The organism is Amycolatopsis sp. (assembly GCF_025464955.1).
GTDB lineage: Bacteria > Actinomycetota > Actinomycetes > Mycobacteriales > Pseudonocardiaceae > Amycolatopsis.
Genome location: NZ_JAODNM010000098.1, coordinates 1 through 57,671 on the forward strand (window position 1 = coordinate 1; position 57,671 = coordinate 57,671).

Here is a 57,671-nt window from a genome sequence, read left to right on the forward strand (position 1 = left end):
TGGAACTGCGCTTCATCACCGCCCAGCTCACCCTCGCCCACACCAACCCCGCCATGGCAGAACTGATCCCGCTGGCCGAGCAGAGTCTCGCCGAGGCCGAACGCGCCATCGACGAACTGTGGACCCCCGCACCCGCACTGGTTTGAGGCACGGGGGTCCCACTCGGCAGAACCTCGGTGCCACCACCTGGAGTGATCATGTTCGTGGCCTACGCGGTCATCGCGGTCCTGCTGGCACTCGCTCTGCCCGCCTCCGCCAGCACCAAGCTCCCCGCCACGAGCGCGTCGCACGACGTTCACCGAACGCGGCGTACCACCGAGCTGATACGCGTTCCCCAGCCGCGACTCAATAGCAATAGCGCGCGAAGTTCTTGTCGTTGAGAAGCGAGTCTTTGAATGCCTTGAACATTTCGGCCCGGCGCTCCTCGGCGGCGTGCCCATCCGGGTGCCGGTGGCAGGCTCGACGCCCCGTCGGTACTTACCGGCGAGCATGCCGCTCGCCAGTGGGAAGTACGGAAGGACCGCCATGTCGTTGCGCTCGACTACGGCGATCAGCTCGGCACCACGGGCGGGCCGCTCAGGGAGCGTACTGGCGTGTGCACCGGAACTTTCGCACCGAAGCAGGATGAGCTCGTTCTCCACCGCCACGAACCGCGCTGTCCCCTGACTCGCAGCCAGCTTCGTCACCTCATCGATCCGGCCGGCCGAGAAGTTGGAGCACGCGATCTCGCGCACCTCGCCGGCCTTGATCAACTCATCGAGCGCGCCGACGGCCTCCTCGATCGGCAACCTCGCGTCGGCTGTGTGCAGGTAATAGAGATCGATATGGTCCGTGCCCTGACCAAGGCCAACAATGCCCGTGGCTGGACCGAATCGGCGTGGAACTCCCACGGCGGGGCCGCGGGCAGCGGCTGTTCGGCGTGGATCGCCAAGCCGGCCTGGCAGACTGATGCAAACTGTCCGGGCCGGATGGTCGCCGACATCGCCGCGGACGCCGACCCGAACACCGGGCCAGCGGTGTACGACAGCCACGACGGACACACCTGGACCATCGTCCGTGGCACCAGCGTGTCCTCCCCGTTCATCACCGGGGTGATCGGTCTGGCCGGCAATCCCGGCCAGTTCCCCGACGCGTCCTCGTTCTACGGGCGCACCAGTGGTCTCAACGATGTGCTGACCGGGAACAACATTGAAGCCCAGGACTGTGATGGTGACTACCAGTGCAACGCCGGACCGGGCTATGACGGTCCCACCGGCAACGGCACCCCGAACGGACTCGCCGCCTTCTGAGTCCGTTCCTGCGACAACTCGACCATGCTCGACAGGTCGATAGCTCGATAGCTCGTTGCGATGGGGCCGACGCTGAATCAGCAGCGGCCCCCATCGATCAGTTTGGACCCCGACCGTTAGTTTGATCTACCGGGCCTGTCGGCGCTAACTTATTTCGACTCTGGCACGAGAAGAGTCACTCGGTGACGGCGGGCACGGAACGCTCGCTCATGCCGCGAGCTGCTTGCTCAGCGCACCGTCTCGCCGACGCTCCCGACGAGTTCACGATATGTGGCCAGTGGTCGGGCAATGCAGTCGATGACAACCGGCAAGAGCCCGTGCCCGCTGGTCGGTGATGGTGCCAGGCCCGCGCCCGCGCCCACGGTCCGACCGGAAATCGCTAACGGAACGCGAAGTGCTCGGCGTGGATGTAGTCGCGCGGTATGCCGTGCCGGCGCAGGTCGCGCCCAAGCGCGTCGACCATCGCGGCCGGTCCGCACAGGAACACATGCGTGTCAGCGTCCAGGGTGCCCGCCAGGGCGCTGATCCGGTCGACCGTGAGCCGGCCGTGGTCTCGGGTGAAGACCGGGTGCAGGGTCAGGTTGGGCAGCCGCTCGGCGGCCGCGCCCAGATCGGGCAGGAACACCGCGTCGGCCTCGGTCGTGGTGCTGTAGAACAGATCGATGCGCTCCGGCTCGGGCACCCGCTCGGTCGTCAGCCAACCAAGGAACGGCGCGACCCCGATGCCGCCGGCGATCCAGATCTGGCGCGGACCACCGACCGTGTGGTCGAACATGCCGTAGGGACCGGTGATCACCGCAGGCAGCCCCGGATGCAGGTTTTCGTGCATGCGTCGGGTGTCCCGGCCGAGCGAGCGGACGGTGAGCCGGACCGATCCGTCCGGCGACGTCCCGGCGACGCTGAACGGGTGTTCCCGCCAACGGTGCTCCCCGCCAACGCTCAGATAGACGAACTGACCGCCCCGCAACGGCGGGCGATCGCCGGTCGGAGTCAGCACGATGTCGGTGACCTCCGGCGACGGCCGGAGCACGGCATCGACCAGGTAGTCGGCCATCGGCGCCCGGCGCCGCAGGACGAGTTCGTCGTAGCCGTAGGCCAGCACGCCGGCACCGCTGATGATCAGGTAGATCGTCTTCAGCGAGACCGATCCCCCGATCACCCGGTCCAGCGCGAAGCCGTGCAGCACGGCGGCGAGCAGCAGCAGGCCGATGAACCGGTGCAGGATTAGCCAGAGCCGGTAGTTGACGCGCAGCACGCGGCTGACCCTGGCCAGCGAAATCAGAATGAACGCGATCAGTCCGAAAAAGGCGAGGACGCCGAGGGCCCTGCCCGCCTGCTCGGAGAAGGTGAGGTCCTGCGGGGTGTTGGTGCGGGCGTTTCCGCGCCCGGTGACGAGCACGTGCGGAATGAACAACAGCATGGCCGAGATGGCATACAGGCGGTGCCAGAAGTACATTCGGTCCAGGCCACCGAACCACCGTTCGAGCGAGGTGAGACGAGTGGCCAGAATCGTGGTCCAGGTCATCAGGTAGACGGCGAGGACGCCGAGTACTTCGCCGAAGAGATACGAGGTGGCGATGTCGGCCGGCCTGAGCCAGTCCCAGGCCAGCACCAGCGCGACCGCGCCGACCACGACCGCCACCGGGCCGACGTGCCGCAGCTTCAGGCGGACGTCCATCGGCCGGCGCAGGATCCGGGCGAGATAAATCGCGATAGCGGCCAGGAACGCCATGATCCTCCTTCTCTTTCGTCGAGCCGCGCAGTCCATTGTGGGAGCGCTCCGCGCAGCTGACCGGCGTGCGCAGCTCCTCCTGAAGCGCAGGCAGGACACGCTGACCAAGCCTGCCACTCGAAGGCATATCGTCGCAGGTCAGGGTTCTCCAGGCGAGCTGAGATCAGGAACGGGTGATCGTGCCGCTGCACTACTGTCTGACCCACCACCTGCTCTCAGTCCCCGCAGCACTCCTTCGGCGTGACACGGCCGTCTTCACCGCGCTGGGCGCCATTTTCCGACGGACGGATCGCACCGGCCCCCGGCGGGGTCCTCATCCGCGCGACCGCATTGGCTCCGTTGTCGGCGCGGTCCGCATCAGCGGCGACACTTCCCCCGAATGACGAGGTCTGCGCCGCTCGATCAGCCGACGTGGCAACGCTGGAAGCGTTCTGCCGCCCCGGTCCGCTGCGCCAGGCAGCCGTCGCGCTGCACCGGCACCACAGCTCGCTGGCCGACAGGCTGGCGCACTTCGAGGACGCGCTGGGCCGGCGGCTGGACGAGCCGGTGACCCGTTCCGTGCCCGGCTCGCGCTGCTCGCCCGCCGCCTCGCCGACCACGGCTGATCAGCCCGGTTCCATGCCCAGCGCGCGGGCGAGCACGGCGGTTGCCTCGGCGGTTTCCCGCCTGGTCAACGTCGCCTGCTGCACCATGCGCGAGCCGTGGAACGTGCCGGGGAATAGGTGCAGCTCCACGGTCACCCCGGCGGCCAGCAGCGCCTGGGCGTAGGCGATTCCCTCGTCGCGCAGCGGGTCGAACTCCATCGCCGAGATGTAGGCAGGCGGCAGGTTCCCGAGGTCGGTCGCCCTGGCCGGGGCCGCGTAGACCGGGACGTTCTCGGTGCCCCGGACACCCGCGCCGAGGTAGCGGTCCCAGCTGAGCTCCGCCAGCGGCCGGTTCCACAGCGGAGTGTCGACGAACGCGCGCATGCTCGGCGTCTCCAGCCGGTCGTCGATCTCGGGAACGCCGAGGTACTGGAACGCGATCGCCGGTCCACCCCGGTCCCGGGCCAGCAGGGCGAGCGCCGCACACAACCCGCCGCCCGCGCTCGTGCCGTGGATCGCGATCCTGGCCGGGTCGACACCCAGCTCCGCGGCGTGCTTCGCGGTCCAGGACAGCGCCGCGTAGCAGTCCTCCAGCCCGGCGGGGAACGGCGCCTCCGGTGCGAGCCGGTAATCCACCGACAGCACAACAACGCCCAGCTCGCGGGCGAATGCGAGATCGCGCGGCGCATCTGCCTCGATGCTACCGACGATGAACCCGCCACCGTGCACGTCGACGATCGCGGCAGGCGCCGCGATCCGGTCCGGCGTGTAGACGCGCACCCGGACATCGGGCGCGCCGTCAGGACCGGGCACGAACTCGTCGCGGACGGAGACCCCAGTGGTATCCGGCTCGCCGAAAATGTCGTTGAACGCGTCCTTCATCCGCGCGCGCGTGGTGGGCAGATCCGTGAAATCGTTCTCGGGGAGCATCAGAACAGCGGCGGCGAGCTCGGGGTCGAATGCGTACGCCATCGGCTTCCTCTCTGGACTCGGTATGTTGATCCCATTTTTCGGTCGCTTGCACGAGTTGTCGCACCCGCCGCGCGTTGCCGGTACGCGGCCGCCCGCCCGCCAACCTCGCGCCCGAACTTCTGCCGCCACGAGACCGCGCACAACCTCGATGCGCGCAACCGTCGGCGACGGCGGAGCATCTCGCTGGAGCGCCTCACCCTGGACACCGCGGTGTCGCATACGGTCAGGTCGAGACCACCCGCAGGACCAGCGCGGCAGTCGCGATGGCCAGCAGCACGCTTGGGCTCGGCAGGCCCTTGAAATCATTCTTGCGCAGGTGGGCGCCGACTGCGCCGACGAAATAGAGCACCACGCCGATGGCGGCCGCGATGCCCAGCGGCGGGTACCAGAGCCCGAGTACAAGGCCGAACGCGCCGGCGATCTCGCATGCGGCCAGGAGCGGGAGTCCCCACAGCGGCACGCCGAGCTCAACAAAGCCTTCGACGACGCCTTTGGGGCGGCGGGTGAGTTTGCTGGCTGCCGAGACCAGCAGAAGCAGGGCCAGCAGGATCGCGATGACGCCGTAAGCGGTGGACATGTCTGCTCCAGATGATCGAGAGGTGTGCGGTGGAGCCGCTGGCCGGCGGCTCAGCTCTGGCCGAATACGTTGCGCAGTGGCGGCAAGTCGCCGAGCGTGATTTCTATGAGGTCGCCGGGAACGAGAAAACGTTCGCTCACGAACCCGACTCCTGAGGGCGAGCCCGTGCAGATGACATCGCCGGGCTGAAGTTCGATGCTGGCGCTGATTGCTTCGATCAACGTCGGCACATCGAAAAGAAGGTCTCCGAGAGTGGCCTGCTGTCGCAGTTCGCCGTTTACAGACGTCGTCAATTGGAGATCGGCGTGGTCGTGACCAGTCGTCAAAATTCCGGGACCGAGTGGTTTGAATCCCGGAAAGCCCTTCGAGACCAACATGCCGGCCATATCGCGTTGCGCGGCAGCGGCCTTCTGCACATCACGCGCGGTCACGTCGTTGACCGCTGTCAAGCCCGCAACGTAGGACCAGGCGTCGGCGGCAGCGACCTGGTAGGCAGGTCGAGATATGACTACTCCGATTTCACCCTCGTAGTCCACCTTGTTCGGTGCCGACGGTGGCGGCGGAATGACCTCACCACTCGCGAGCACTCCGTCGCTCGCGATCGGGAGGAATAGTGGGGTTTCAGGCACCGGCTGTCCGATTTCGTCGGCGTGGGAGCGGTAATTGAGTCCGACGAGCACGATATTCGCGGGTAGCACCGGTGGTCTGAGAGTGAGTGCGTCGAGATTCACCGACGGTCCGGCTGGATGCCGAGTCAACTGGTCCCATTCTCCCGCGGCCAGGACGTCGTCGAGACTCTTGAGGCCGACCAGCAGAGTCGCGCCGCGATTGTCGACGCGGACGACACCATCGGTCGTAGTGAAAACCTGCATTCAGGACTCCTGACTCAACATTTCGGAGACAGTCGGGCGTGAGGTGACTGTGTCGATGACCGTGGTCATCTCACGCCGGCGAAGCAGCAAACCACCTGCGCCGTCGCGCACCCACGTGTCGCGGCAGTCGAAGATCGACATGGCGTATCCACCTGGTTCGGGCTCGATGCGGTGCACCGTCACAACGAAGTCGGCTTGAAACGACTCCTGATCACGGGCGGCGATGCGGAGGTTCGTCGGCACGTGGCGTGTGGTGTAACCGGCCTTCTCCCGGACGGCCATCAGTTGGTCGTACACCGGTCGACCGACCCGCTTCTCCCCCTGGCCGATAGCGAAATCGGCGGTCAGCTGCCCAAGCGAGTCGGTGGCATGGCCGGTGTCGACGGCCGCGAAACCCTCCGCCACGAGCTGTTCGAGCTGACCACGGAGCTCCATAGGAATAGTCACCCTACGATTATTAGCGCACTTGGATAGGATTTACAAGTCACTCGCATACGCTTGACGGTTGCATGCTCTACGGCTAGCCTGACATGTGGATGCCGAGCATCCGGTGAGTGCCAGACGTGGTTGACACACGGCCGGGCTGGCGCTCCCTCAGGCTCGCATCGAACGGACAACAAACGTCGGCACGTGCGTTGCGTCCGACGTCGTTGGCTGGGCCTAGCCCGCCGATAGCCAGCGGGCGGCAACCTGAGCAGGGAGGCGCAGATCATGTGTCGTCAACCGATACGTGGGAGAGCGCCAGGCTGCGCACGCCCGGGGAGGACCTATGGGGGCAATGTGTCCAACGGTCAGTCGGCAGGACTCGCGGCCTCGATCGATCCGAGCGTGAATGTAGTGGTCGCGCCGGCACCGGGATTGAGCGTCGGCGGCGATGCCGCTGTCCTACCGAGCATATCCACGACGCTGAAGCCGGGCATCATCACCACGATTCCGTTCAGCATCACAGCACTTGCCGGAGCGCATGGTTCGATCATCACCGACCATGCGCAGATCAAAATCGACTCGTGCATGGGTCCGGTGAGCCCACGGCCGTCCGCGATTTCCCGGTGGTCGAACATGCGCCAAGTGGGCCAACTCGCCAACCCGTTCAACTCCGCTGATCCCACCACCGATGAATCATTCGCGGTATAGCGAATGAGAGCCCGGAGCATGGCGGCTTCGCGTTTCCCACGTCGTTCTCGTGGCGGGATGCAAGGACCGGGTCCACGAGATCCCGAGTGGCCGGGGAGTCGACATCATCCTGGACTCGGTGGGCGGCGACCGCCTCACCGACAGTCCGCGCCGTCTCGCACCCAACGGGCGGGTCGCCGTTCTCGGTTCACCGGCGGTGAAACCCCCACCGTCAAGGTCAATCGCCTCCCCTGCGCAAGGTGTCGGTTCACGCTGCGGATTGGGGCGCGTACATGCATACCGATCGCCGCTACCCGGCCCGCCAGTGGGCGGCCGTCGAGCGACTCCTCGAATCTGGCGCGCTGCACCTCGCCGAATCCACGCGACCCAGTTGTTCGAACACGCCATCGAGGCACTGCGGGCGCTCGAAATCCGCTCTGCCCCCCGGCAAGTTCGCACTCTCCGTCCACCCTTCCTGACAATCAGGAAATTCGCGGCACTCTTCTACGAGAAAGTTCTCGATGAGCAACTCAACTTCGACGATTGATCCGGTACTGCTCATCGAGCAGCGAGGAAGTGTGCGGATCCTCACGTTCAATCGGCCCAAATCGCGCAACGCGCTGAACCCAGCCCTTATCGGCAGGCTCCGCACTGAACTCGCTGCCGCCGACGCCGACGAGAAGACCGACGCCGTCATCCTCACCGGCTCCGACCCCGCGTTCTGTGCCGGAGTCGACCTGCGGGAGTTCGCTAACATCGGCGACGATGTCAAGACATCAGATGACGGCGTACCCACCGGACACCCGTGGCGTCCGCTGGCCAAACCTGTGATCGGCGCGATCAACGGTGCCGCAGTCACCGGCGGCCTCGAACTCGCACTGGCCTGCGACTTCCTCATCGCCTCGGACCGTGCTCGGTTCGCCGACACCCACGCCCGGGTCGGGCTAGTACCCAGGTGGGGTCTGACGTCACGGCTTCCCGCCGCGGTGGGCCGGGGGTTCGCGCGACGCATGAGCCTTTCCGGCGACTTCGTCACCGCGGCGGAGGCTCTGCGGGTGGGGCTGGTGACGCAGGTGGTCGAGCACGAAACCCTATTGGCTGCGACGGTCGAGGCCGTGTTGTCGATAGTCGGCAACGACCAACCTGGCGTCCGCACTCTGCTCTCGTCGTACCGCCGTGCCGAAGAGCATATGGTCGATCCCGCGCTACAGGTCGAGGACGAGACCGCACAGAACTGGATGAAGGATTTCGAACCTTCGCGAGTCGCCGACCGGCGGGCGGAGGTAGTAAGCCGTGGCCGCATGCAGAATGCCGTCAGCAGTTCCCACGGATCGGCTGAAGCGCCGCTGCCGCAATCACATCGAGCCGGCCCGAGCCCGTCTTAATCCGGTCCGTGCCTATGAACGGCAAGGCGTTGCCCGATCTCAGCCCGAGTGGCGGCCGGAACGACGAAGAGCACTCCGGCTGAGGCAATATTTGTTGGCTGTCGGCACCGACAGCCAACCAGGCCCCCAGCAGTAGCTCATCTGTTGTGCTACAGGCTTGTCCGCCATCATCCCGACCCATCTGCCGAAGGGAAACCCACACCGATGAAGACCACTCTCGCTGGGCACACACTGCTCATGTCCGGGGGCAGCCGCGGCATCGGACTGGCCATCGGCATCGCGGCAGGGCGCCTCGGAGCCAATGTCGTGCTGCTGGCCAAGACCGACACGCCGAATCCAAAGCTTCCAGGCACCGTGCACACAGCGGCCGCCGAAATCGAGGCGGCGGGCGGGTCCGCGCTGGCTGTCGTCGGCGACGTACGCGACGAAACATCTGTCCAGGCGGCAGTCGCCCAGACCATCGACCGATTCGGCGGCATCGACATCTGCCTCAACAACGCCAGCGCGATCGATCTGCTCGGCACCGAAAACCTCGCGGTGAAGAAATTCGACCTGATGCAGCAGATCCAGCTGCGCGGCACCTACCTGCTCACCCGCGCAGCCCTCCCCTATCTCCGCAAATCCCCCAACCCGCACATCCTTTCGCTGTCGCCGCCACTGAACCTCGATCCCAAGTGGCTCGGCGCGCACCCGGCCTACACCGTAGCGAAATACGGTATGACCATCCTTACTCTCGGTTGGGCCGAGGAGTACCGCGATGCGCGGGTGGCCGCGAATTGCCTGTGGCCACAGAGTCTCATCGCCACCGCCGCCGTGCAGAATCTATTCGGCGGAGACCGGGCGATGAGCACCGCGCGCCGCCCCGAGATCGTCGCCGACGCCGCGATGCTCATCCTCACCCGTCCGGCTGCCGAACACACTGGTAACACCTACGTCGACGTCGACGTCCTTGCCGCACACGGTGTCACCGACCTGTCCGGCTATGGGCCAACCACCGGCCTCGTGTACGACATCTTCCTCGACCCGCCCCGCTGACCGAACCGTGCGATCCAGAAGGAGTCGAAAAGGTGTCTAACCAAAACGAACCTGTGTTGTCACGTCGCGAAGAGGCGGTACAGGTCTTGACCCTGAACAACCCTTCGAAACGCAACGCGATCAGTCTGGCGATGCGGGCGGCGCTCCGCGACCACCTCAACCGGGCGGAGCCGGATGTCCGCGCGATCGTCCTGACGGGTGCCGAAAGCTACTTCAGCCCCGGAGGCGACTTCAGCGACAGACGAGGGCCCGAGGCCGAGCGCGAGCGTTTCGAACACTTCACGGCCATCATCGACATGATGGTCGCCGGGAACCGTCCGGTTATCGCGGCCGTGGAGGGCGGCGCCCAAGGAGCGGGCCTTGGTCTGGTCGCCGCGAGCGACTATGTGGTATGCGGCGAAAGCGCCGCGCTGGCGGCTTCGTTCGTCAAACTGGGATTGACGGCTGACGCAGGGCTGTCCTGGTCTCTGCCGCAGCGCATCGGCGTTGCGCGGGCTCGCAGGATGGTCCTGAGCGGTGAGAGTCTGGATGCGACTACGGCCCATTCTTGGGGGCTCGTCGACGAGATCGTCGGAGACGGGGAGGCGGAGCGCCGCGCACTCGAAGTGGCCAAGCTCTGGTCCTCGCGCGCTCCGCTCGCCGTCGGAAACTTGAAGCGTGTTTTTGCTCGGGGCCAGTTGTCTCATCGCGATGCGCTCGCGCAAGAAGGCATCGATCAGCGCACGCTGATGGGGACTCGCGACACCATGGAGGCGCTGGTCGCGTTCCGGGAAAAACGCAAACCCGTGTTCGAGGGGCGTTGACGCACATGACGAGGAGCCGACCGGCCTCGCCGAACCAGGAACCTTGAACCTTGACGAACGTGTGTGCGGAGCGTGCTGCAAAGCTCAGTTTTCGACTCGAATCACCAGGGACGAAGGGTCACAGTCGTATGAGTGCCGATAAAGTAACACTGTCGATCGACGATCACGTTGCGGTCGTGGAGACGCATAGTCCACCCGCGAACTTCTTGAATCGCGACGTGCTCGCAGCGATCGCGGACGCAGGCGAGGAGGCTCAATCCGCTGGGGCCCGCGCGATCGTGCTGTGCGCGGAGGGTCGCCACTTCTGTGCTGGACTGAACCTCAGCGACAGGTCCGGCCAAGTCGATCCCCGCGATGCCGCAGCGGCTGTCTATCACCAGGGAATGCGGATCTTCGCGCTCGAGCTGCCCGTGATCGCAGCTGTCCAGGGGACCGCCCTCGGAGGCGGTCTCGGACTCGCATGCGCTGCCGACTTCCGGGTCGCCAGTCCCGAGACGCGGTTCGAAGCCAACTTCGCACGGGTCGGCTTTCATCACGGATTCGCACTGAGTGTCAGCCTTCCGCGGATCGTCGGGAATCAGCACGCCGCCTTCATGCTGTACAGCGGTGCTGAGGTCAGGGGCGAGCAAGCGCATCGAATAGGCCTGGCTGATCGCCTCGTCGCCCATGGTGACATACGGGACCAGGCGATCGATCTTGCGCAGGAGATAGCTGCCCGCGCGCCGCTGGCTGTGAAATCGATGCGACGCACATTGCGCCAGGACCTCATCACACAGCTCGACAAGGTCCTGGAGCATGAACTTGACGAGCAAGCCCAGCTCTGGCGGACCGAGGATTGTGCGATCGGGATTCAGAGTGCTCGGGAGCGTCAGGTGCCGACCTTCGTTGGCCGCTGACCAGGCACGCGCCGGGGGCGCCGTTGCAGGCGCCGTGTTCCTTCTGCCACTCTCGAGGAAGAACAGGGCCTGGGCTTTACCCAGGGTGACAGCTGATCGGGTTCACGGCGACGAAGTCGACGGTTGAGGTCCAGATCCACCCTTCCCCATCAGCCGAACACAGTGATACGCACGCTTGCAGGCGACATGAATATACTAGTGACTTGCATCACTGGTCATAACGCGATAGCCTTGGCACGGACAGCACGTCAGAGGGAAACGACAATGACGAGCAGAACCGTCGGTGGCAATCAGATAACCCCGCATAAAGTTTTATGCGCGTAGTCAAGGCGAGCCTCAAGCGAAGCGAGGGCCAGTGGATTTTCGAGATACACCCGCCGAAGCCGCTTTTCGGTCCGACCTGCGCGCCTGGTTTCGGAGCGACGGATCGAACGGCGAAAGGTGGGACCTGAACGTTCCAGCCGACGTCGTGGCAGCACGAGCTTGGAGCAGCTCGTTGCACGATGCAGGGTATGCCGGGCTGACGTGGCCTGTCGAGTACGGCGGTCGCGGGCTCGACCCGACTTATCAGGCGATCTTTTACGACGAAATGGTGGCGGAGCGCGCCCCCGTGCATGTCGGCATAATCGGACTCAACATGGCAGGGCCGACCATCATCGCGTGGGGCACCGCCCAACAGAAAGAGCGCTTCTTGGCGCCCCTGCTCGCCGCCCAGGAGCTCTGGTGCCAGGGCTTCTCCGAACCTGGCAGCGGATCCGATCTGGCAGGTGCGGCAACGCGCGCCGTACTCGACGGCGATCACTGGGTGATCAACGGACAGAAGGTGTGGTCCTCACACGCGCACATCGCAGACTGGTGCATCCTGCTGGTCCGCACCGACACGACCGTTCCTAAGCACAAGGGACTTTCGTTTCTTCTCGTCGATATGCATTCGGCAGGAATCGAAGTGCGGCCGCTGCGGCAGTTGACCGGCGAACCGGAGTTCAACGAAATCTTCTTTACTGATGTTCGGATCCCGCGTGAGTCGATGCTCGGACAACCCGGTGATGGCTGGGACGTCGCGATGACCACACTGATGCACGAGCGTGGCACTTTGGGTTTCCTCTTCGCCGCGGGACTGCAGTCCAATCTCTCCCGGTTGGTCGAATTCGTGGCGGAGACCGCCGCCGACGGCAGCACTCCCGCCGCCGACCCCACGGTCCGCATCGAGGTGGCACGCGAATGGGTTGCGGTCCAGGCGCTCAAGTTCACGAATTACCGGTCGCTCAGTCGATTGCTCGAGACGGGGATTCCTGGCCCGGAGTCGTCGATTACCAAAATCGCCTGGGCAGAGTCGAACCAGCGGATAACCACGTTGGCAACCCGGTTGCAAGGCATGGCAGGAGGACTGGCCGACGAATCTGCGGCCTGGAATGGCTTCTGGCAGCAGCAACAATTACGTAGTCGCGGAAACAGTATTGAGGGCGGCACCTCAGAAATCCTGCGGAACATCGTCGCCGAGCGAGTTCTGAATCTGCCGCGCGGCCGCTGACGCGGCGACCGACCAACCAGGAGCCATCGTGGACTTCACACTGTCCGAAGAGCAAGAACTGCTGCGCAAATCTGCTGCCGAATTCCTCGCAAAGCGAGCTCCGGTCGAAAGATCGATACTGTTCATCGATGACGACGGGGCCGGCTGGGATCCCGCCATCTGGCGCGAGATTACGGCACTCGGTTGGCTCGACGATGAACTCGACCTGCTGGACCAAGCCGTGCTGGTCGAAGAATGCGGCGCTGTGCTGCTACCTGCGCCGCTCTTCTCCACGTTTGTCGCGATGTTGGCCGGTGTCGAATCACCCCTGCGGCAACGCGGCATGGCCCGAGAAGGAGGATTGACCCTCGCCTGGGCAGAGAAGGGGCGCGGATTCGGCCTTACCGACGCCCTGTCCTCAGGCGCGACAGTCGTCAGCGACGCGACGATCACGGGCGGCAAGACGCTCGTCACCGACGCTGCCAAGGTCAGCGGATTCGTAGTCGTAGCGCACGATCATGATGGCCCGCAGTTGGTCTACGTCGACGCGTCCGATGTCCGTGTCCGCCCCCAGTCGACCTTGGACCGGTCGAGGCCGCTCGCCGACATCGAACTGGCTGGCGCATCACCACTCCGGCTGATCCCGTCGGCAGATGTCGTGGACGCGGTCGCCTCCATGGAACATCGGGCGTATGCGCTGGCCGCCGCCGAGTCCCTCGGCGTCGGACGGTCAGCGCTCGACCTAGGATTAACTCAGGCGCGCGAGCGGAGCCAATTCGGTAAGCCCATCGGCGCCTACCAAGCGGTGTCGCACCGGCTGGTCGATGCATACGCCGAACTTGAACTCGCACGATCACTGACCTATTGGGCGGTACACAGCCTGCAGACAGGCAACAACAACCGCGCGACGGCATGCGCCGCCGCGAAGGTGGCCGCGACTGCCGCGGCCGTTCACGCCTGCGAGGCGGCGATCCAAATCACCGGCGGTCTCGGCATGACCTGGGACCACATCGCCCACCGACTTTACAAACGAGCCATGTCTCTACAGTCGTACATGGCCGGCGAGCGACGCCTCTACCAAGACATCGCCGATGCAGTTCTTTCACGAAGCGCCTAGCATCCACGTACGATCTCACCCGCAGCGCGCCGATGCCCCCGAAGGGCCGCCGCAGCTGTCGTGCCTGAACCGAGTGTCCGGATGGCGCCGCAGCTCGACGAGCTGTGCTGGTTCTGTCCCGAGCTTCGCATCTTCTTTGCGCCACGGACCGAACCGTGGGAAGACCTGGTCGTCGAGCTCATGCTCGAGTAGCCGAACCTCTCCCACTCCACCAGCGCGTTTGCGCCGCGTTGGGTTCCACAGGCCGTCATCGACTGCACCGCTCGCAAGGCGCCGAAAAGTGCCTTCTCCGACTGCTACGCTGTCAGCCTCTTGTCGGAGCGGGTGTTCTCTGACCTCGATGCTGTCTCACAAGTGCGAGGAACGGGTCGGCGCAAGCGACAGCCGGACCAGCGCCGCGAACACCGCCCGATCGGCCCAATCCAGGCGTGGCTTCGGGGTGGCTCTGCGAGGAACGGCGACCTCGTGACGCAGGATAGGCAGCTCAATGTCTTTGGACGCCGACCCGCGGCCTCGTAGCAACAGCCAGCCGAGAATCCGGACAAAGAGCAAATACAGTAGGCGGTACGACACACCCGCGATCATGCCCCGCCGCCGGAGCGCACCGATCATCGCAGCTCACAGGCCCAGGCTGACTTCCGAAACCCGACAGGGGCGGCCGGGCACTGGTCGGCGGCCCGGACCGGGTCGTAGCCGCGACGATCCGCAAGACCCTCCGACAGCACCGACTGCCACCCGCACCCACGCGCAGTACCGACCAGACCTGGCCTTCCTACGCGCACACGCCAAGACCCGACTAGCCGTCGATCTTCCGAGGTACCCAGCTAACTGCGCGCCCGGCGGGGGGTCAACCGGGGTGTGATCCAGGACGCCGATCAGGCCGCTGGCTCCGCGACCTCCGGCGGACCAGGTTGAGCCAGATCGCCCTCGTCAGCAGGCCTAGCGGGGAGTCAGTACCAGCATCGGGATCTGTCGCGAAACCCTACGCTGGTAAATCTCGTACTGCCCGCGGAAGTTCGTGTTGGCGATCTGCCACAGCCGGGCATAGTCCGGGTCGTCGGGCAGCACCTGCCTGGCGGTAACCCCGAACCGCTTCGGGCCGACGTTGACCTCAACGTCGGGGTTGGCCTTCAGATTGTGATACCAGCCCGGGGACCGGGGATTGCCACCGTTCGACGCCACGAGCAGGTAGGTGTCATCGTCGCGAAAATAGACGAGCGACGTGGATCGCGCCTGGCCGGTCTTCGCGCCGATCGTGTGCAACAACAGGTTCGGCGGTGTGCCCGGTATGAACCGATGCCCGATCCGTCCATTGGTGCCCTTGTAGACTGCGTTGTGTATGCGTAGAACCCGCACTCCGATCTTCTCGACCCATCGGGGAGTGTCCATGAAGTCTGCCCTTCTTCCATTCTTATGTGATGTCGGAGGCCTATTGGCGGGGTACGGTGATGTCAGAACAAGCTGTAGCCGCCATCGATCGTCAGGGTGTCTCCGGTGTGATAAGCACTGGCGGGGCTGGCCAGGTAGGCCGCAACGGCTTCGAAGTCGTCCGGCTGTCCCCAACGGCGGGCGGGAATGCGCGCTTGGACCACCTCACTGAACCGCTCCCTCGCGAACAGCCCGTCGGTCATGGGGGTTTCGATCCAGCCGGGCAACACCGAGTTGGCGCGGATGCGGTATTTGGCGAGTTCGACGGCGATCGAGTTCATGATGGCGATCAGCCCAGCCTTGCTGGCCCCGTAGGCCTGGCCGCGCGGAACACCTTGGCGGGCAGCGAGACTCGCGGTGGCCACCAGGCTGCCGCCGTCGCCCTGCGCGATCATGACCTTCGCGGCCTCGCGCAGGGTGACGAAGGAACCCTCGAGGTTGATGGAGGTGACCCGACGGAAGTCCGCGAGACTCGTCTCCGCGAACGACGCGGCCCCTTGGGCTACACCAGCATTGACGAAACACGAATCAATGCGTCCCAATTCAGCGGCGGTGCGCCCGATCGCCTCGACAACCTGTTGTTCGTCGCCGACATCGCAGCGCAGAGCCAGCACTCGACCGCCGTGACCGCCCAGTTGAGCGGCCGCCGCGTCGTTCCGCTCCGTATTGCGACCAAGGATGCAGACGTCGGCGCCCGCCTTCGCCAGCCCGCGGGCAAAGCCCAGGCCGATTCCGGAGTTGCCGCCGGTGATGACGGCGACATGGCCACTGAGATCGAACATCGGTGTCATCGAAGGGATCCTTCGGTCGCGGGCAGCACTGCCTCAGCAGCTGGACAACGCCGCCGTATCGTATACGCAAGTCGCTTGCGTATACTAGTGGCACTCTCAATCTCGTTCAACAGTGAGCGGGAGGGGGCGCGGCCGGCAGGGTCTCCATGCGTGACGAGGTGCATGTGACACGGATATACCAGCGACTTGCGTAATTGATCGTGATTCGATAGCCTTGGTGCACGAACAACACGTCAGAGGGAGGCAACCATGACGAACAGGACCGTCGATGGCGATCAGGTGAGCCCATACCGACTCGCGCACTTGGTGTTGCGGGTGTCCAGCCTGGAGCGCAGCGTCGCGTGGTATTCCGAAGTGCTCGGTGCGCGTGTGGTGGGTTCCGGTGGCTTTTTCGCCGGACTCACCTACGACGAGGAGCACCACCGGATCGCCTTCATCGAAGTAGCCGGAACCGCCCGCGAGACGGAGACCTTCGGCGCCAGCGCCGTGGTGGAAGATGAGGCCGAGCGCGCCGCCGCGGCCGGCGCCGACGCCATACAGTTCTCCACCGAACCCGGACTCGAACACGTCGCGTTCACCTACGACAGCCTCGGTGGCCTTCTCAACACCTACGTGCGGCTGCGCGACCATGACATCAAGCCGATCCTCTCCATCAATCATGGCCCGACGACGTCGCTCTACTACAGCGATCCCGACGGCTTCCGAGTGGAACTTCAGATCGACAACCTGCCGATGGGTACCGCTCAAGAATTTGTTGACTCTCAGACGAACATGGTCGGTATCCCCATCGATCCCGAAGAGCTGCTGCGGCGCTACGAAGCGGGAGAACCGGTACAGACACTGGTGACCTGGGAAGCGTGGCGCCAGCCCGAACCGGCCACGTCTTAGCGATTCCCTACTACACCAGCGAAGTCTGACAGAAAGGCTCACATACCTCTTCTGTCAGACTTCGCAATCTTCACCTTGGATGTGTCGGCCTCGGCCGATCGCGCTATGCCATCAACGACTCCGGGTGCCGATCACCACGTCATGCAATCGACGAGAAGCTCCCGATCTGGAGTTGGACCGGCAGGCGCCCGTCGACGTCGCCCCAGATGCACACGCTGCGCGCTTGTTACGCCGCATTGGGCGCCCTAGGCTCAATGCCACGTAGCTTACGTTAATCATGCTGCGCGTGGGGTGCTGGTGTGGAAGGTGAGGGTGGGTGACCAGGGGCGGCGGGTACTGCTGGGTTCATGGGGTTTCTTGACGCGGTAGCTGTTGTGGCGGGCGCGCTTGACGGCGCGAGGCAGGTGGGGTCGCGTCGTTCGGGGTTGATTCTGTTGAGGTGCAATGGACAGGTCGACAGCTCAGGGTCCACATGACGTGAAACGCGGTCTTCAGGCAATTGATTATTGCCAATCCATAGTCGATAAGGAGAACCCTTCGTGAGTGCCATCAAAACCAGCTTCGGCTTTTCCAGCACCGCCGGAGAGGTCGCAGCCGGCGTCGACTTGTCCGGTCGTCGCGTCGTGGTCACCGGTGCGTCATCCGGCCTCGGCATTGAGACCGCTCGCGCACTCGCAGGCACCGGCGCCGAAGTCACCCTGGCTGTGCGAAACACTGCGGACGGTGAACGTGTCGCCAAGGACATCGCCACCTCCACTGGCAACGACGCACTGCACGTCGCAGCGCTCGACCTCACCGACCTGGCCTCAATCACGGCGTTCGTCGAGTCCTGGGACGGACCTCTTCACGTGCTGGTGAACAATGCCGGAGTGATGGCCAGCCCCGAAACCCGGACTGCGTACGGATGGGAACTGCAGTTCGCGACCAACCACCTAGGCCATTTCGCGCTCGCCACTGGACTCCACAATGCGCTCGCCGCCGACGGCGCCGCCAGGATCGTGTCGGTGAGCTCCACCGGTCACCTGATCTCTCCCGTGATCTTCGACGACCCGCACTTCACGACGCGGCCCTACAACCCGTGGCTGGCCTACGGACAGTCAAAAACCGCCAACGTGCTGTTCGCGGTAGAAGCGACTCGTCGATGGGCCCGCGACGGCATCACCGCCAATGCCCTTATGCCCGGTGTCATTATCACCAACCTGCTGCGCCACATCGGTGACGCGAACAACAACGCGTTCTCAGAAGATCTGCTCAAATCCGCGGCGCAGGGTTCGGCCACATCGGTGCTACTCGCCGTGTCGCCACTGCTGGAGGGTATCGGCGGCCGCTATTTCGAAGACTGCAACGAAGCCGAGGCCGTCGACCGTGCCACCAAGCGCGCTCCCGGCAGCGCGCCTGCGGGCGTGGCGCAAGACGCTCTCGACCCTGCGACCGCCGACCGACTGTGGACATTCTCCGAAGAACTAATCCTCAAAGCGACCGACTGACGACATTCTTGCTTTGGGCCGAACCAGGTTGCTAATGAATGGTTCCCAGATCCTCAACGACCTGACCACCACTTTGGTTCGATCTAATCGAACCAAAGTGGTGGTCAGGTCTCTTGCCGCTCCGCGGGGCCAGTTGGGCGAGTGAAAATTTTTGCGGTCAGCTTACGTTGGCGGGCTGCCCTACTAGTGGAGCTGGCCGGTGCGCAGATCGATAGGAGATGCATGACTCACTCGACTGGGAAGGGCCCGCTGGCTGGGGTCAAGGTCCTCGAGGTCGGCGGCATGGGACCCGCGCCGTTCGCCGGCATGACCCTGGCCGATATGGGCGCCGAGGTCGTCCGGGTTGAACGCCCCGGTGGCCTCGGGGTCTTTCCTGGCAAGCCCGAGCAGGACGTGCTCAACCGCGGCAAGCGCGGCGTGATCCTCGATCTGAAGCGACCCGAGGCGGTCGAAGCGCTGCTCGAGATGGTTGAGCGAGCAGATGTCCTGATCGAGGGCCACCGCCCGGGAGTGGCCGAACGGCTCGGCATCGGGCCCGAAGAGTGCCGGGTGCACAACCCCAAGCTCGTCTATGGCCGGATGACCGGGTGGGGGCAGGAGGGGCCGCTCGCGCAGACAGCCGGTCACGACCTCACCTACATCGCGATCACCGGAGCCCTCCACGCGATCGGCCAGGCCGGAGGGCCGCCCCAGATCCCGCTCAACATCGTTGGCGATTACGGCGGCGGGGGAATGTACCTCGTCGCGGGTGTCCTCGCGGCCCTGCGCGAGGCCGCGCTGACCGGGCTTGGACAGGTGGTCGATGCGGCGATCGTCGACGGTGTCGCTCACCTGCTCGCCGCCACCCACGCCCTAGTCAATACCGGCACCTGGGCCGAGAAGCGCGGGGTCAATCTGCTCGACGGCGGTGCCCCGTTCTACTCAGTCTACGAAACGGCCGGCGGCCGGCACATGGCCGTTGGTGCGATCGAGGCTAAGTTCTACGCGCAGCTGGTCGCGAGACTGGGGATAACCGTAGATCTGAAACAGCAGAATGACCGCGCGACATGGGCAGGCACCCGTAAAGCCATCGCGGAGGCCTTCGGCGCGCGCACGCAGGCCGAGTGGACGGCGGTGTTCGAAGGTACGGACGCATGTGTCTCACCGGTGCTGACTATGCATGAGGCTGCCGAACACCCGCATATGAAAGACCGAGGTGCGGTTTTCACCCGCGACGGGCTCTTCCAACCGGCCCCGGCACCCCGGTTCCCCGCCCACCCTGCGGTCGTGCCGACCGCGCCGCCGACTCCTGGCCTGCACACCAGAGAAGTAATCTCCGAGTGGGGCGTGGACCCGGAGCCGCTGCTCGCTTCTGGTGCGGCCGAGCAGGACGAGTCGGAGAACAGGGATGACTGACCGCAGGGTCCGGCCGCTGTCCTACAAGCCGTAGGTTTTGCCGATGATGTCACGTTGGATTTCGCTGGTACCACCCAGGATCGTGGTGACCAGGGTGCTACGAACATGCTTTTCCATGTCGAACTCTCTGGCATAGCCGCAGGCACCCATCATTTGCATGCCAGCCAGTGCAACCTGTTTCGCGGTCTCGGTGGCTTTCAGTTTAGCCATCGAGGCTTCACGGGCAAGCATCTTGTCGGGGTGGGCGTCGGCTTCGCGGGCGACGCTGTAGACCAGGAGCTTGGTGCATTCGATCTCGGTGGCGAGGTCGGCGAGACGGTGCCGCAGAGCCTGGAATGAACCGATCGGACGGCCGAATTGCTTACGCTGACTGACGAACTGCAGGGTGTCGTCGAACGCGCGGCGGGCAGTCCCGATGCCCTGGGCCGCGATGATGAGGCGCTCGAAGTTGAGCCCGGCCATGAGTTGACGCCAGCCGTTACCGACTTCGCCGATCACCGCGTCGGCGGGCAGCAGGACGTCGGTGAAGTAGAGGTCGTTGGTTTCGTTCAAACCGCCCATCAGCTCGATCGGGCTGATCTTGAGGCCATGGGTTTTGGCTGGCACGTGGAACATAGTGAGTCCCTCGTGCTTTCCGCCGCTGCGGTCGGTGCGCGCGACGAGCAGGATGTTCTCGGAGATGTGTGCGTTGGAACACCAGCTCTTCTGGCCGTTGATGAGCCAACCGTCCGAGGTCTTCTCAGCTTTGGTGCTGAGGTTGCCGACGTCGGAGCCCGCCTCGGGCTCGGACATCGAAATCGACTGGGACACACCCCGCACGATGCCGCGCAGCACATTGTCCTTCTGCGCTTCGGTGCCGAATTTCTGGTACGGGCCGCCAGTGATCAATGTCGGGCCGATCGCACTGATCGGCAGCATGCCGCGCGCGGTCTCCTCGAGCAGGATGCACATGTCCACCATGGTTGCGCCCGAGCCACCGTACGCCTCCGACACAGTCAAGCCGAGCCAACCCAGCGCAGCCATCTTCTCGTAGAGGGCCTGATTGTGCCCCTGCTCATCATGATTGGTGAGCTGGTCTCGCTGCTCGCGAGTGCCTGCCTCGCGCTTGGCGAAGTTGGCAATGGCCTTAGCGAATTCCTGTTGTTCCGAGCTGAACTCAACGCCCATGAGGGTGCTCCAGGTGGCTCGAGGGTGGAAATGGGGACATCGACTCTCCTTGCAAGTTCAAGACCCGAAGTTGGGCTGCCGGCGGGTGAGCATCGCCGTCGCCCCTTCGATGAAATCGGACGTGGTCATCAGCTCGATCTGGCCTACCGTTTCGCGTTCCAGGGCCGCATCGAGTTCGGTGAGGGTGGCGGCGTTGAGGGATGCCTTGGTCAGTTCCAGCGCGCGGCGCGGTCCTCTGGCGAGCTTGCCCGCGACGGCGTCGACGTGCGCGTCGAGTTGGTCGTCGGGTAGCGCCTTGGTGATGAGCCCGGCGGCAGCGGCCTCTGCGACCGGGAGCCGCTCGCCCAAGAGGGCCAGCGCCGCTGCCCGCACGCGGCCGACAGCGGCCGCGACGAGCGCGGTGGCGCCGCCGTCCGGCATCAAGCCGATATTGATGAACGGCATGAGCAGATAGGTACTTTCGGCGGCGTAGATGAGATCGGCGGCCAAGGCGAGGGACAGTCCGACGCCGGCGACGGGTCCGTTGATCCTGGTAATCACTGGGACCGGCACCGTGACCACCGACCGGATCATGCGATTAGCCGCATCCATCACGATTTCTGATCCCTTCCGGCCGCCCGCGTCGTGGACGGGCGAGGACACGTCGGCGCCGGTGCAAAACGCCTTGCCCTCGCCGGTCAGCACTACGACGCGGACCGACGAGTCGGTTGCCGCCTCGGTCAAGACGTCGCCGATCTCGATCATGCTGGCCAGGTCGATGGCGTTCATCCGGGCCGGCCGGGTGATGGTGAGACGCAGGAGACCTCCATCACGGTCGACTCGCAGGTTTTCGGTCGGGGTGATCTGCATTTCGTCCTTCTATCCGGCTACAGCGAGCGAGCGATGAGTTCTTTCATGACTTCATTGGCGCCGCCATAGATTCGCTGCGCGCGTCCGTCGATGAACATCTGAGCGATCGGGTATTCCAGCATGTAGCCGTAGCCGCCGAACAGCTGCACACACCGGTCGACGACCTGGCACTGTATGTCGGTGACCCAGTACTTGGCCATGGAGGCGGCGGCCGGGTCGAGTTCGCCGCGCAGGTGGCGGTCGATGCAGCTGTCAACGAAGACGCGCGCGATGTGAGCGACTGTGGCACATTCGGCGAGCTCGAATCGGGTGTTCTGCATGTCGAACAGTGTCTGCCCGAATGCCTTGCGCTGTTTTGTGTAAGCAACGGTTTCCTCGACGGCTCGCTCCAGCGCGGCGATTCCCATGATGGCGATAATCAGCCGCTCCCAGGGGAGCTTGGCCATCGAGTAGCTGAATCCCTTGCCTTCCTTGCCGAGCAGGTTCGCTACCGGCACTCGAACGTCGTCGAAGAACAGCTCGGCGGTGTCCGCCGCCTTCATGCCAACCTTCTTCAACTTCCTGCCGACCTTGAATCCGGCAGCATCCGCTGTCTCCAAGACCAACAACGAGATGCCGTGGACCGACGCGGCCGCAGGGTTGGTCTTGACTACAAGCACGACGATGTCAGCGGTGGCGCCGTTCGTGATGAACGTCTTCGCGCCGTTGAGTCGGTAATGGTCGCCGTCGCGGATCGCCGTGGTGCGCAGAGCTTTGAGGTCAGACCCGGCACCCGGCTCGGTCATGGCGACTGCGCCGAGCAGCTCGCCTGTCGCCATCCTGGGAAGCCAGCGCCGCTTCTGCTCCTCGGTGCCGTACGTCGCCAAGTAATGCGCGACGACCCCGCTGTGCGCGTGATTGCCGAAGCCGGTTTCGCCGCTGGCCGACGCCGCCTCGAAGATCGCCAGGTCGTGCGCGATCGAGCCGCCGCCGCCGCCATATTCGACGGGTATCGCCGCACACAGCAAGCCGAGCTTCCCAGCCTTAAGCCAGAACTCCCGGTCGATATGCTGCTGCTGTTCCCAGCGCTCCCGGTTCGGAGCTCCCTCGGTGTCGAAGAACTTACGAGCCATGTCCTTTAGCGCGGCGACCTCGTCGTCGACCCAAAGCGAGCGATACATTGTGGTTCCCTCAGAAGTTGAGGCCGCCGCCGCAGACCAGAGTCTGCCCGCTGACATAGTTGGATTCGGGCGTGCACAGGAGGTAGACGGCGCCGGCCGCTTCGACGGCTGTGCCACCGCGGCCGAGGGGAATCGACGTCTCCATCGCCGTAACCACGTCCGGGTTCACGCCGACCTTGATTGCCCTGCCATCTATGTCGATCGTGGCGCCCGCGCCGGCGGGCGCCTCGGTGAGGCGGGTTTTGATCATGCCAAAGGCAACGGAGTTGACGGTGACGTTATAGCGGCCCCACTCCTTCGCGAGGGTCTTGGACAAACCAGTGACACCGGCCTTGGCCGCCGAGTAGTTCGCCTGCCCGACGCTGCCACCCGTCCCCGAGAGTGAGGAGATGTTGACGACCTTGCGGCAGGGGATCGGCTCGCCGGCTTGCTTTGCCTTCTTGACCGCCGCGGAGATCACCGGTTGGGCGGCGCGCAGGATCCGAAACGGCGCCTTGAGGTGCACGTCGAGGATGGCATCCCACTGCTCGTCGGTCATCTTCTGAATCACCGAATCCCACGTGTAGCCCGCGTTGTTGATGATGATGTCCAGGCCGCCGAACGACTCGACGGCGGCCTGCACGAAGCGCTCGGCGAACCCCTCCTCGGTCACGCTGCCCGCACACACGACCGCCGTTCCGCCCGCGGCCTCGATCGCCGCGACAGTATCCTTGGCAGGTTCGACATCGAGGTCATTGACCACGACCGAAGCGCCCTCGGCGGCGAGCTTCAATGCGATCTCGCGGCCGATGCCACGACCCGAACCGGAGACAATGGCAACCTTGCCATCAAGAGTTCCCATGTTCTGCAATACCTTTCAGAGTGCGACGACGGCGTCGCCGGTCAGGGTGACGGTGCCGTCGGCGAGAGTGACGGCGAGCGCCAAGGTGGCCCGGCGTTCGCCGTCCACCTCATCGATCGAGACGACTTTCCCGGTGGCAGTCGGCTGGCCCAGCACCGGCGTGATCGCCGCGAACCGCACTCGGTAGGACCGGATCCGCTGCTGCGGCACCCAATCGGTCAACAGTCGCCCGAGGTAGGCCATCGACAGCATGCCGTGCGCGAACACATCGTCCAGACCCGCGGACCTGGCCACGTCGATGTCAATGTGCATCCGGTTGTGGTCGCCGGAGGCGCCGGCGAACAACGCCAGAGTGGTGCGCGAGATCGAACCGATCTTCAATGCCGGAAGTTCGGTGCCGACCTCGGTCTGCTGAGTCCATGTCATGTGACTGCTCCGGGGTTGCGGACGACGATTACCGTCTCCAGGTCGGCAACCGCTGACCCGTCGGCGCGGGTGATCGCGGTGTTCTTGACAATGAACTCCAGCGCTCCGCCCTTCTTGCTGTAGACGTCGACGATCCGTGGGGCCGCCGTGAGCGTGTCACCCGCGTATGCCGTGGAGTGATAGGTGAACGACTGCTCGCCATGTAGTAGGAAGCGCGGGTCGATGCCCTGATCGGTGACCCATCCGAACTGATCTGGATTTTCCAGCTCGATGGAGAACAGAAAAGTCGGCGGTGCGGGCAAATCAGCGTGGCCAGCGGCTTTCGCCGCATCGATATCGGTATACAGCGGGTTGGTCTCGCCGATCGCCTTCGCGAAAAAGCGAAGGCGCCCGGCGTCGATGGCGAGCGTTGTTACCGGAAGCTGTGTTCCGATGAACGCGGGGTCTACAGCCACTCAGCTCACCTTCTCATACAGTGTCACGACCGCTGCCCCACCGACTCCGATGTTGTGCTGCAGCGCAAGTTTGACGCCCTCGACCTGGCGGGCCTCGGCCTGCCCACGCAGCTGCCACACGAGCTCGGCGCACTGGGCAAGGCCGGTCGCGCCGAGTGGATGCCCCTTCGAGAGCAGACCACCCGACGGGTTGGTGACCACCCGTCCGCCATAGGTGTTGTCGCCGTCGGCGATGAACTTCTCGGCAGTGCCCTCCGGCGTGAGCCCGAGCCCTTCGTAGGTGATCAATTCGTTGGTGGTGAAACAGTCATGCAGCTCGACAACTCGAATGTCCCCCGGGTCGACGCCAGCTGCTTCGTAGACCTGGTCCGCCGCCGCTCTGGCCATGTCGTACCCGACCAAGTTCATCATGTCCGCACTGTCGAATGTCGACGCGAAGTCGGTCGTCATCGCTTGCGCTTTGATGACGACCGATGCATCGAGGCCGTGCTTGCGAGCGAACTCCTCGCTGCAGATCACCGCTGCCGCCGCACCGCAGGTGGGCGGGCAACACTGCAGGCGCGTCAGAGGGCCGTAGATATGCGGCGACGCCAGTACTTCCTCGACAGTGACCTGGTCACGGAAGACGGCATACGGGTTGTTGGCGGCATGCCGGCGTGCCTTGACAGAGATCTTGGCGAAGACCTCTCGCGCAATGCCATACTTCTCGGCGTACTGCCGTCCCGCGCCACCGAAATACTGTGCCGCGAACGGGGATTCGTCCTGACCTTGGACCGCGTGCCTCACTGCGTCGAACCGGTCGAAAGGTGTCGGCCGGTCCGACCAGTGCGTGCCCAGTGCGCCGCGCTGCATCTGCTCGAAGCCCAGAGCGAGCACACAATCAACAGCACCGCTCTCCACGGCCTGCCGGGCGAGGAAGAGCGCGGTGGAGCCTGTCGCGCAGGCGTTGTTGACGTTGACGATCGGGATACCGGTCTGGCCCACCCCGTAGAGGGCGGCTTGCCCAGAGGTCGAGTCGCCGTAGACATAGCCGACGTATGCGTGCTGAACCTGGCCATAGTCGATACCGGCGTCGGCGAGGGCCGCTATTGCCGCCTTCTCGCCCATCACGTCGTAGGACTCGCTTCGACTCGGGGTCGCGAAGGGAACCATCCCCACGCCCAGTACACGTGCCTTGTTCTTCGTCACCCTCCCAGTCATACTGCAAGTGAAACGATTATGCAAGCGGCTTGCATGTCAGGCTCGCCCGGCGCAGACTTAACCATCCGAGCCGCCGTCACCCGAGCAAGGAGAGATCGCCATGCCCGCCCGCTCGATCCCGACCAGTCACCCCGTCGCGGCGACGCTCTCGCATGGAGAAGGACAGTTGGCGGAGCTCATCGGCAAGATCACGGCCGCCCGTGGCATGACGACGGCCTGAGGTAACCGGCATCCGCAGACGGCGCACTTCAGTCGTTGCGAGTCAGCCCGCGGTTGGCTGCCGGGTCACGCTCGCACTACGACGTCACGACCGACCACCTACTCGCTTATGGAGTGACTGTATGACCACATCGACCGCCTCTCGACCCGCCGACGCCTCGGGCACCTTCGCCCTCGGCGGCGACGTGCCTGTCAACCGTCTCGGTTACGGCACGATGCAACTCACCGGCCCCGGTGTCTGGGGCGATCCCAAGGATCCCGCCGAAGCCGTTCGTGTACTGCGCCGCGCGGTGGAACTGGGCGTCAACTTCATCGACACCGCGGACTCCTACGGCCCGTTCGTCAGCGAGAGCCTCATCCGCGTCGCGCTGCATCCTTATGCCGACGATATCGTCATCGCCACCAAGGGCGGTCTCACCCGCTGCTCCGGCCCGGGCGACTGGCGTCCGCTCGGCAGGCCCGAATACCTGCGCCAGCAGCTGCATTTGAGCCTGCGCCACCTCGGGCTCGAACGGATCGACCTCTACCAGTTGCACCGCATCGACTCCGCCGTACCACTGGCCGATCAGCTCGGCGCGCTCGTCGAATTGCAGCAGGAGGGCAAGATTCGCCATATCGGCCTCTCCGAGGTGAGCATCGAACAGGTGCAGCAGGCGCGCGAGATCGCTGATATCGTCTCGGTGCAAAACCTCTACAACCTCGTCATGCGTAAGGCCGACGACGTCCTCGATTACGCCGAGGCCAACAACATCGCCTTCGTGCCCTGGTTTCCCATTGCCACCGGCCAACTCGCCCGCGCCGGCGGGCCGCTAGACACCTTCGCCAGTCAGCGTGGCGTCAGCCCTTCCCAGTTGGCCCTTGCCTGGCTGCTGCGGCGCTCCCCGGTGCTCCTCCCGATTCCGGGCACCTCGCGCGTCGCGCACGTCGAGGAGAACACCGCAGCCGCGACCATCACCCTCACCAACGAGGAGTTCAAGGCGCTGTCCGACGCTATCTGATCTACGGATCACCGGGCCGGCGACACCACTCACGAACAGCGGGGGCGATCACGGTCGAGTAGTGGACACCGCGCGGAATCCGGTGAAATATGGTCGATCGCGTCCGACCCGACCGGGAGCGATGGCCGCGGCAGTGCCGCGACGCCCTTAGCGGGCCGCCTTGCCCTCCATCGGGCCAGTCGCCGCTTCTGACACCCGCACGCACAGAGCCGATTCGCGCGCTGCCTGTGCCTACCGCGCCTCGCGCCGACAGGTCTCGCCGCCTGGCTCCGCCCTACCCGGTCACGCATCGCGGTCGCGCGCGGCGGGGATTGGGGTCAGACCTCGGCGGGAACTGGTGACCACAGAGCGTCGATCTCTCGCTCGACTGCCGCCAGGCTCTCCTTCGCGAGCGGGATCAGTTCGGCCATGGCCGGGTTCACCTCGGCCAGGGTGAGTTGGGCCGTGATGAAGCGCGGTTCCAGGCCCATCCCCGATACGCCGTGCGGGAGCCACGCCTCTGCGTGGTCCCAGCCTTCGCGAGGCGTTCCTTCGTTGTAACCGCCACCGCGTGAGGCGAGCACGATGAACTCCCGGCGTCCGAGCAAACCGGTATGCGTCTCCGCGTCGACCGACAGCCCAGGTGCGAGGCCCGGATGACTGCTGGGAGCGTTGTCTCGGTAACGGGTAACTGGCGGGTCTGGGGTCGAGTGACCCGTCGAAGACGCCGGCGAGGAACCGGGCCAGGTGCTCTAGGGGGAGCCGGTCGTCCAGCGACAACGCCCCACAGCTACTGCGAGCCGAGCTTGCGAAACCATAGAGACAGCCCGCCCAGCCGATCAGTGCTTCAAGGCTGTCGAATTGGTGGGTCTTTTCCTGCGGGCGAGTTCTACAAGTAGATGTGGTATGTCCATCGGCGGCAGCATTACTTCGATGAGCCATGCGTGTTCGGGGTCCGAGGCGCCTTGGAGTGCGTTCCGCAGTTCGCGGATGGTACGGACCTTCGCGGTGCGTACATTCGTGCCACCGAGCGCGGAGGGCAGCTCGGTCCAGTTCCATTGGACGATGGCGTGGTAGTCGGCCTTCGGGTTCTGGAGGATCCGTTCGACCGTGTAGCCGTCGTTGTTGAGCACGAACACAACGGGTCGGATACCGCGGGCATAGAACGTACCGAGTTCCTGCACGGTCAGCTGTGCTGAGCCGTCCCCGATGAACAGGACTGGTCGTCGATCGGGCCGGGCCAACGCGGCGCCGAGTATGGCCGGGAGGGTGAATCCGATCGATGACCACACTGGCTGGTCGAGCAGTTCGCATTCGGGTGGGAGTTGGAGATCGAGCGCGCCGTACAACGCTGTCCCGATGTCGGCGGCCACTGTCGTTGACGGCGGAAGCCAGTCCTGCACTCCTGCCCAGAATCGTGCGTGGTTCAGCGGTTCGTCGAGGTTCCCCCCGGGGTCGGACGCGGGCGTGGTAGGCGCGATCGGGCTGGCGTCGGTGAACTGGTGCTTGCTCACCAGTTGGTGTAGGACCTGCAGTGAGTCCTCCAGCCGCACACCCGGGTATATTGTCCGTCCGATCCGCGCGTGGTCGATCGTCAGCTCCACTGCGAGTGCGGAGTCGTAGCGGTGGGTGAAGGCTCCGGTGGTGAAGTCATTCTCCACTGTTCCGGCCATGACCAGCAGAGAAGCGTTGTCGATCGCTTCCCGGGCTTCGTCTGACCGGGTGGCTGTGCCGAAGTAGGTGCCCAGACTGGCCGGGTGGTCGGCATCTAGCAGCGGTTTCGATCCGGGCTGGAATGCCACCTGGACTCCGGGCAGTTCGGCGAGTTCGGCCACCGTCGTTTCCAGGCCCCGGCGATGTATGCGTGGCCCGGCCAGCATGGTGAGCTTCTGTTGGCCGGCGAAACGGCGTTCGAGGGCTTTGTGGAACATCTCGACCGCGGCAGGCTCACTGTCTATGGCTCGTAGAGGGGTCCGCAAGGGTTCGCTGGGGATGGGTGCGTTTGCTACGTCCAGCGGTACACCGAGGTAGACGGGTTTGCTCGTGTTCAGGGCGGTTAGCAGGACTCGGTCGATTTCCTGTGCTGCGGTGCGTGGATCCAGGATAGCCTGGGCCGCGGTGACTTCGCGGGACATCCGTTCGAACCGCAGGAAATCACCGTCGAGCAGGGTGTGGTGCAGCGGGGAGCGGCGCGCTATCGCCGCGCGAGGGGGCATGCCGACTATGTGCACGACGGGTACGTCTTCGGCGTAGCTGCCGGCGATACCGTTGATTGCTGACAACTCGCCTACCCCGTGGGTAGTGAGGAGAGCGCCCGGACGGCGGCCCACCCGGGCATATCCGTCCGCGGTGTAGGCGGCATTGAGCTCGTTCGTCGATCCCGACCACTCGATGCCCTCCACGGCGAGCAATTCGTCGAGAAGCGTCAGGTTGAAATCACCGGGCAGCCCGAATAGGTGGGTGACACCGAGCTGCACCAGCCGCGTCGCCAGGTAAGAGCCGACGCTTGCTGCGGTGGTAGCGGTTGCCATTTTGCGTTTCCTGACTTCGATGTGAGAACGGGTCTCTTGATTCGGAGGATTGCCGTCGGTCATGCTTTCCTCGATTCAGTGGGCCTTGTCCCGCGACAACACCTTCAAGCGTGTGGCCCTCGCTGCCGCTATCGGCGTAGCGACGCACGATGCCTTCGCGCCGGGGTGGGCAGCGGAATTCAGCCGATCGCCCTGTCCGCCCCTTCCCAGAACCTGGCGCGTACCGCCTTCTTGTCCGGCTTGCCCAACGCGGTCAGCGGCAATGAGTCCACCACCACGACCTGCTTGGGCGACTGCACCGAACCCTTGCGTGTCTTGACCGCAGCCTGGATCTCGGAGGTCATGGTCGCGATCGCCCTACCGTCGTCCGGAGCGCCCGGCCGCAGCACGACGACCGCAGTGACCGCCTCGCCCCACTGCTCGTCAGGTGTCCCGATCACGCAGACCTGCGCGACCGCCGAATGCTCGGCCACCACGTCTTCGACCTCCCGCGGAAACACGTTGAAGCCACCGGTGACGATCATGTCCTTCACGCGGTCGACGATGAACCAGAAACCGTCCTCGTCCTCGCGGGCTATGTCACCGGTGTGCAGCCAACCGTCCCTGAATGTCTCGGCAGTGACCTGGGGCAGGTTCCAGTAGCCCGCTGACAACAGGGGGCCGCTGACACAGATCTCGCCCGGCTCGCCCTGCCGCACCGGCTCGCCGTCCTCGCCGAGCAGCGCAGTCCGTGCCAGCGGAGTGGGTCGCCCGCACGAGGCCAGCCGCTTCTCGTCATGATCGGCCTTGGCCAGATACGTGATGACCATCGGCGCCTCGGACTGCCCGTAGAACTGCGCGAAGATCGGGCCGAACCGCTCGATCGCCTCGGCCAGACGCACCGGATTGATGGCCGATGCGCCGTAGTAGACGGTTTCCAGCGATGACAGATCACGGGTCCGCGAGTCAGGGTGGTCCAGCAGCGCATACAGCATCGACGGGACCAGCATCGTCGCCGTGATGTGCTGCTCCTCAATGGTTTTCAGCACCTCAGCCGGGTCGAATCTCTTCAGGACGATCATCTCGCCGCCCTTGACGACGACTGGGGTAAAGAACGTCCCACCGGCATGCGACAGCGGTGCGCACATCAGGAACCGTGGGTTGGCCGGCCACTCCCATTCGGCGAGCTGGATGGCGGTCATGGTCGCCATTTCCCTCGCCGTGCCGACGACACCCTTCGGCTTGCCAGTGGTTCCGCCGGTGTAGGAAAGGCCGATGACATGATCGGGTCGCAGGTCGGCGGCGACGAGCGTGCGCGGACTGAAGCCGGCCGCTGCTGCAGAGATATCGGTGCCGACGTCGCCGAGCTGGGCAGGCACTGGGCCGATCGTGAGGATCTGGCTGAGCGAGTCGACCTTGTCCACCAGGCGCCGTGCGCGCTCGACGAACATCGGATTGGGGTCGATGACCAGCGTGGTGACCCCGGCGTCGGACAGCGCATAGGCGTGGTCATCAAACGAACCCAGCGGGTGCAGCGGTGTCCGCCGGAAACCTTGGGTCTGGCTGGCGCCGGCCATCATCAGCACCTCGGGACGGTTGAGCGAGAGCAGCGCGACGGCGGCGCCTGTCCCCGCGCCGAGCGCCTCAAAGGCCTGTATGTACTGGCTGATCCGGTCAGCGAGCTGGCCGCCGGTCAGCGTGGTGTCGCCAAGGAACAGCACCGGCTTGTCCCGGTGGCGCCTCAGCGCGGCGGCCAGCAGGTGACCGGTGTGGTTGGGGTTGCGCGGGTCGTCACTCATAGTCACAGAAGTAAATCGCATATAAGAGTCAATAGCAAGTGCTTCCCAACCGTGCGATGACACGGACTCTCCTCGCGTCGCACTCGTGGCACTGTCGAGGCTTTGACGGGCTCTACGCCACGACGGCGCCGGGTCGGCATGACCCGCCGTCAGCGCTTGGCCAGGCCTGTGCGACCAGCAAGGATGCGCCCGGTACAGCAGCCCGCCCAGGGTGACGGGGATCACCGAGACACTCATCCCCCACCGAATAAGCAGCCAGAGCGCCAACGTTCGGCAGTGTCGGCGGGCGCGGGCAGCACAAAAGCTGCCCCGTGTCTGGTCGCAGTCGCGCAGCACGACCGGCTAAAACAAGTGATCGGCATTTGCAGGCCCCATGCTCCTCCTTGTAAGATGTTCATCCTGCGGGAACCTCGCCTCACGAGCCCCATGCAGGCAGCGGTGCCGCGCCGAGCGGGTTCGGTAGCTGCACGTCACCGTCGGTGACGTGAATTGGTGAGGCTTTCTGGGAACGGTGAGTTGGGTTTCACTGAGCTTCAGACTGCGACGCGGCAGCCCGACAGCGGGAGAGATCCAATGAGCATCCGAGCTTTCATCCGCCCGGTGGTCTCGTCGGCACAACGCAGTGATCGATCACAACGGCTCGGGTCGACTGATAGCATGCTGACGGTTGGACGAGACAAGAGGTGCAGAGGATAATGGCGGACGAGTTGACAGAAGAGCAGCCAGTCGGCAGGCGTGAGCGTAAATTACAGCAGACGCGATCTTCGCTCACCCGCTCTGCGCTGGAACTGTTCGCAGAACGCGGGTTCGACGCGGTAACGGTCGTCGACATCGCCAACCGTTCGGATGTAGATCCCTCGACGTTCTTTCGGCACTTTCGCTCAAAAGAATCCTTGCTCTTCACCGACATGGACAGCTACGTCGAGACTGCTCGGCCATTACTTAACGAAAGACCGGCCGACGAATCTTTGATCGAGAGCTTGCGAGCCGTCAACCTTCACCTCTCCGAAAACTACGACTATGACCTAGAAAACCTGCGAGCCGAACTGAGCGAGTCATCAGCAGAATTGCACGCACAAGTCGTCATTCATCGCGAGCGAATGGTTGTCGCCCTTACCCAACTGATCGGAGAACGTCTGGGCATCGACTCACAAAGTGATCCGAGGCCTTATCTCGCGGCCACTGTCTGGGAATCGGCATTCGGATGGTACCGCCACCGGAAAGTATCGACACATCGGCGAGTTAAGAGTACGGTCACAGCGGTCAATGAAATAGTGGATATCGTTCAATCCGCCAATGCAATTTTCCACTTGCGCCCCGATTCATCGGCTGCGTGAAAGAAACAGTCTGACCGTTGACTCCTATTGGCGCCCCGAAACGTGTCGGGACGCAGTACCGCGCACGATCTTGGCGCGACGCCGATGTTCGTACCGGTGAATAGCACTGCATTCCGAATACGACACGACGCAGGACGGTGTAGATGGACAGTCGCCGAACTGGGCTTCGGGCACGATGGTCGGACCGTGCGCATCGCACGCCTGCGCGGGCCGCTCACGCGGCGCAACGCTCGGACGTGAGCGCATGATCGCGGATATCGCCGATTGGGCCTTCCAGCTACGCCCGGACGACAGCGACCTCGAGCTTGCTCACAAGGCGCTGGTCGACACCGTCGCGGTGACGTTGGCGGCGTCCGACGAGCCTGTCGTACAGATGACAACGGGTCTCCCGGAACCCCTGCGTTGGGCCGCAATCGGGCACGCGTTGGATTTCGACGATGTGCACTTGCCATCGAGTTCCCATGTGAGTGTCGTGTGCGTCAACGCGACGCTGTCGGTCGGAGGTGGCGCGCGGGAATACCTCGCAGCGGCGGGCGCCATGGCGAGGATCGGAACGGCGTTGGGTTGGCGGCATTACTCGCAGGGTTGGCATACCACCTGTACAGCGGGCGCACCGGCGGCTGCCATAGCAGCCGGCCTCACCCTGGGGCTCGACGTTGCCGGATTGGCCCGAGCGATGGCACTGGCGATACCCGGTGCGGGAGGGCTTCAACGAGCATTCGGCACAGCCGGCAAAGCCCTGCAGGTGGGATTCGCCACCGACGCTGGAGTCCGAGCCGCGCGACTGGCAGCGGCTGGCGCGACCGCTGCTCCCGCCGTCCTCGATGATTGGTTTCGACTAATGGGAGGAAGGGCGGATCTGGACCTGTCCGGGCCGACCATACCGGGAGGTTTTGCAATCAAGTTACATCCCTGCTGTTACGCCATGCAACGTCCGATCAGCGCTGTCCGAGGACTGTCACGACCGGGCAAGGATCTGAGTCTCATCGAGAGAATTCGGGTACATACCCCTCAGACTGGTATGCAACCGCTCATCCACCACAACCCGAGCACGGGGTTGGAAGCCAAGTTCAGTATGGAATACGCAGTGGCGACCACGCTGGTCGACGAGTTTCCCGGAATAGCGGAGTTCACCGACGCCTCAGTAAACCGAGCCTCGATTCGCGCCTTGATGAATCGAGTTGAGGTTGCCGCCACACCTGGACCCGCTGAAGGCGTGATGGATGGCGAAACGCGAATCGAGATCGAATGGACGGACGGGACGGTTACCGAGTCTGCGCTCGATCTACCGTACGGCCACCCTGAACTGCCCGCCAGCGCCGACGACCTCTCCGCGAAGGTGACGAGCTGCGTCGGCCACGCGCGTGCCGCGGCGATCATGGACCTGAGTTGGCCCGACGCCGCAGACGTGCTGCGCCGCAACTTTTGACGAGGCGAACACGAGAAGCAGCCGCGGCCGAGCATTAGGGCAGGTTGGCGCGAGCAGGCCCACCCGCTCAGCCGGGCGCCGCGTCCTAGGCGACCACCAGCGGACTTCGCCTCGACAGAGGCCTACGACGCACATGCGTCTAGACAGAGGGCGCTGGCGGTGAGAAGACACTGGTTCGCTTCATCGCCAGTCGTCGTCCACGTACAGCCATCGACCGAGCGATCTTCGCGCTGGCCTCGTCTATCATCTCGTCACCGAGCATGACAGCACCCACCGATCCGCCGGCATCGGAGGTGTAGTACGCGTAGGCGTCGAGAATCAGCTCCGCCTTGTCGTACGACTCTTGGGGTGGAGAGAACACCGCATTGGCTACACCGATCTGACCGGGATGGAGAACCCACTTTCCGTCGAATCCGTATGCGGCGGCGCGTTCGCAATAGCTGCGATATCCGTCGAGGTCGTGAATCTTTGCGAACGGACCATCAATGGCTTGAACCCCGTGCTTGCGTGCAGCAACGGCGATATCCATCAGCACGTGATCGAACGGATTGGGGCCGTGGTCGAGATCCCCTCCCCCGATGGTGAGTTGTGGCATGTGCATTGCCGCACCGAAATCTCCCGGGCCGAAGATGATCGTCTCGAGGCGGGGCGTCGCCGCGGCGATCGCGTCGATGTCACTGAGCCCACCGGGGCCTTCGATCTGCGCCTCGATACCGATACCACCCTGAGGAAGGCCCAACGACATCTCAAGCTGATTGAGGAGTACGTCCAGCCACAGGATGTGTGCGATCTTCTCGACCTTGGGCAACATGATGCAATCGAGGTGCTCCCCCGCATGGGTCACGACACTGATCACGTCGTCGTAGGCCCACCTCGTGTCCGCGTCGTTGATACGCACGGCCCGCGTCTTCCCTGTCCAAACTCCGTCGCGGAGAGCAGCGATAATATTTGCGCGCGAGCCGGGCTTGGCCGTAGGGGCAACCGAGTCTTCGAGATCGAGGAATACCTGATCTGCCTGCAGGGTCTGCGCTTTCTTGAGCATCTTCTCGCTGCTGCCAGGAACGGCGAGGCAGGAGCGCCGGGGCCGATAGGGGCGTGGCATGGAATCCTCTTTTCGATTGCGCTGAAGAACCGATGGGCAGCGGGCCACACTCCGACTACGACATGCCATATAGTGGCATAGCAGACCGCAGTTCGGCACACTTGAGGTTGTCATCGGCTCCGGGCGGTGTCAACGGCCGAGCTACACCTGCTCTACGTCGACACCACTGACCCCGCCACGTCAGGATCCGACCGCTCACTGGACTGGCGTGCCATTATGTGGTACAAACAGGCATGGAGGAGTTGCGTGCCGACGACGGAACTGCGGCCGACGGCGGCGGCATGAGAAGTCTCCTTCGGGGACTTCAAATGCTGGAGGTTATCTCAGAACACCAGCCCATTGGCGTTGGCGAGCTTACCAAGATGCTCAAGCTACCGAAGTCGACCGTCCAAAGGACTCTGGTTTCGTTGGCTCAAGCTGGATGGCTGGAACCCGCGGGCTCCGAACGAACCCGCTGGGAATTGACGCAGCACGTGTGGATGATCGGTCAGCGCGCCAGGAAAAACACACTCCTACGAGATGTCGCGATGCCTCTGATGAGAGAGCTCGGCGCAACGACCGCTGAAACTATTCACTTGGCGGTGCCCGGTGGCACACAGGGTGTGGTCACGCTGGATCGGGTGGATTCGACACAACCCGTTCGCGTCTACAACCCGATCGGTGCGACCTTTCCGTTCCACTCGTGCGCCTCCGGAAAGTCGATCTTGGCATTCTGGCCGCAACAGCGTGTCGACGAGGTCCTGTCGCGCCCGCTGCTCAAGATGACAGACCGCACGACTACCGATCCCGAAGCATTGCGGATCGAGCTGGACGAGGTCCGTCAGCGTGGATATGCACTCAATACGGCGGAGAACCGGCCAGGAGTATGCGCGATCGGATGTCCGATCCTGGAACGAGACGGTTATGCCGTCGCGTCCGTCGGCATTTCCATGCCGCAGGACCGCTACGACTGGCGCCATGTTCCGAAGTGGGGTGAGCAGCTGATCGCGGCCGCCAAAAAGATCGAAAGCGCCTGGGTCTCATCCAACGCGAACTGACACGCGCACCGTCACATCACCTACCGTGGCGAGGACCCGTCTCGGGCGATCCCGGTGACTGCCCGGATCAGTGCGGCGCGCTACTCGCGTTGACTGCCGCCCTCATCTACACACGGATCGTTCGGCCCCAAGACGACACCATGATCACCACCCTCACAAGCTGCGATCATGCCGCAACCACCCGATGGTCCCGTCGCCGGTCAGATGACTGCGGTCGATCACACAAGTCACTTGCTATTCCTATCGACTCTCGCGTAGCATCGAGTCGGCGGAGATGAAGGATTGGTAGCAGCTCGGCGCAGACCGGAAATACACCGACTGGAGCGATGGCTGTCCGCGGAGGCACTGCGGCGATCGACAGAGGCGTCCAACTGCGTTCGCTCCACCGGCGGCAGTAGCCCTGTCAGACGGAATGAGATTTCCTGCTCGGCCGCGAATTTCCGCGCCTGAACGCCGGCCTACTCAACAGAGCCTTCAAACAGGTTCGAACGACCGCGCGTCAGCCGATTGCCGGCACGCGAACAGGAAGGAAGTCGCAGTGACGACGGAGGCGTTCATCTATGAGGCCATTCGGACCCCGCGCGGGCGCGGGAAGAAGATCGGTTCGCTGCATTCCATTAAGCCGACCGACCTCATCGTCGGTCTGATCCAGGAGTTGCGCACCAGGTTCCCCGACCTGGAGGAAGATCGTATCTCCGACGTGGTCCTCGGCGTGGTCACCCCGGTCGGTGACCAGGGCATGGACATCGCACGCACCGCTGTCATCGTGGCCGGCCTGCCGGACACCGTCGGTGGCGTCCAGCTCAACCGCTTCTGCGCGTCCGGCCTCGAGGCCGTGAACATCGCCGCGCAGAAGGTCCGGTCGGGCTTCGAGGATCTCGTGATCGCGGGTGGCGTCGAGTCGATGTCGCGCGTCCCGATGGCCTCCGACGGCGGCGCCATGGCCATGGATCCGGCCACCAGCTACGACAGTTTCTTCGTTCCGCAGGGCATCGGCGCGGATCTGATCGCCACGATAGAGGGCTTCAGCCGCGACGACGTCGACGCCTATGCGGTCCGTTCGCAGGGGCTCGCCGCGGCCGCCTGGTCGGGCGGGTACTTCGCCAAGTCTATTGTGCCGGTGACAGACATCAACGGCCTCGTCGTCCTCGACCACGACGAGCACATGCGCCCCGGCACCACGGTGGATGACCTGGCCAAGCTCAAGCCGTCGTTCGCCATGAGCGGTGAGATGGCCGGATTCGACGCGGTAGCACTGCAGAAGTACCACTTCGTGGAGAAGATCAATCACGTTCACCACGGCGGCAACAGCTCGGGCATCGTCGATGGCGCAGCACTCGTACTGATCGGCTCGGAGGATGCCGGAAAAGCCTCCGGGCTGATCCCGCGCGCCCGGATCGTCGCTACCGCAACCACTGGCGCCGACCCGACGATCATGCTGACTGGACCGACGCCATCCGCCCTGAAAGCGCTCAAGGTCGCTGGCCTGACAGTCGACGAAATCGACCTCTTCGAACTGAACGAAGCCTTTGCCTCGGTCGTCCTGAAGTTCCAGAAGGACCTCAACATCCCTGATGAGAAGCTGAACGTCAACGGTGGCGCAATCGCGATGGGCCACCCGCTCGGTGCGACCGGCGCGATGATCATCGGCACCATGGTCGACGAGCTGGAACGCCGTAACGGGCGCTACGCCCTGATCAACCTGTGTATCGGTGGCGGCATGGGCGTTGCCACCATCATCGAGCGCGTCTGACACCGACCGGCCGCTGAGAATTCAAGGAGGCACCGAGCAGTGACAACGACTGAACTGAACAACATCATCGGTTGGGAGCAGGACGCAGACGGCATCGTCGTCCTCACCATCGACGACCCGAACCAAAGCGCCAACACGATAAACGAGGCCTACAAGGCCTCGATGGCGGCGACTGTGGACCGTCTCGAGGCAGAACGGGACAGCATCACCGGTGTCGTCATCACGTCGGCGAAGAAGACGTTCTTCGCGGGTGGCGACCTCAAGGACATGAAGAAGGTCACCCCGGAAGACGGCCAAACGATCATGAACGACCTGGGTCAGCTCAAGGGCGATCTACGTCGCTTGGAGACGCTGGGCAAGCCGGTCGTCGCCGCAATCAACGGTGCCGCGCTCGGTGGTGGTCTGGAGATCGCGCTCGCCACTCACTACCGCATCACCGCGGACGTGCCGGGTGTGCAGCTGGGCCTGCCCGAAGTCAGCCTGGGCCTGCTGCCCGCCGGCGGCGGTATCGTCCGCACCGTGCGTTTGCTCGGTGTGCAGGGCGCGCTGATGGGTGTGCTGCTCCAAGGCCAGCGCAACAACCCGGCCAAGGCCAAGGCCATCGGCCTCGTGAACGAGCTCGTCGGTTCGGTCGAGGAGCTGGTGCCCGCCGCCAAAACGTGGATCAAGGCCAACCCCGAGGGTGGCGTGCAGCCCTGGGACAAGAAGGGCTACAAGATCCCCGGTGGCACCCCCTCCACCCCGGCGTTCGCGGCGAACCTGCCCGCGTTCCCGGCGAACCTGCGTAAGCAGATCAAGGGCGCGAACATGCCGGCGCCGCGCGCCATCATGGCCGCCGCGGTCGAAGGCGCGCAGGTTGATATCGACAACGCGTCGCTGATCGAGTCGCGCTACTTCGTTTCGCTGCTGACCGGCCCGGTCGCGAAGAACATGATCCAGGCGTTCTTCTTCGACCTGCAGGCCGTCAACAACGGTGGCTCGCGGCCCAAGGATGTCCCGAAGAGGGAGATCCGCAAGGTCGGCGTGCTCGGCGCGGGCATGATGGGCGCGGGCATCGCCTACGTCTCGGCCAAGGCCGGCTACGAGGTCGTGCTTAAGGACGTCACCATCGAGGCGGCCGAGCGCGGCAAGAATTACTCCGCGAAGATCGAGGCCAAGGCCCTCTCGCGTGGCAAGACCACCGAGGAGAAGTCGAAGGCGTTGCTGGACCGGATCAAGCCGTCAGCGGACGCGGCCGACTTCGCCGGTGTCGACTTCGTCATCGAGGCCGTCTTCGAGAACACCGAGCTCAAGCACAAGGTGTTCCAGGAGATCGAGGACATCGTCGATGCCGACGCACTGCTCGGGTCCAACACCTCAACCCTGCCGATCACCGGTCTCGCGACCGGCGTGAAGCGCCAGGAGGACTTCATTGGTATCCACTTCTTCTCGCCGGTCGACAAGATGCCGCTGGTGGAGATCATCAAGGGTGAGAAGACCTCCGACGAGGCACTGGCCCGGGTGTTCGATTACACCCTCGCCATCAAGAAGACTCCAATCGTCGTCAACGACGGCCATGGCTTCTTCACCTCGCGCGTCATCGGCACCTTCGTCAACGAAGCCGTCGGCATGCTGGCCGAGGGCATCGAGCCCGCCACCATCGAGCAGGCCGGTCTGCAGGCCGGTTACCCGGCCGCGCCGCTGCAGCTCTCCGATGAACTGAACCTGAAGCTCAGTCAGAAGGTTCGGGCGGAAATGGCGAAGGCGGACGTGGACGCGGGTAGGTCCGCAACCGAACACGCGGCGTTCGCGGTGATCGACACGCTCGTCGAGGCGGGTCGCCCCGGTCGCCTCGAGAAGGCCGGCTTCTACGACTACGACGAAGACGGCAAGCGCATCGGCCTGTGGCAGGGTCTGCGCGACACCTTCAAGACCAGCACCGAACTGAGGGTTCCGTTCCAGGACCTGATCGATCGCATGCTGTTCATCGAGGCCATCGAGACCCAGAAGTGCTTCGACGAGGGCGTGCTGATGACCACCGCCGACGCCAACATCGGCTCGATCCTCGGCATTGGCTACCCGGCCTGGACCGGTGGTGTACACCAGTTCATCGTCGGCTACCCAGGTGGCCAGGAGGCCTTCGTGGAGCGCGCCGACTACCTGGCCGAGAAGTACGGCGAGCGTTTCACACCGCCCGCCTCGATGAGGTCCTGATTGGTTGCCGGTTACGACAGCCGGCCAAACATTGCTCGGCCGGAGTGGCCTTCGTCGTTCCAGTCGCCACTCCGGCTGAGATCGGGCAACGCCTTGCGTTCATCGGCACGGACCGGTTAAGACGAACTCACGCCGGCCCGATGTGATTGCGGCAGAGGTATTTCAGCCGATCCGCGGGAACCGCTGACGGCCCGATAAGCCGACCGCCGCGCGTTCAACCCACAGTGACGCGGTCTGGTTCCCCGCTCCCATTGCTCTGGGTGCCCAGCACGCCCGCACGGTGCAGTTCCGAGATCTGAGTGGCGGAATACCCGAGCGAGGTGAGTACTTCGTCGCCATGCTCACCTAACAATGGTGCGCGGCGTGTCTGTGGCCCCGGCGTCCGGGTGAACTTCATCGGTCGTCCTACCACTGCGAGAGGTTCCGGGCAGCCGGGATGTTCCACCTCGACGATCATATTTCTGGCCGCGATATGCTGATCCTCGAACAGGTCGGCCGCATCATGTACAGCGCCCACCGCCACGTGTCCGCCCAGGGTGTCGAGGATCTGGGTGACTGTTCGGCTGCCTGTCCACTCGGAGAGAAGATTTCGAACATCTTCGGCGTGCCGCACTCGGGCGGTGTTGGTGACGTATCGCTCGTCGGCGCTCAGTTCGGGTCTACCGATCAACCTGCACAACAGGTCCCACTGATGGTCACGAGGAGTCGCGATCGTCACGTGACCGTCTGCGGCGGGGAACAAGTCGAACGGGCAGAGTTGAGGATTGCCGTTGCCCTGTGGTTTCGGCACTACACCGGTATAAGAATGTTGATAGATGATCCGTTCACACAATGCAACGACCGAGTCGTACATCGACACGTCGACGAATTGGCCTTCGCCGGTCCTCTCCGCGTGCCGTAGCGCAGCGAGCACGGCCACCGCAGTGAAGATGCCCGGGAATATGTCACCAGCGCCCGGCCCCACCTTCGTCGGATGATCGGCATCGGGACCGGTAATCCCCATCAACCCGCCCATCGCTTGGGCGACAACGTCGTACGAGGGCCACGTCGAATACGGGCTTTCACCGGTACGTGGATCGCCGAAACCCCGCAGTGCCGCATACACCAGTTTCGGATTCACCGCTGAGAGGCGCTCGTACGGCAACCCCAGGCGTTCCATGACACCGACCCGAAAGTTCTCCACCAAAACGTCGGCTGTTTCCACCAGCCTCAGCAGGATATCCCTTCCTGCTTCCGTTTTCAGGTCCACTACCAGGCTTCGCTTGTTTCTGTTGATGCTCTGGAAGTAGCCGCCGAATGCCCGTGTGACATCTTGACTGTGGTACGGGCCCTGCTGACGAACCGAGTCGCCGTCAGGCGATTCAACCTTGATGACATCGGCGCCGAGGTCGGACAGGACCATTGTGCAGTATGGGCCCGAGAGTTGGGTCGTCAAGTCGATGACCCGAAGTCCGTCGAGAGAGCCCCTGCTCATGTCGAAGGAGTTTCGACTTCGTGGAGCCGACGTTTGATCAGCACGGTACGTTCACCCTCGAAGACCACCTGGTCGCGCTGATTGACGCCGTAGTGTCGGAACCGCACGATGCCGGCATCCGCGCGAATGCCGTCTGGCCACGCGTCGAGAACCTCGGTAAACGCATACAACGTATCTCCGTGAAAGACAGGCGTGGAAAACCGAACCTTGTCCAACTTTAACTCCGCGATGGCATTTTCGGCGGTGTCTTGAGATGCCAACCCGATAATCATGGAGGCGGTAATACCCCCGAAGACGATTCTTTTCCCGAACTTAGTGCCGGCCATGAATTCTTCATTGAAATGCCCTTGCGCAGTGTTCATCACCATGAGCGTGAGGAGCACATTATCCATTTCGGTCACGGTCCGTCCGCGGGAATGCTCGAACAGCGCCCCGACTTCGAAGTCGTCAAAGTAGTTGTCCGTTGCAGTGATGGCCATCAGGGCCTTCCCAGGAGCGCGTCGGAGATAATGCGTAGCTGAATCTCAGAAGTCCCCTCGAATATCTTGGTCAATCGGGCGTCCCGCCAGTGCCGCTCGACCGCGAAGTCGTTGGTGTAACCTGCGCCGCCATGGATCTGCAGGCCGTCGCTGGTGACTCGTTCGGCCATTTCGCTCGCGAAGAGTTTCACCATGGATGCCCGAGTGCTACAAGGCCGCTCGTTGTCGATATCGTCGGCTACTTGGTACATCAGCGATCGTGCCGCCTCTATTTTCGTAGCCATGTTCGCGATCCTGAAACGAAGCGATTGGAACTCTGCGATGGGTGAACCGAACTGCTTGCGATTGTGCGCATAGGCGATCGAGTCTTCAAGCGCAGCGCGGGCGAGACCAATCGATCGCGCAGCAGTATGGACGCGTGCGATGTCTAGATGTGTCAGCGCCGCATAGAAACCGCGACCTTCCTCCCCCAACAGCGTTTCGGCAGGGAGACGGAAATCTTCGAAGAACAGGTCCCACGTCTTCCATCCGTGATATCCGATTTTTCTGACCGGCGTAGCGAGGATCCCGTCGGGGAAGGTGCCCCGTTCCTTTTCGATCAGGAAGGCGCTGATGCCCAGATGTTTTCGTGCGGGGTCGATCACAGGTTCCGTCCGGGCGAACAGCGTGATGTAGTCAGCACCGTCCGCGAACGTGCACCACATCTTCGATCCGTTGATCACCCATTCTTTGCCGTCACGGCGGGCATTGCAACGAAGGTTGGCGACGTCGGAGCCGGCCTCTGCCTCGGACAATGCGAAGGCGCCCAGGAAGTCTCCAGATGCTGCTTGCGGAAGAAATCGCTTCTTCTGTTCGAGGCTGAACCCTGAGGAGGCAAGGCCGTTGCCGCGGGAGATGAGGCTCGCCACACTCATCCAGCCGCGGGCAAGTTCTTCGGTGATCAGGCAGTACTCGACGGCCCCCAAACCGAGTCCGCCCAACTCTTCGGGTATCAAGATGCCGAAGAATCCCATCGCGGCCATCTTGTCACGGAGCGAATTTGGTATAATTCCCTGCACTGGGTCGAGTTCATTGGCCAACGGCAAAACTTCTTTGGCCGTGAACTCGCGGGCAAGCGCTTGGAGGCCACGTCGATCATCGCTCAGGTACCACGAACTTCCGGTACCCTGTTCGAGAGTGCTGCTCACGAGACCCCCTCCCGGGAATTGACGAGGTTCGTCCGTAGAAAGTCGACAACCAGCCGCCCCTCCTGATCGAAACCCTCGGTCCGCCACGTCACGATCGCTTGACGCGGATCCTTTGACGACCGGCGCGCCGAGTGCACGGTACTGCGAGCCGTGACCGTATCGCCTGGACTGACCGAGCGATGGAAAGTAAGGTCGTCGACGCCGAGAAATGCCACCCCAGCCTCGCTGAGATCTTCGACCGAAAGCCCGAATACCGTGAGAAACAACAGCATCGGATTGACGATCCCACGTTCGTAGCCCTCCGCTCGGGCATACGCAGAGTTGAAGTACAACGGGTTGTAGAACGACGTCAAGGTCGAAAACAGGATGTTGTCCGATTCGCTCAACGTTCGACCCCAGTGATGGTCGAACTCGCGCCCAGGAGTGAAATCCTCGTAATAATTGCCTTTAGGCCATGGAACGGCCCGTGCGTGCAGTTCCGCAGCCGTAAGCCCCACGATCGTCCTCTCGGTTCGGGACGCTCTTCGCGACCCCTGGCACGTGCCGTACCACTTGGCGGAACGGCGTGCCATTTTTCATGATGGCCACTCGTCGCAGTGCTGTCAATAGCGTCGAGCGATGGCGGCGTCGAACCAGGCAGAGTCACTGTCTGTAGACGTGCGGTCGCCGGCTTGGCGAGGGAAGCCGCCGGCGGCGGCACTTACGCTATGTCTGCATTCTGCGCCGATAGTGCGGGGAACCAGGTTTGGTCCGCTAGGACGCGGCGGATAGGAGGTTCGCTGCGGCGACAGGTCGGGCGACCCGGGTCTGGCTCCGCTCACCATCGGTGACGGCAACTGCGCATGAACGTCGACGATACTGGCGTGCCGGGCAAGTCGATGTTCACGAATTCCGACTTCGCTGCCGGTTAATGGTGTGACGATGGAGGCGGTTCGTGGTCTGTGGGACACGCCCTACCCAGCCCCCATAAGGCCAATCCCCAATTCCGGGCGATAGCTGTCGCCACGATCAGCCGGGATCGGGCCAGCATGGCGGTCGAGTCTTGTGCTGCCTGCAGTTGCCCGGCGGCGGGGGGCCGGTGCCGCGCACCCCAACGTCCGACCACCAGCGCGAGCAGCACCGCGACGACCCAGTGCGGCTGGGAGCACCGCGGGAGCGATGGAACTCGCGAGGCCGAGCCGTGCTGGCGGGCAGCGCTGTGAGCATTCTCAGTGTTCGGAACCGCTGGTCCGCAGACTGTTCGAAGAGCGGTGGCTCAGAGAGTGACAACCACGAACTTGGTCTGCGTGTAGTGGTGCAGGGCTTCCACACCCTTCTCGCGGCCGAAGCCACTGTTCTTGAAGCCGCCGAACGGCCCCTCGAGCATTCCTGCCTGCCAGCCGTTGACGTAGACTTGCCCGGCCTCAAGTTTCGCTGCAACACGATGTGCACAAGTGATATCTCTGGTCCAGATACCAGCCGCGAGTCCGAATTCGCTGTCGTTGGCCAAGGCAACCGCTGAGTCCTCGTCTCCAGGAAACGAGATCACAACGAGGACAGGTCCGAAGATCTCCTCCCGTGCGACCCGCATATCGTTGGTGACACCGGTGTAGACGGTCGGCTCGATCAGCCAGTCTTCGCCCGTCGCGCGCCCGCCGACGGCCAGCGTGGCCCCGTCCTCGGCGGCGATGGCGAAGTACGACAGCACCTTGTGGAACTGGTCCTCGGTTGTGAGAGATCCGTAGCTCTTTCCGGGTATGACCTCGTTCAGTGCAACTTTCAGTGCTTCGACGAACTTGTCGTGAATCTCTTCCGCGACCAACAATCGGGTTCCGCTCGAACAGATCTGCCCGGCGAGTGTCGTGAAGGCTTTGATCGAGCCCGCCACCGCAGCATCGAAGTCAGCGTCGGCAAATACGATGTTCGGCGACTTTCCGCCGAGTTCGAGAGACACCGGAATGAGTCGCTCCCCGGCGATCTTGCCGATCTCCCGCCCTGCCCGAACAGACCCCGTAAACGCGATCTTGCGAATTCCTGGATGCTCGACCAACGCCCGGCCGGTCTTTATCCCTACGCCGGTCACGACGTTGAGCACACCGGAAGGCGCGCCCGCGTCTCGAGCGATCCGGGCCAGTTCGAGTGTGGTCACCGAGGTGAACTCCGACGGCTTACAAACGACGACATTCCCGGAAGCCAGCGCGGGCGCGATGGCCCGTGCCGCTTGGTTGAGCGGACCGTTCCATGGGGTAATGACTCCGATGACACCGAAGGGCTCCCGTCTGGCATACGAATGGAATGCTGCACCGAGATCGATCACCTCCCCGGCAGGCAGATTGACAAGCCCAGCGTAGAACTCGAAGTACGCGGCAGCGCCTTCCATTTCCCAGTTGGCTTGATCGGGAATCTTGCCGGCCTCCGCCGCCTCCAACGCCCCGAGACGGTCGGCATCCGCACGAATCCGCGCAGCAATGTCGGCGAGAACGCGACCCCGTTCGATCGGCTTACGATCCCGCCAGGCGGGGAACGCCGCGGCGGCCGCGCGCACGGCCTGATCAACGTCTGCGGTGCTCCCGACGGCGATCTCACACACGGGAAGCCCACTGCCCGGGCGGGCAGAGGTCAGATACTCGCCAGTGTCAGGTGGCACATCTGCACCATTGATCCAATGACCGTAGCGGGGTACTTGTTGCGTCGTCATCGTCGACGGTCTCCTACCAATGATATGCGGGCGTTGACGTCTTCCACCGCCCTGCGTTGCCGAGATCGTGCCGAACTTTGACACATCGTGCCATTTTCAGAGTGACAGGCTGCGGGCTGCTACGTCAAGAGGGCTAGCGAGCCGCGGAGGAGCACGAAGAGCCCCGGCAGACGCGGATCCTCGACCGTCCTTGACATTCAACGAGACGCGAACGACACTACGATCGTGCCGCAAGGTAGAACGGCGTGCCAAAATATGACAGAGATCGCGGAAGAGGGCAATGGTGCCAGAGTCCGATAGTTCCCAGAACGGCCGCAGAGTCGTGGTGACGGGGGCCGCATCAGGCTTCGGAGCCGCGATTGCACGCCGATTCAGCGTCTCGGGGGCGCGAGTGGTCGTCGCCGACCTCGACGAAGACGGGGCCAAACAGGTCGCCGCGGAACTCCCCGATGCGGTCGCGATCGCCGTGGACGTCACCGTGCCCGAACAAGTTCAAGCGATGATCAACAAGAGCGTGGACGTCCTCGGCGGTATCGACGTACTGGTCAACAATGCGGGAGCAGCGCATCGCGCGGGGCCGATGATCGATCTCGAACCGGAGGTCTTCGACGCACAGTTCGCACTGAACCTGCGAAGTGTGTTCCTCGGTGTCAAGTATGCCGTCCCCCATATGCCCGACGGGTCCGTGATCGTCAATACGGCCTCGATCGGCGGACGCCGGCCACGCCCAGGGCTGACTGTCTACAACGCGGCCAAAGGGGGCGTCATCACCTTCACCCGCGGGCTCGCCGCGGAGCTGGCGCCTCGAATCCGAGTCTGTGCCGTCAATCCCGTGGGCGCTCAGACCGGGTTCATCCGCACCTCGCACGGAGTGGACAAGCTCACCGGCGAGACCCTTGCCGCATTTGTCAACGGCATACCGATGGCAAGGCTGGCCGTGCCCGAGGACGTCGCCTCAGCCGTGGAATACCTAGCCTCGCCAGAGGCCAGCTTTCTGACCGGTGTGTGTATCGACGTCGATGGCGGCCGCAGTATCCAGTGAGCCGTTCTGTGCAGGGCTTGATCAGCAGGTTAGGGAGAAGAATGAGTGTTGCGGAAGGCCTCGAGGGCAAGCGAGTGATCGTGACCGGCGCCGCCGGCGGCTTCGGTGCGGCAATCGCCCGGAAATTCGGTGCGGCCGGAGCCCGGGTCCTGGTCGCTGATCTCGACGGAGTCGGCGCACGCGATGTCGCCGGAACTATCGAGGGCGCCGTTCCACTCCAGGTGGATGTCACGTCATCGCTGCAGATTCAGACCATGGTTTCGACCGCGATGGACGCATTCGGCGGCATCGATATTCTGATCAACAACGCCGGCACAACGCATCGGTCCGGCCCCACGGTCGATCTAGACGTCAGGACCTTCGACGCTCAGGTTGCACTGAATGTTCGCAGTGTCTTTCTCGGTGCGAAATACGCCGTCCCGCACATGGAAGACGGTTCGGTGATTGTCAACACTGCTTCGATCGCCGGAAAACGCCCTCGGCCCGGCGTCGTCACCTACAACGCAACCAAGGGTGCGGTCCTCACCCTCACGCGTGGACTGGCCAACGAACTCGCGCCCCGGATTCGGGTAAATGCAGTCTGCCCAGTCGCCGCGCAGACGAACTTCATGACGAACGCATTCGGCGACGGCGGGCTCACCGGTGACATGTTCGACAAGATCGTTGGCGGCATTCCGATGGGACGCATAGCCGAGCCTGCAGACGTGGCATCGGCCGTGCTGTTTCTGTCCTCTCCACGCTCGAGCTTCCTGACCGGCGTCTGCCTGGACGTCGACGGCGGCCGCAGCATCCAGTAGCACCGAACGATTCCGACTATGGAGACCGGCAATGCGACGAAACATGCGTCGACCATCCGTCCACGACGGCCGGATCGCCGACAATTTAATGCTTCCCGCCGTCGAACACGACCACTTAACGCCGCCTGGTGATGAAACATGAATATGTACTCCCCCGTCGATCGAAACGATGGGCACGCCACTCCATCAGCAATCCCGATTGTAGTCTGTGATTCATTCTCCGCCATCTGCCAATCCGGCGACCTAATCGGCCGCGCAATCGATTCAGCCTGGCGTTCCTCTCGACGCCGATCGGAAATGCGACGTCTGAAGCGATGGCTTTCCGAGGAATCACCCGGCCGAGAAAACGACCCTCGGGAGTCCCGATTTCCTTAAAGTGAAAACTCCTGGCTCACTCCTGCTGGACGCGGATTGCTGGTACTGCGAGTGCGCGAGGCATGACTGACTCCAGTAGTGCAGCTAGTGTTTGCGGCGTGCGAAAGGACCGAAATCATGAGCTCGCAAACTTCAGCAGAGTCGGACGACCCTACCCAGACCAATCCGACCCAGCTGTCGGGGCTAGAGCTGCTACGCACCGCGATGTCGAAGGAGGCGGGCCTGCCGTTCTTCGGCGACCTGCTCGGTATGGAGTTAGAACTGCTCGAGTACGGCAGGGTGGTATTCGCGCTGCAGACCCGTCCTGTCTTCGCCAATTCGATGGGCACGACGCATGGCGGCATCTGCGCGACGCTGCTGGATTCGGTGATGGGCTGTGCCGTACACACGACGATGGACGCCGGGGTGGGTTGCGCCACACTCGAGCTGAAGATCAATTACATCCGCGCAGTCCCGACCGATGGTCACCGATTGACCGCGACCGGCACCACGATCCACGTCGGCCGCACCATCGCGACTGCTGAGGGGCGGGTTGTCGACGACCAAGGGCGCCTGGTCGCACACGCCACCACGACCTGTGTCATCTACCGCTGAACCCGGAACCGCATGGGGCGAGCGCACCTTCCGCGCGTCCTTGGCGCGAGTTCCGCTCAGCACCGGAGCGAGCGCGGCACCGCGGCGACGCTTCACAAGTTCCGTTGCGAACGGCTCATCGGCCGGTATCTGACCAACCCCCCGTCGGACTGCCAGCAACTTCGTGCCGCACTCCCCGAAGGCCGAATCACGGCACGATTCCGGGCGACCGGACACCCAGCGAACATCGTGCAAGTTACTATTGACTGCAGGTGACTTGCACAAGTAGCGTAGACGTGCATGTCATCTGGACCATCCGACCGCATTGAGATCGAGGAGCTCCTCAGTGATTGGCTCGCACAAGGCGACCATGACGAGCCCGCCGATTGGATCGTGAAGCTGTGCACTGAAGGGTTCGAGTTGTATGGGCCCTTCGAGCCGCGGCGTCAGTGGACCAACCTAGCGATCATCACTCGAGGCGTTCGCCACCGAGCGTGGGCACACGCCGCTCGAACTGGCGATGTCGTGGCTGGCCTGCCTGCCCAAGGTGGCAACTGTGATCGCCGGGGCGACCTCGTCGACGCCGGTGAAGGCCAACGCTAGTGCCGCCGGCTGGGTTCTGACCGACGCCGAGATGGCCGAGGCCGATCGGATCACGCTGTCGTAGGCGTCGGATTCGGAGTCGCCGTGCGCCGGTCTCGCGGTACGCACGATCACAGCTTCCGGCGCGCTACCGGAACCCGCATAACCAGGGAGAAGTGAATGCCGAGTCAGCAGTTTCACCCCGATTTGCGCGCCACCCGCTTCCTGCCGCGTATCACGGTTGGTCCGCGGAGCCTGCGGTTAGCCCGGCTGTTGGTGGCTGCCGGCGTCAGGCCGCGGCCTGACGCCGTCGTGGTCCCGGTCGAGCCAGGGGTGTCGGTGCGCGTCTTCCGACCCGCGAAAGACCAGTCCCGGACACCGGCATTGCTGTGGATGCACGGTGGCGGGTACGTCGTGGGTCTTGCAGCACAAGAAGATCCATTCTGCCGCCGGATCGCCGACCAGCTGGATATCGTCGTCGCCTCGGTGGAGTACCGCGTTGCGCCCGAATACCCCTTCCCGACGCCGCTGCACGACTGTTACGCCGCGTTGAGCTGGCTCGCGGGCCAGCCCGACGTCGATCCGCAGCGTATTGCGATCGGCGGCGCGAGCTCGGGTGGCGGCCTCGCCGCGGCGCTGGCGCTGCTCGCCAAGGAACGCGGCGAGATCCAGCCGGTCCTTCAGTTGTTGACCTATCCCATGCTCGATGACCGGACCACGACGCGCTTGGACATCGACCAACGTTCCCACCTCATATGGAGCGCCAAGAGCAACCGATTCGGGTGGCGGTCCTACCTCGGCCCGGCGTACGGCGGCGACGTGTCGCCACTGGCCGCACCCGCACGATCCGACGACCTCTCCGGTCTTCCACCGACCTGGCTCGGTGTCGGCACCTGCGATCTGTTCCATGACGAGAATCTCGCCTACGCCAAACGCCTCGAACAAGCCGGAGTCGACTGCACCCTCCACGTCACACCTGGCGCATATCACGGATTCAACGTGATCGAACCGAAAGCGCCCGTGTCACGGGCCTTCTCGCAATCCCAGATCACCGCGTTGGCAAGGGCGCTGAACAGCGATGAGACCGTCGGATGACCCATTACGACGTGCCGACCGGAAAGGGGCTACCGGATCGGCGTGCTCGAGCAGGGCCGCCGCTTCGCCGACGACGAGTCCGCGAAAACCTCGTGCCGCAGCAGCCGGATCTCAACATCCTTCGTCCCCGAGCGCCGGACGAGCCGACACAACCAGCCAAACAACCGAACCGTGATTAAGTACGTCAGTCGAAACAGCACGATCGGAGAGCATGACACGATCACCACAAGCGGGCCAGCGGCATCTACGACGTCGCCTACCTACTCTCCCAGGGCCTGGACACGACCGTCCGTCGCGGGCACGACCGCGAGTTGGTCGGCCGCTACGTCCGCGCCCGTATGGGCCACGGCGCTGGCGTCATAGGGATACCTCGGCAGGTCGTGGAGACCTACAACGTCGAGCTGTGGAATAAGCGGCGCTACGAGCTCGCTGACGAGCTCATTGCCGACGTCGTCATCCGTGACGAGATCGGGACCGTCGAAACCCTCACTCGCGAACAATCGCTACAACGGGCCGTCGATGTCTGGAGCAGGGTGGCACACCTCGAATTCACTCTGCTTCACGTGATCGCCGAAGGTGAGCTCGTCTCCATCTTGTATCAATGCCAATCGCGCACTCGTGACGGCAACGAGATCGCCATCGGCAGCATTGAGGTCTTCCGCGTTGTCGACGGCAGGATCAGCGAGGTCTGGAACGCCGCGCACACCTACGCCGAAGGGCACTGGCGCTTGGCGGACCAGTTCAGGTCCGCGCTGGTCAGGGGGCGGCCGGAGAGCGGGCTGCCGGGCTGGGCGCGGAGTCCGTCGAGCATGAGCGCCATGCAGCGGTCCGGGCCAACGCGTGCGACTTCGTCGTCGGTACTGGGGAGTTGCCGCAGGAGCAGCGCGAACAGCATCGCGACGTCACCGGTGTCGATGTCCTTGCGGAGCACGCCCTCGGCCTGCGCCTGGTGGACAACGGCGTCGAGTTCCCGGAGCAGCGCGTCGCGGAACTCGTCGGTCAGCACGTCCCCGGCCATCACCGACGCGGCCGCCGGGGACACCATCGCTAGCTGGACGCTCAGCTTCAGCTCCTGCGAATGCCGCAAGAACCGGACCAGCGCGTCCCAGGCCGTCGGCTCCTCGGCGATCGAGGCCCGCGCCTCCGTCAGGACGCGGGTGAAGTTGTCCCGGGCGACCGCGGCGACGAGCGCATCGCGATCAGGGAAACGGCGATAGAGGGTGCCGACCCCGACGCCCGCGGCCCGCGCGATCTCCTCCATCGACACGTCCAGGCCCTGGCGGGCGAAGATCTCCCTAGCTGCCGCGATGATCTGGTCCCGATTCCGGCGCGCGTCGACCCGCAACGGGGTCTCCGGGTCCGCTGGCATGTCACTCCCTCTCCGTTCTAGCAGTCGTCGTGTGTTTAGGAACCGGCGGCTTCCTCGAAATCAACCGCGAGGTAATCGCGCAGGAAGGACCGCTCGTCCAGATCGCTCGGCGGACCGGAGTAGGCCACCCCGCCCTTGCTCAGGAGCACGACGGAATCGCACATGTGCAACGCCCTGGAGACGTACTGCTCGACGAGCAGCATCGCCACGCCGGTCTTGGCCAGCGCGTCGAGTGCTTGGTAGATCTCGTCGACAACGAGCGGTGCGAGTCCCAAGGAGACCTCGTCGAGCATGATGATCTTGGCATTCCCGACGTAGGCCCGGGCGACACTGAGCATCTGCTGCTGGCCACCGGACAGATGACCCGCAACCTCGTTCAGGCGGGATTGCAGCGCTGGAAAGATCGCGAGCGCTCGATCAAGTGCCTCGCCCGGGTTGCCGCTGGAGCTCGGCACGGACAGCCGCAGGTTCTCGGCGACCGTGAGACTTCGAAAGATGCCGCGCCCTTCTGGAATGAGGCACAGTCCCAGCTCCGTCCTGCGATGAGGTGGAACCTTGGTTACGTCCCGTCCATCGACCAGGATCCGTCCCCTCGATGGGCGCACACTGCCAGACGCGCAGCGCAGAGCCGTCGTCTTTCCCGCCCCGTTCGGACCCAGCAGGGCAACGACTTCGCCGGCCCGCACACGGATGTCGACGTCCCGCAAGACGGTCGTCGACCCGTACCCCGCCGTCACCCCCGCGAGTTCGAGCACCGGCGCCGCGTCGGCGCTCGGGTCGTCGGCGAACATCGGACCCGGCGACCGCGTCCGGACGTTCGTCCGAGTCATGCCGGGGCTCGAGGGTCTCCCGTTGCGTCCTTCGACCTCACCGAGGTCCTCACCGAGATAGGCGTGTCGGACAATCTCGGAAGCCCTGATCTCCTGAGTTGTGCCGTCGAAGATCTGCTTGCCGAAGTCGATCACGTAGACGTGGTCGCACACCTGGTTCACCAACGCCATGTCGTGCTCGACGAGCAGAATGCCGACGCCGCGCTCGCGGACGACACGCTCCAGGATCTCACCGAGGTGCTGCGTCTCTCGGCGATCCAAACCTGAAGACGGTTCATCGAGCAGCAACACCTCGAACGTGCCCGCGACACAACGAGCCAACTCGACGTGCCGCCGCCAGCCCGTTGACAACGTCCCGACATGCGCATCCGCGAGCTCGGTAAGGCCACACAACGCAATCGACTCATCGGTCCGTTCGCGGATGGTCCTGCGTTGACGGGCACCAGTGAGGATGTGGCCGAGCGGGTTCCATCCGGCCAAGGCCGCCTCGCATCCCATCGCGATGTTTTGGCGGACCGTCAGCGACTCGAACAGCTCCATCTGCTGGAAGGTGCGTCCGAGACCACGTCGGGCTCGCGCCGGCGGCCCCAGATGATCGAGCCGGCGGCCGTCCATCCACACCGTTCCCGAGCTTGGACGCACGAGGCCGGAACAGACATTGAACAACGTCGACTTGCCGGCGCCGTTCGGACCGATCAGTCCGGTGATCGTCCCGACCGGAACCTCCAGATTGATCCGGTCGTTGGCGACCAGGCCCCCGAACCGCACGGTCACGTCTTCCACCTTCAGACCGGCAGCACTCGGTCGAACCGACTGTGTGAGATTCCGAACCGGTACGAGTGGCGGCGCCGGTACGAGGTCATGAGCTGCTGGCTTCTCGTCGCCGTTGAGCCGATGGAGCAACCGACGTATCGGCGCCGGCGCCTGGCGCGCGCTCCACAGCCGTATCGCGAACACAACGGCGGCGACGCCGAACAGCAGCGTCAACAGGTTCGTTATCGCTGCATCCTGCGTGACGTACGCCGGTACCAGTGTCTGCGCGGCGGCAGCCAACAGGGCATACCAGGGTGCGCCGCCGGGCATGATCATGGCCACCGCAAACAACTGCACCGAGAGAAACGGCAGGTAGTCCGCGCCCCCCGCAAGCGAAAGGGTCCCGCCCGCGAGCACCCCGGCCACCGCCGCCAACGACGCCGACACGCAGAACACCAGCACCAGACTGATGTTGATCGATGCACCCGAGGCGGCGAGGCCGGTCGGGCTGTCGGACATGGCTGAGAGAAGACGACCGAGGCGACTACGGGTGATGAACCCGACGAGGATCGCGACGGCCACCACGATCGCAAGGACGACGTAGTAGTAACCTGAGTCGCTTTCAAGGTCGACCCAGCTCAGGTGCGGCCGTGGGACGCTCAACGGGTACGACGCGCCGAACATGTAGGGCCGGCGGTAGAACATCTGCTGCAGCACGATGCCGAAGCCCATCGTGGCCAGCGCGAGGTAGAGACCCGGAAAGCGGATCGCCGGAATGGCAAGCAGCGCGCCGACCGGCGCCGTGATCAGTGCTGCCCCGACCAGCGCCACCGGCCACGGCCAATGTTGGTCGACCGCCAGGTGCGAGAAGGCAACGACGCCGATGGCCATAAAGCTGACATGGGCCAACGACACCTGCCCCGACAGACGCACGAGCAACCCGAGAGACAGGAACAGCACGACGTAGGCGAGAAAGATCGTCCAGTAGGCGAGATCGTACCCGGCAAACTGCGGGACCGCGGCCAGGAGCGCGAGGACAGCAACACTCGCACCAGCCCGCAGCTGCCACGGTGCCGGCCAGGAGGACCGCGGTCTCCGGATGAGGAAGCTATTTCCACTCGGACGCCGCAACCGCGGCGCGGCTATCAGCAAGGCGAACAGGATCAAGAACGGAAGACTCGGCGAGAGCCCAACGACGAGACCGGTCGACGATACGAAGTACTTCTGCAGGAATGCCTGACCCACGCCGATGCCGAGAGCGCCAAGGTAGGTCAACGGCAGGCTCGTGAACGCACCAACTGCGGCAGCACCGAAAGCGGTCACGACCAAGAACGTGAGTCCGATCGCATCCAGTGGCAGCAACGGCGCGAGGAGCACTCCGGACGCGGCGGCCATGGACGAACCGATGACCCACGCCAGACGGCGCACTCGAGCCGGCGAGGTGCCCACCACATCCAGCAGTTCGGGGTCGTCGACAACGGCGCGCATCGCCAGCCCGTTGCGCGCGTATCGCAAGAACAATGTCAACGTCACGACGGCGACCGCGCCGAGCGCAAAGATGATCACCTGCGACGCGGTGATTCGCACGCCCCAGATCGTGAACGGGTGCGCGGGCAGGAAGCTTTTGACTTCGCGGTCGGAGCCCGGCGGGTACAGCAACTGCACGGCGCCCTGGATCACCAGCAGCACGCCAACAGTGGCCAGCACCTTCGCGGCCAGCGTTGCTCCCTGTAGCCGACGAGCGACGAGCTCCAGCAGCACACCCATAATCGGGCCGGCGACGCCGACGCAGATGACTGCCGCGAGGGGCCACGGCATGCCCCTCTGCTCGTGCAGGAAGTAGAACAAGAATGCTGACGCGGTGGCCTGTGCCCCGTGAGCCAGGTTGAAGATCCCTGACGTCTTGTACGTCAGTACCAACCCAGTTGCCGCCAGGGCAAAGATCGACCCTGTCGTGAGACCGGCAATGATGAACGGGAGCACTACCTCTCCTCTCTAAGAACAAACTCACTGTGTGCCGCCCCGCAGGGCGGCACACAGCGTGTGGGGACGAGGACTGCCAATCACATCCGAGCAGCAGGCTCCGAGCGGCGGACTCCTCGCGAACTGCCACCAGCAGCAGACGCGCTGCCACCGACTTTCGCCAGCGGTCAGCCGGCCTTGGGAAGGAACGGGGCAAGCGCGGTCTCCGGCGCGCACCGCGCCTTGCCGCCGTTCAAAACGACCCGCTGACCATGACTGATCGTCCATTCGAAGGTGCACGTCGATATCGACGGGTGCGACTCGTCAAACGTCAAGGGCACACTCAAGCCGCCAAGCGTCTCGTCCCTGAACGTGTACAGCGCCTTCGTCAACGACGCCGACGTGATCGGCCCGTCGACCTTGCTCGCCGCCGTCACGATGGCCTGCCCCGCCACCCAAGCGAGCAACGGAAACGTGTCGCTGCCGACGGCAGCCGAGATGTCCGGAGCGTACTTCGCCATCGCATCCCGATACACCTTGATCGCGGGGTTCGCCGTGTCGAAATACGGCGCATCAAAATCGTTGACCAGAGCACCCTCGTAAGCGGGGTCAGTCACCCACGATGCAGTTCCGTTCGCTCCCGCCAGAAGCGGAACCGCGCGCACCCCCTGCGCAGCGCAATCGTCGATAACCCGCGAGATCACGGCATTGGCGTCCGCTATGTAGTAACTCGCGACCCCGGAGTTTTTGAGCTGCTGACAGAACGCAGTGAAATCCGGCTGAGCGGCCGACAGCTGCGCGACGAACCCGACCTGCACCCCGCCAAGGTCCTTCGCGAACGCCTTCAGCACATCGGCCAGCGATCCACAGTCAGGAACCTCGACGCAGAAACCGAAGCCGAAACTCGGACCGGCGGTCTTCGCCTCCCGAGCGATTTCGTAGCCCGCGGCGATCTCCGACGCCGATGTCTGGAAGCGGCCTGGGCCCGCGCTGTCGCCCACGCCACCGACAATGACAGGCACATTGTGGGCGCTGGCGTAGGGAAGCCACGTTTCCTGGCTGACATCGGCGCTGATGACCGCGACGACATGGTCCTGGCCGATCAACTCCTTGACCGCGGTCAACCCCGCCGGGCCGCCGGTCGAACCGACATCCTTCACGATGAGATTGACCTGGGAGCCGTGAATCCCGCCCGCATCGTTCACACTCTTGGCCCACGCGTTGATCGCCGGTTGAAACACGCCCGACGCGGACGCCGCAGCACCAGTGAAGCTACCGACAACTCCGATCACGACTGGGGTTCCTGCCGAGGAGCCTGAGTTGGCCGACGGCTTGCCGCCGGAACCGCACGCCGCGGTTATGAACAGCAATGCCACGCAGAGCGCAGCGAACTTTGACCTGGTCTTCATCTGCTGTGTCTCCTTTGACCAGCGGGAACGGCGATGTTCCCAGCTACGAATACGTCCCCACCATCGCGATGGGCTCGGCGAAGCGGTCCTGCCGACCGCCAGCGCGAGCGCCGACCGGCCTTCGCCAGGCACGTCGAGTGAGACACCTGCTCGCTGGCGCGCAGATTCTCTAGCTCGCGCGTGGCCTGGCCAGTGCTCATGAACATCACCTCGCAGTGAGGAGCGTCGATCTCGTGGCAGCGGAGACGGTCGTCGTTGTAGGTTTCGATCCGCAGCTGGGAGCGTCGAGCCGGGTGCCTCGTACATGCAAGCTACAGCATGACTCAAGTCACAGGCAATAGCGACCTACTCGCATATTTTCTCCAAGTCGCAGCAGACTTCACCCAGATCGCAGGCGGGTGCTCCCGACCGATCGACCGGCGCGGCTCGAGACGTCCAGGCCGCCTCGATGGTCGCCTGCGACAGGACTCAAAGGACTGCTCGCCATCCGCGGCATCAAGGTCTTATGCTCCGCCGGGGCGGCATCTGCAAGGTCTGGAGCGGCACGCACACCGACACCGAAATCGCAATAACGCGAACCGGATGACGTCCGTCGCGATCTCATTGCCCTGCCCGTCATGGGCAGCTAACCCTGGTCGGTACGGACGACGGCGCGATCGCCCCCGTCCTCCTACGGTCACGGATCAGGGGGTGGCGACCACGGCAATCGCCAGTGCGATCAGGAGAACGTCGGCCGCCG

49 protein-coding genes and 5 pseudogenes are annotated in these 57,671 nt (G+C 64.0%); 26 read left to right on the plus strand and 28 right to left on the minus strand.

The window, feature by feature from the left end; translation table 11 throughout:
• Nucleotides 1–146, plus strand: a pseudogene (locus JWQ81_RS23540) (FMN-dependent NADH-azoreductase); the annotation flags it as partial.
• 369 nt (nt 147–515) lie between these two features.
• Here JWQ81_RS23540 and JWQ81_RS45065 read toward each other — a convergent pair.
• Nucleotides 516–890 (minus strand): annotated as a pseudogene (locus tag JWQ81_RS45065) (aldo/keto reductase); the annotation flags it as partial.
• Here JWQ81_RS45065 and JWQ81_RS23545 point away from each other — a divergent pair.
• A complete protein-coding gene (locus tag JWQ81_RS23545; RefSeq protein ID WP_297544670.1) occupies nt 825–1,289 on the plus strand; it encodes a hypothetical protein in 465 nt (154 codons plus the stop codon). The pseudogene JWQ81_RS45065 and the gene JWQ81_RS23545 overlap by 66 nt on opposite strands.
• Nucleotides 1,290–1,668: 379 nt before the next feature.
• On the opposite strand, the gene JWQ81_RS23550 is transcribed toward JWQ81_RS23545, so the two are convergent.
• Nucleotides 1,669–3,021: a ferredoxin reductase family protein gene (locus JWQ81_RS23550; RefSeq protein WP_297544671.1), complete on the minus strand. Its 1,353-nt coding sequence runs from the start codon at nt 3,019–3,021 to the stop codon at nt 1,669–1,671.
• A 411-nt stretch (nt 3,022–3,432) separates the two neighbouring features.
• Here JWQ81_RS23550 and JWQ81_RS45070 point away from each other — a divergent pair.
• Nucleotides 3,433–3,564: pseudogene (locus JWQ81_RS45070) on the plus strand (helix-turn-helix domain-containing protein); the annotation flags it as partial.
• A gap of 62 nt (nt 3,565–3,626) precedes the next feature.
• Here JWQ81_RS45070 and JWQ81_RS23555 read toward each other — a convergent pair.
• The 4 genes from JWQ81_RS23555 to JWQ81_RS23570 all read right to left on the minus strand — a co-directional run bounded on the left by JWQ81_RS23555 (nt 3,627) and on the right by JWQ81_RS23570 (nt 6,473).
• Nucleotides 3,627–4,577, minus strand: coding sequence for an alpha/beta hydrolase (locus tag JWQ81_RS23555; protein WP_297544672.1), 951 nt, complete (start codon nt 4,575–4,577; stop codon nt 3,627–3,629).
• A gap of 223 nt (nt 4,578–4,800) precedes the next feature.
• Nucleotides 4,801–5,154, minus strand: a complete 354-nt coding sequence (locus JWQ81_RS23560; protein ID WP_297544673.1) for a DoxX family protein — start codon at nt 5,152–5,154, stop codon at nt 4,801–4,803.
• A gap of 50 nt (nt 5,155–5,204) precedes the next feature.
• Complete coding sequence (locus JWQ81_RS23565; RefSeq protein WP_297544674.1) at nt 5,205–6,026, minus strand: fumarylacetoacetate hydrolase family protein; 822 nt, start codon at nt 6,024–6,026, stop codon at nt 5,205–5,207.
• Nucleotides 6,027–6,473, minus strand: coding sequence for a nuclear transport factor 2 family protein (locus JWQ81_RS23570; protein WP_297544675.1), 447 nt, complete (start codon nt 6,471–6,473; stop codon nt 6,027–6,029).
• Between the two features lie 333 nt (nt 6,474–6,806).
• Here JWQ81_RS23570 and JWQ81_RS23575 point away from each other — a divergent pair, with 333 nt between their 5' ends.
• From JWQ81_RS23575 to JWQ81_RS23610, 8 genes are all read left to right on the plus strand, one after another.
• Entirely contained in the window at nt 6,807–7,160 is a 354-nt protein-coding gene (locus JWQ81_RS23575; RefSeq protein ID WP_297544676.1) for an MspA family porin, read from the plus strand.
• A gap of 500 nt (nt 7,161–7,660) precedes the next feature.
• Nucleotides 7,661–8,524 (plus strand): enoyl-CoA hydratase, encoded by an 864-nt coding sequence (locus JWQ81_RS23580; RefSeq protein ID WP_297544677.1) that lies wholly within the window; start codon nt 7,661–7,663, stop codon nt 8,522–8,524.
• 204 nt (nt 8,525–8,728) lie between these two features.
• Nucleotides 8,729–9,559, plus strand: coding sequence for an NAD(P)-dependent oxidoreductase (locus JWQ81_RS23585; protein WP_297544678.1), 831 nt, complete (start codon nt 8,729–8,731; stop codon nt 9,557–9,559).
• A 32-nt stretch (nt 9,560–9,591) separates the two neighbouring features.
• Nucleotides 9,592–10,362, plus strand: coding sequence for an enoyl-CoA hydratase-related protein (locus JWQ81_RS23590; protein WP_297544679.1), 771 nt, complete (start codon nt 9,592–9,594; stop codon nt 10,360–10,362).
• A 128-nt stretch (nt 10,363–10,490) separates the two neighbouring features.
• Nucleotides 10,491–11,258, plus strand: coding sequence for an enoyl-CoA hydratase/isomerase family protein (locus JWQ81_RS23595; protein WP_297544680.1), 768 nt, complete (start codon nt 10,491–10,493; stop codon nt 11,256–11,258).
• A 355-nt stretch (nt 11,259–11,613) separates the two neighbouring features.
• Nucleotides 11,614–12,789 (plus strand): acyl-CoA dehydrogenase family protein, encoded by a 1,176-nt coding sequence (locus JWQ81_RS23600; protein WP_297544681.1) that lies wholly within the window; start codon nt 11,614–11,616, stop codon nt 12,787–12,789.
• 28 nt (nt 12,790–12,817) lie between these two features.
• Nucleotides 12,818–13,885 carry an acyl-CoA dehydrogenase family protein gene (locus JWQ81_RS23605; RefSeq protein WP_297544682.1) on the plus strand — a complete coding sequence of 356 codons (1,068 nt, stop codon included), beginning with the start codon at nt 12,818–12,820 and terminating at the stop codon, nt 13,883–13,885.
• A 60-nt stretch (nt 13,886–13,945) separates the two neighbouring features.
• The gene (locus tag JWQ81_RS23610) at nt 13,946–14,077 is read left to right on the plus strand and encodes a hypothetical protein (protein ID WP_297544683.1); all 132 of its coding nucleotides are present in this window, start codon (nt 13,946–13,948) and stop codon (nt 14,075–14,077) included.
• Nucleotides 14,078–14,824: 747 nt separating this feature from the next.
• Here the strand turns inward: JWQ81_RS23610 and JWQ81_RS23615 are convergent.
• Nucleotides 14,825–15,274 carry a nitroreductase family deazaflavin-dependent oxidoreductase gene (locus tag JWQ81_RS23615; RefSeq protein WP_297544684.1) on the minus strand — a complete coding sequence of 150 codons (450 nt, stop codon included), beginning with the start codon at nt 15,272–15,274 and terminating at the stop codon, nt 14,825–14,827.
• A gap of 62 nt (nt 15,275–15,336) precedes the next feature.
• Nucleotides 15,337–16,104 carry an SDR family NAD(P)-dependent oxidoreductase gene (locus JWQ81_RS23620; protein WP_297544685.1) on the minus strand — a complete coding sequence of 256 codons (768 nt, stop codon included), beginning with the start codon at nt 16,102–16,104 and terminating at the stop codon, nt 15,337–15,339.
• Nucleotides 16,105–16,353: 249 nt separating this feature from the next.
• Here JWQ81_RS23620 and JWQ81_RS23625 point away from each other — a divergent pair, with 249 nt between their 5' ends.
• The 3 genes from JWQ81_RS23625 (at nt 16,354) to JWQ81_RS23635 (ending at nt 19,874) form a co-directional block, all read left to right on the plus strand.
• Complete coding sequence (locus JWQ81_RS23625) at nt 16,354–16,992, plus strand: VOC family protein (protein WP_297544686.1); 639 nt, start codon at nt 16,354–16,356, stop codon at nt 16,990–16,992.
• 623 nt (nt 16,993–17,615) lie between these two features.
• A complete protein-coding gene (locus tag JWQ81_RS23630; RefSeq protein ID WP_297544687.1) occupies nt 17,616–18,479 on the plus strand; it encodes an SDR family NAD(P)-dependent oxidoreductase in 864 nt (287 codons plus the stop codon).
• A gap of 222 nt (nt 18,480–18,701) precedes the next feature.
• Complete coding sequence (locus JWQ81_RS23635) at nt 18,702–19,874, plus strand: CaiB/BaiF CoA-transferase family protein (protein ID WP_297544730.1); 1,173 nt, start codon at nt 18,702–18,704, stop codon at nt 19,872–19,874.
• A 21-nt stretch (nt 19,875–19,895) separates the two neighbouring features.
• Here the strand turns inward: JWQ81_RS23635 and JWQ81_RS23640 are convergent, their stop codons facing one another.
• Genes JWQ81_RS23640 through JWQ81_RS23670 form a run of 7 tightly spaced genes read right to left on the minus strand, consistent with a single transcriptional unit; the run spans nt 19,896 to nt 25,960 of the window.
• Nucleotides 19,896–21,041 (minus strand): acyl-CoA dehydrogenase family protein, encoded by a 1,146-nt coding sequence (locus tag JWQ81_RS23640; RefSeq protein WP_297544688.1) that lies wholly within the window; start codon nt 21,039–21,041, stop codon nt 19,896–19,898.
• Nucleotides 21,042–21,098: 57 nt separating this feature from the next.
• Nucleotides 21,099–21,890 carry an enoyl-CoA hydratase gene (locus tag JWQ81_RS23645; protein ID WP_297544689.1) on the minus strand — a complete coding sequence of 264 codons (792 nt, stop codon included), beginning with the start codon at nt 21,888–21,890 and terminating at the stop codon, nt 21,099–21,101.
• Nucleotides 21,891–21,907: 17 nt separating this feature from the next.
• On the minus strand, nt 21,908–23,050 hold the full coding sequence (locus JWQ81_RS23650) for an acyl-CoA dehydrogenase family protein (protein ID WP_297544690.1): 1,143 nt from the start codon (nt 23,048–23,050) through the stop codon (nt 21,908–21,910).
• A gap of 10 nt (nt 23,051–23,060) precedes the next feature.
• Nucleotides 23,061–23,891 carry an SDR family oxidoreductase gene (locus JWQ81_RS23655; protein WP_297544691.1) on the minus strand — a complete coding sequence of 277 codons (831 nt, stop codon included), beginning with the start codon at nt 23,889–23,891 and terminating at the stop codon, nt 23,061–23,063.
• 15 nt (nt 23,892–23,906) lie between these two features.
• The gene (locus JWQ81_RS23660) at nt 23,907–24,317 is read right to left on the minus strand and encodes a MaoC/PaaZ C-terminal domain-containing protein (RefSeq protein ID WP_297544692.1); all 411 of its coding nucleotides are present in this window, start codon (nt 24,315–24,317) and stop codon (nt 23,907–23,909) included.
• A complete protein-coding gene (locus JWQ81_RS23665; protein WP_297544693.1) occupies nt 24,314–24,772 on the minus strand; it encodes a MaoC family dehydratase N-terminal domain-containing protein in 459 nt (152 codons plus the stop codon). Before JWQ81_RS23665 ends, JWQ81_RS23660 begins: the two co-directional genes overlap by 4 nt.
• Nucleotides 24,773–25,960 carry a lipid-transfer protein gene (locus tag JWQ81_RS23670; protein WP_297544694.1) on the minus strand — a complete coding sequence of 396 codons (1,188 nt, stop codon included), beginning with the start codon at nt 25,958–25,960 and terminating at the stop codon, nt 24,773–24,775.
• Between the two features lie 353 nt (nt 25,961–26,313).
• Here JWQ81_RS23670 and JWQ81_RS23675 point away from each other — a divergent pair, with 353 nt between their 5' ends.
• A complete protein-coding gene (locus tag JWQ81_RS23675) occupies nt 26,314–27,189 on the plus strand; it encodes an aldo/keto reductase (protein WP_297544695.1) in 876 nt (291 codons plus the stop codon).
• A 317-nt stretch (nt 27,190–27,506) separates the two neighbouring features.
• Here the strand turns inward: JWQ81_RS23675 and JWQ81_RS23680 are convergent.
• The 3 genes and pseudogenes from JWQ81_RS23680 to fadD8 all read right to left on the minus strand — a co-directional run.
• Nucleotides 27,507–27,818 (minus strand): annotated as a pseudogene (locus JWQ81_RS23680) (FMN-dependent NADH-azoreductase); the annotation flags it as partial.
• 189 nt (nt 27,819–28,007) lie between these two features.
• On the minus strand, nt 28,008–29,699 hold the full coding sequence (locus JWQ81_RS23685) for a thiamine pyrophosphate-binding protein (protein WP_297544696.1): 1,692 nt from the start codon (nt 29,697–29,699) through the stop codon (nt 28,008–28,010).
• Nucleotides 29,700–29,878: 179 nt separating this feature from the next.
• Entirely contained in the window at nt 29,879–31,744 is a 1,866-nt protein-coding gene (gene fadD8, locus JWQ81_RS23690) for a fatty-acid--CoA ligase FadD8 (RefSeq protein WP_297544697.1), read from the minus strand.
• A gap of 428 nt (nt 31,745–32,172) precedes the next feature.
• Between fadD8 and JWQ81_RS23695 the strand changes: the two genes are divergently transcribed.
• Together JWQ81_RS23695 and JWQ81_RS23700 are read left to right on the plus strand one after the other, a co-directional pair.
• Entirely contained in the window at nt 32,173–32,814 is a 642-nt protein-coding gene (locus JWQ81_RS23695) for a TetR family transcriptional regulator (RefSeq protein WP_297544698.1), read from the plus strand.
• A 244-nt stretch (nt 32,815–33,058) separates the two neighbouring features.
• Nucleotides 33,059–34,243, plus strand: a complete 1,185-nt coding sequence (locus JWQ81_RS23700; protein WP_297544699.1) for an MmgE/PrpD family protein — start codon at nt 33,059–33,061, stop codon at nt 34,241–34,243.
• A gap of 139 nt (nt 34,244–34,382) precedes the next feature.
• On the opposite strand, the gene JWQ81_RS23705 is transcribed toward JWQ81_RS23700, so the two are convergent.
• Nucleotides 34,383–35,345, minus strand: coding sequence for a CoA ester lyase (locus JWQ81_RS23705; RefSeq protein WP_297544700.1), 963 nt, complete (start codon nt 35,343–35,345; stop codon nt 34,383–34,385).
• Between the two features lie 233 nt (nt 35,346–35,578).
• Between JWQ81_RS23705 and JWQ81_RS23710 the strand changes: the two genes are divergently transcribed.
• The 3 genes from JWQ81_RS23710 (at nt 35,579) to JWQ81_RS23720 (ending at nt 40,328) form a co-directional block, all read left to right on the plus strand.
• Nucleotides 35,579–36,382, plus strand: coding sequence for an IclR family transcriptional regulator (locus JWQ81_RS23710; RefSeq protein WP_297544701.1), 804 nt, complete (start codon nt 35,579–35,581; stop codon nt 36,380–36,382).
• Between the two features lie 538 nt (nt 36,383–36,920).
• Nucleotides 36,921–38,135, plus strand: coding sequence for an acetyl-CoA C-acetyltransferase (locus tag JWQ81_RS23715; protein ID WP_297544702.1), 1,215 nt, complete (start codon nt 36,921–36,923; stop codon nt 38,133–38,135).
• Nucleotides 38,136–38,174: 39 nt separating this feature from the next.
• Entirely contained in the window at nt 38,175–40,328 is a 2,154-nt protein-coding gene (locus JWQ81_RS23720) for a 3-hydroxyacyl-CoA dehydrogenase NAD-binding domain-containing protein (RefSeq protein WP_297544703.1), read from the plus strand.
• A 214-nt stretch (nt 40,329–40,542) separates the two neighbouring features.
• On the opposite strand, the gene JWQ81_RS23725 is transcribed toward JWQ81_RS23720, so the two are convergent.
• From JWQ81_RS23725 to JWQ81_RS23745, 5 genes are all read right to left on the minus strand, one after another.
• Complete coding sequence (locus tag JWQ81_RS23725) at nt 40,543–41,802, minus strand: CoA transferase (RefSeq protein WP_297544704.1); 1,260 nt, start codon at nt 41,800–41,802, stop codon at nt 40,543–40,545.
• Nucleotides 41,799–42,281: a MaoC family dehydratase gene (locus JWQ81_RS23730; RefSeq protein WP_297544705.1), complete on the minus strand. Its 483-nt coding sequence runs from the start codon at nt 42,279–42,281 to the stop codon at nt 41,799–41,801. Before JWQ81_RS23730 ends, JWQ81_RS23725 begins: the two co-directional genes overlap by 4 nt.
• Entirely contained in the window at nt 42,281–43,468 is a 1,188-nt protein-coding gene (locus tag JWQ81_RS23735) for an acyl-CoA dehydrogenase family protein (protein ID WP_297544706.1), read from the minus strand. The genes JWQ81_RS23730 and JWQ81_RS23735 overlap by 1 nt, the downstream gene beginning before the upstream one ends.
• Nucleotides 43,465–44,040 (minus strand): MaoC family dehydratase, encoded by a 576-nt coding sequence (locus tag JWQ81_RS23740; protein WP_297544707.1) that lies wholly within the window; start codon nt 44,038–44,040, stop codon nt 43,465–43,467. The genes JWQ81_RS23735 and JWQ81_RS23740 overlap by 4 nt, the downstream gene beginning before the upstream one ends.
• A gap of 683 nt (nt 44,041–44,723) precedes the next feature.
• Nucleotides 44,724–46,145: an aldehyde dehydrogenase family protein gene (locus JWQ81_RS23745; RefSeq protein ID WP_297544708.1), complete on the minus strand. Its 1,422-nt coding sequence runs from the start codon at nt 46,143–46,145 to the stop codon at nt 44,724–44,726.
• Between the two features lie 280 nt (nt 46,146–46,425).
• Between JWQ81_RS23745 and JWQ81_RS23750 the strand changes: the two genes are divergently transcribed.
• The 5 genes from JWQ81_RS23750 (at nt 46,426) to JWQ81_RS23770 (ending at nt 50,609) form a co-directional block, all read left to right on the plus strand.
• Nucleotides 46,426–47,187: an SDR family oxidoreductase gene (locus tag JWQ81_RS23750; protein WP_297544709.1), complete on the plus strand. Its 762-nt coding sequence runs from the start codon at nt 46,426–46,428 to the stop codon at nt 47,185–47,187.
• 41 nt (nt 47,188–47,228) lie between these two features.
• Nucleotides 47,229–47,984 carry a glucose 1-dehydrogenase gene (locus JWQ81_RS23755; protein ID WP_297544710.1) on the plus strand — a complete coding sequence of 252 codons (756 nt, stop codon included), beginning with the start codon at nt 47,229–47,231 and terminating at the stop codon, nt 47,982–47,984.
• A gap of 492 nt (nt 47,985–48,476) precedes the next feature.
• Nucleotides 48,477–48,953, plus strand: coding sequence for a PaaI family thioesterase (locus JWQ81_RS23760; protein WP_297544711.1), 477 nt, complete (start codon nt 48,477–48,479; stop codon nt 48,951–48,953).
• Between the two features lie 499 nt (nt 48,954–49,452).
• Entirely contained in the window at nt 49,453–49,599 is a 147-nt protein-coding gene (locus JWQ81_RS45075; RefSeq protein ID WP_366942330.1) for a hypothetical protein, read from the plus strand.
• A 95-nt stretch (nt 49,600–49,694) separates the two neighbouring features.
• A complete protein-coding gene (locus JWQ81_RS23770; protein WP_297544713.1) occupies nt 49,695–50,609 on the plus strand; it encodes an alpha/beta hydrolase in 915 nt (304 codons plus the stop codon).
• Between the two features lie 260 nt (nt 50,610–50,869).
• Here the strand turns inward: JWQ81_RS23770 and JWQ81_RS23775 are convergent, their stop codons facing one another.
• The gene (locus tag JWQ81_RS23775; RefSeq protein ID WP_297544714.1) at nt 50,870–51,109 is read right to left on the minus strand and encodes a hypothetical protein; all 240 of its coding nucleotides are present in this window, start codon (nt 51,107–51,109) and stop codon (nt 50,870–50,872) included.
• Here JWQ81_RS23775 and JWQ81_RS45080 point away from each other — a divergent pair.
• Nucleotides 51,050–51,247, plus strand: a pseudogene (locus JWQ81_RS45080) (hypothetical protein); the annotation flags it as partial. The gene JWQ81_RS23775 and the pseudogene JWQ81_RS45080 sit on opposite strands and share 60 nt — an antisense overlap.
• 68 nt (nt 51,248–51,315) lie before the next feature.
• On the opposite strand, the gene JWQ81_RS23780 reads toward JWQ81_RS45080, so the two are convergent.
• From JWQ81_RS23780 to JWQ81_RS23790, 3 genes are all read right to left on the minus strand, one after another.
• Complete coding sequence (locus tag JWQ81_RS23780) at nt 51,316–51,978, minus strand: TetR/AcrR family transcriptional regulator (protein ID WP_297544715.1); 663 nt, start codon at nt 51,976–51,978, stop codon at nt 51,316–51,318.
• A 35-nt stretch (nt 51,979–52,013) separates the two neighbouring features.
• Nucleotides 52,014–55,544, minus strand: a complete 3,531-nt coding sequence (locus tag JWQ81_RS23785; protein ID WP_297544716.1) for an ATP-binding cassette domain-containing protein — start codon at nt 55,542–55,544, stop codon at nt 52,014–52,016.
• Nucleotides 55,545–55,711: 167 nt separating this feature from the next.
• Nucleotides 55,712–56,932: an ABC transporter substrate-binding protein gene (locus JWQ81_RS23790; RefSeq protein WP_297544717.1), complete on the minus strand. Its 1,221-nt coding sequence runs from the start codon at nt 56,930–56,932 to the stop codon at nt 55,712–55,714.
• Nucleotides 56,933–57,671: the final 739 nt, after the last annotated feature.

Coding starts and splice junctions, on each gene's coding strand:
- JWQ81_RS23545 (WP_297544670.1), top strand. CDS start 825: ATGGTCCGTGCCCTGACCAAGGCCAACAATGCCCGTGGCTGGACCGAA.
- JWQ81_RS23550 (WP_297544671.1), bottom strand. CDS start 3,021: ATGGCGTTCCTGGCCGCTATCGCGATTTATCTCGCCCGGATCCTGCGC.
- JWQ81_RS23555 (WP_297544672.1), bottom strand. CDS start 4,577: ATGGCGTACGCATTCGACCCCGAGCTCGCCGCCGCTGTTCTGATGCTC.
- JWQ81_RS23560 (WP_297544673.1), bottom strand. CDS start 5,154: ATGTCCACCGCTTACGGCGTCATCGCGATCCTGCTGGCCCTGCTTCTG.
- JWQ81_RS23565 (WP_297544674.1), bottom strand. CDS start 6,026: ATGCAGGTTTTCACTACGACCGATGGTGTCGTCCGCGTCGACAATCGC.
- JWQ81_RS23580 (WP_297544677.1), top strand. CDS start 7,661: ATGAGCAACTCAACTTCGACGATTGATCCGGTACTGCTCATCGAGCAG.
- JWQ81_RS23585 (WP_297544678.1), top strand. CDS start 8,729: ATGAAGACCACTCTCGCTGGGCACACACTGCTCATGTCCGGGGGCAGC.
- JWQ81_RS23595 (WP_297544680.1), top strand. CDS start 10,491: ATGAGTGCCGATAAAGTAACACTGTCGATCGACGATCACGTTGCGGTC.
- JWQ81_RS23615 (WP_297544684.1), bottom strand. CDS start 15,274: ATGGACACTCCCCGATGGGTCGAGAAGATCGGAGTGCGGGTTCTACGC.
- JWQ81_RS23620 (WP_297544685.1), bottom strand. CDS start 16,104: ATGACACCGATGTTCGATCTCAGTGGCCATGTCGCCGTCATCACCGGC.
- JWQ81_RS23625 (WP_297544686.1), top strand. CDS start 16,354: ATGACGAACAGGACCGTCGATGGCGATCAGGTGAGCCCATACCGACTC.
- JWQ81_RS23635 (WP_297544730.1), top strand. CDS start 18,702: ATGACTCACTCGACTGGGAAGGGCCCGCTGGCTGGGGTCAAGGTCCTC.
- JWQ81_RS23640 (WP_297544688.1), bottom strand. CDS start 21,041: ATGGGCGTTGAGTTCAGCTCGGAACAACAGGAATTCGCTAAGGCCATT.
- JWQ81_RS23645 (WP_297544689.1), bottom strand. CDS start 21,890: ATGCAGATCACCCCGACCGAAAACCTGCGAGTCGACCGTGATGGAGGT.
- JWQ81_RS23650 (WP_297544690.1), bottom strand. CDS start 23,050: ATGTATCGCTCGCTTTGGGTCGACGACGAGGTCGCCGCGCTAAAGGAC.
- JWQ81_RS23655 (WP_297544691.1), bottom strand. CDS start 23,891: ATGGGAACTCTTGATGGCAAGGTTGCCATTGTCTCCGGTTCGGGTCGT.
- JWQ81_RS23660 (WP_297544692.1), bottom strand. CDS start 24,317: ATGACATGGACTCAGCAGACCGAGGTCGGCACCGAACTTCCGGCATTG.
- JWQ81_RS23675 (WP_297544695.1), top strand. CDS start 26,314: ATGACCACATCGACCGCCTCTCGACCCGCCGACGCCTCGGGCACCTTC.
- JWQ81_RS23685 (WP_297544696.1), bottom strand. CDS start 29,699: ATGGCAACCGCTACCACCGCAGCAAGCGTCGGCTCTTACCTGGCGACG.
- JWQ81_RS23695 (WP_297544698.1), top strand. CDS start 32,173: ATGGCGGACGAGTTGACAGAAGAGCAGCCAGTCGGCAGGCGTGAGCGT.
- JWQ81_RS23700 (WP_297544699.1), top strand. CDS start 33,059: ATGATCGCGGATATCGCCGATTGGGCCTTCCAGCTACGCCCGGACGAC.
- JWQ81_RS23705 (WP_297544700.1), bottom strand. CDS start 35,345: ATGCCACGCCCCTATCGGCCCCGGCGCTCCTGCCTCGCCGTTCCTGGC.
- JWQ81_RS23710 (WP_297544701.1), top strand. CDS start 35,579: ATGGAGGAGTTGCGTGCCGACGACGGAACTGCGGCCGACGGCGGCGGC.
- JWQ81_RS23725 (WP_297544704.1), bottom strand. CDS start 41,802: ATGAGCAGGGGCTCTCTCGACGGACTTCGGGTCATCGACTTGACGACC.
- JWQ81_RS23730 (WP_297544705.1), bottom strand. CDS start 42,281: ATGGCCATCACTGCAACGGACAACTACTTTGACGACTTCGAAGTCGGG.
- JWQ81_RS23740 (WP_297544707.1), bottom strand. CDS start 44,040: ATGGCACGCCGTTCCGCCAAGTGGTACGGCACGTGCCAGGGGTCGCGA.
- JWQ81_RS23745 (WP_297544708.1), bottom strand. CDS start 46,145: ATGACGACGCAACAAGTACCCCGCTACGGTCATTGGATCAATGGTGCA.
- JWQ81_RS23750 (WP_297544709.1), top strand. CDS start 46,426: ATGGTGCCAGAGTCCGATAGTTCCCAGAACGGCCGCAGAGTCGTGGTG.
- JWQ81_RS23755 (WP_297544710.1), top strand. CDS start 47,229: ATGAGTGTTGCGGAAGGCCTCGAGGGCAAGCGAGTGATCGTGACCGGC.
- JWQ81_RS23760 (WP_297544711.1), top strand. CDS start 48,477: ATGAGCTCGCAAACTTCAGCAGAGTCGGACGACCCTACCCAGACCAAT.
- JWQ81_RS45075 (WP_366942330.1), top strand. CDS start 49,453: ATGTCGTGGCTGGCCTGCCTGCCCAAGGTGGCAACTGTGATCGCCGGG.
- JWQ81_RS23770 (WP_297544713.1), top strand. CDS start 49,695: ATGCCGAGTCAGCAGTTTCACCCCGATTTGCGCGCCACCCGCTTCCTG.
- JWQ81_RS23780 (WP_297544715.1), bottom strand. CDS start 51,978: ATGCCAGCGGACCCGGAGACCCCGTTGCGGGTCGACGCGCGCCGGAAT.
- JWQ81_RS23790 (WP_297544717.1), bottom strand. CDS start 56,932: ATGAAGACCAGGTCAAAGTTCGCTGCGCTCTGCGTGGCATTGCTGTTC.